This window comes from Caulobacter sp. (genome assembly GCF_017744445.1).
In the GTDB taxonomy this organism is placed as follows: Bacteria; Pseudomonadota; Alphaproteobacteria; order Caulobacterales; family Caulobacteraceae; genus Caulobacter.
Genome location: NZ_JAGIBH010000016.1, coordinates 1 through 56,048, shown reverse-complemented (window position 1 = coordinate 56,048; position 56,048 = coordinate 1). Strand labels below are relative to the sequence as shown.

General features: G+C 67.1%; 55 protein-coding genes and 1 pseudogene (1 of these 56 running past the window's edge). 14 read left to right on the top strand and 42 right to left on the bottom strand.

The features are described from left to right. Window positions 1-1,492, top strand: the 3' portion of a protein-coding gene (gene trpE / locus J7528_RS20365) for an anthranilate synthase component I (RefSeq protein ID WP_291878238.1). Its footprint begins 44 nt before the window's first position; 1,492 of the gene's 1,536 nt are visible here — the last part of the coding sequence; its start codon lies beyond the left edge, outside the window; its stop codon occupies window positions 1,490-1,492. 28 nt (window positions 1,493-1,520) lie between these two features. Here the strand turns inward: trpE and J7528_RS20360 are convergent, their stop codons facing one another. Then, the gene (locus tag J7528_RS20360) at window positions 1,521-1,727 is read right to left on the bottom strand and encodes a hypothetical protein (protein ID WP_291878387.1); all 207 of its coding nucleotides are present in this window, start codon (window positions 1,725-1,727) and stop codon (window positions 1,521-1,523) included. A 115-nt stretch (window positions 1,728-1,842) separates the two neighbouring features. On the opposite strand from J7528_RS20360, the gene J7528_RS20355 reads away from it, so the two are divergent. The 7 genes from J7528_RS20355 to lexA all read left to right on the top strand — a co-directional run bounded on the left by J7528_RS20355 (window position 1,843) and on the right by lexA (window position 7,603). After that, a complete protein-coding gene (locus tag J7528_RS20355) occupies window positions 1,843-2,439 on the top strand; it encodes an aminodeoxychorismate/anthranilate synthase component II (protein ID WP_291878235.1) in 597 nt (198 codons plus the stop codon). Between the two features lie 2 nt (window positions 2,440-2,441). Further along, window positions 2,442-3,467: an anthranilate phosphoribosyltransferase gene (gene trpD, locus J7528_RS20350; RefSeq protein WP_291878233.1), complete on the top strand. Its 1,026-nt coding sequence runs from the start codon at window positions 2,442-2,444 to the stop codon at window positions 3,465-3,467. A 124-nt stretch (window positions 3,468-3,591) separates the two neighbouring features. Then, the gene (gene trpC / locus J7528_RS20345; protein WP_291878230.1) at window positions 3,592-4,380 is read left to right on the top strand and encodes an indole-3-glycerol phosphate synthase TrpC; all 789 of its coding nucleotides are present in this window, start codon (window positions 3,592-3,594) and stop codon (window positions 4,378-4,380) included. Window positions 4,381-4,467: 87 nt separating this feature from the next. Next, entirely contained in the window at window positions 4,468-5,034 is a 567-nt protein-coding gene (locus J7528_RS20340) for a lysophospholipid acyltransferase family protein (protein ID WP_291878227.1), read from the top strand. 63 nt (window positions 5,035-5,097) lie between these two features. Next, on the top strand, window positions 5,098-5,889 hold the full coding sequence (lepB, locus tag J7528_RS20335) for a signal peptidase I (RefSeq protein WP_291878225.1): 792 nt from the start codon (window positions 5,098-5,100) through the stop codon (window positions 5,887-5,889). Window positions 5,890-5,938: 49 nt separating this feature from the next. Continuing rightward, window positions 5,939-6,724, top strand: coding sequence for a class I SAM-dependent methyltransferase (locus tag J7528_RS20330; protein WP_363270272.1), 786 nt, complete (start codon window positions 5,939-5,941; stop codon window positions 6,722-6,724). Between the two features lie 171 nt (window positions 6,725-6,895). Continuing rightward, window positions 6,896-7,603: a transcriptional repressor LexA gene (gene lexA, locus J7528_RS20325; RefSeq protein ID WP_291878222.1), complete on the top strand. Its 708-nt coding sequence runs from the start codon at window positions 6,896-6,898 to the stop codon at window positions 7,601-7,603. Window positions 7,604-7,818: 215 nt separating this feature from the next. On the opposite strand, the gene J7528_RS20320 is transcribed toward lexA, so the two are convergent. Further along, complete coding sequence (locus J7528_RS20320; protein ID WP_291878219.1) at window positions 7,819-8,574, bottom strand: isocitrate lyase/phosphoenolpyruvate mutase family protein; 756 nt, start codon at window positions 8,572-8,574, stop codon at window positions 7,819-7,821. Window positions 8,575-8,602: 28 nt separating this feature from the next. Next, window positions 8,603-10,726 carry a ComEC/Rec2 family competence protein gene (locus J7528_RS20315; RefSeq protein WP_291878217.1) on the bottom strand — a complete coding sequence of 708 codons (2,124 nt, stop codon included), beginning with the start codon at window positions 10,724-10,726 and terminating at the stop codon, window positions 8,603-8,605. Between the two features lie 207 nt (window positions 10,727-10,933). On the opposite strand from J7528_RS20315, the gene gltX reads away from it, so the two are divergent. Next, the gene (gene gltX / locus J7528_RS20310) at window positions 10,934-12,340 is read left to right on the top strand and encodes a glutamate--tRNA ligase (RefSeq protein WP_291878214.1); all 1,407 of its coding nucleotides are present in this window, start codon (window positions 10,934-10,936) and stop codon (window positions 12,338-12,340) included. A gap of 76 nt (window positions 12,341-12,416) precedes the next feature. Continuing rightward, window positions 12,417-13,697, top strand: coding sequence for a citrate synthase (gene gltA, locus J7528_RS20305; protein WP_291878211.1), 1,281 nt, complete (start codon window positions 12,417-12,419; stop codon window positions 13,695-13,697). Between the two features lie 56 nt (window positions 13,698-13,753). Here gltA and J7528_RS20300 read toward each other — a convergent pair whose 3' ends face one another. The 17 genes from J7528_RS20300 to rpsB all read right to left on the bottom strand — a co-directional run bounded on the left by J7528_RS20300 (window position 13,754) and on the right by rpsB (window position 30,685). After that, complete coding sequence (locus J7528_RS20300) at window positions 13,754-14,017, bottom strand: EscU/YscU/HrcU family type III secretion system export apparatus switch protein (protein ID WP_291878208.1); 264 nt, start codon at window positions 14,015-14,017, stop codon at window positions 13,754-13,756. Next, window positions 14,014-15,801 (bottom strand): flagellar hook-length control protein FliK, encoded by a 1,788-nt coding sequence (locus J7528_RS20295; RefSeq protein WP_291878206.1) that lies wholly within the window; start codon window positions 15,799-15,801, stop codon window positions 14,014-14,016. Before J7528_RS20295 ends, J7528_RS20300 begins: the two co-directional genes overlap by 4 nt. Before the next feature lie 58 nt (window positions 15,802-15,859). After that, entirely contained in the window at window positions 15,860-17,026 is a 1,167-nt protein-coding gene (lpxB, locus tag J7528_RS20290; RefSeq protein ID WP_291878204.1) for a lipid-A-disaccharide synthase, read from the bottom strand. Further along, entirely contained in the window at window positions 17,026-17,868 is an 843-nt protein-coding gene (locus J7528_RS20285; protein WP_291878202.1) for an LpxI family protein, read from the bottom strand. The genes lpxB and J7528_RS20285 overlap by 1 nt, the downstream gene beginning before the upstream one ends. Before the next feature lie 9 nt (window positions 17,869-17,877). Beyond that, window positions 17,878-18,669 (bottom strand): acyl-ACP--UDP-N-acetylglucosamine O-acyltransferase, encoded by a 792-nt coding sequence (lpxA, locus tag J7528_RS20280; RefSeq protein ID WP_291878200.1) that lies wholly within the window; start codon window positions 18,667-18,669, stop codon window positions 17,878-17,880. Further along, complete coding sequence (gene fabZ / locus J7528_RS20275; RefSeq protein WP_291878197.1) at window positions 18,666-19,145, bottom strand: 3-hydroxyacyl-ACP dehydratase FabZ; 480 nt, start codon at window positions 19,143-19,145, stop codon at window positions 18,666-18,668. Before fabZ ends, lpxA begins: the two co-directional genes overlap by 4 nt. A gap of 2 nt (window positions 19,146-19,147) precedes the next feature. Next, entirely contained in the window at window positions 19,148-20,167 is a 1,020-nt protein-coding gene (gene lpxD / locus J7528_RS20270; protein ID WP_291878194.1) for a UDP-3-O-(3-hydroxymyristoyl)glucosamine N-acyltransferase, read from the bottom strand. 54 nt (window positions 20,168-20,221) lie between these two features. After that, the gene (locus J7528_RS20265) at window positions 20,222-20,860 is read right to left on the bottom strand and encodes an OmpH family outer membrane protein (protein ID WP_291878191.1); all 639 of its coding nucleotides are present in this window, start codon (window positions 20,858-20,860) and stop codon (window positions 20,222-20,224) included. 2 nt (window positions 20,861-20,862) lie between these two features. Continuing rightward, window positions 20,863-23,226, bottom strand: coding sequence for an outer membrane protein assembly factor BamA (bamA, locus tag J7528_RS20260; protein ID WP_291878188.1), 2,364 nt, complete (start codon window positions 23,224-23,226; stop codon window positions 20,863-20,865). A gap of 20 nt (window positions 23,227-23,246) precedes the next feature. After that, entirely contained in the window at window positions 23,247-24,443 is a 1,197-nt protein-coding gene (locus J7528_RS20255) for a M50 family metallopeptidase (RefSeq protein WP_291878184.1), read from the bottom strand. A 21-nt stretch (window positions 24,444-24,464) separates the two neighbouring features. After that, window positions 24,465-25,667 (bottom strand): 1-deoxy-D-xylulose-5-phosphate reductoisomerase, encoded by a 1,203-nt coding sequence (gene dxr / locus J7528_RS20250; RefSeq protein ID WP_291878182.1) that lies wholly within the window; start codon window positions 25,665-25,667, stop codon window positions 24,465-24,467. Next, entirely contained in the window at window positions 25,655-26,500 is an 846-nt protein-coding gene (locus tag J7528_RS20245) for a phosphatidate cytidylyltransferase (RefSeq protein ID WP_291878180.1), read from the bottom strand. The genes dxr and J7528_RS20245 overlap by 13 nt, the downstream gene beginning before the upstream one ends. After that, on the bottom strand, window positions 26,460-27,236 hold the full coding sequence (uppS, locus tag J7528_RS20240) for a polyprenyl diphosphate synthase (RefSeq protein ID WP_291878178.1): 777 nt from the start codon (window positions 27,234-27,236) through the stop codon (window positions 26,460-26,462). Before uppS ends, J7528_RS20245 begins: the two co-directional genes overlap by 41 nt. A 50-nt stretch (window positions 27,237-27,286) precedes the next feature. Beyond that, entirely contained in the window at window positions 27,287-27,853 is a 567-nt protein-coding gene (gene frr / locus J7528_RS20235) for a ribosome recycling factor (RefSeq protein WP_291878176.1), read from the bottom strand. Between the two features lie 24 nt (window positions 27,854-27,877). After that, entirely contained in the window at window positions 27,878-28,615 is a 738-nt protein-coding gene (pyrH, locus tag J7528_RS20230; RefSeq protein WP_291878175.1) for a UMP kinase, read from the bottom strand. A 180-nt stretch (window positions 28,616-28,795) separates the two neighbouring features. Further along, the gene (tsf, locus tag J7528_RS20225) at window positions 28,796-29,734 is read right to left on the bottom strand and encodes a translation elongation factor Ts (protein ID WP_291878174.1); all 939 of its coding nucleotides are present in this window, start codon (window positions 29,732-29,734) and stop codon (window positions 28,796-28,798) included. 150 nt (window positions 29,735-29,884) lie between these two features. After that, a complete protein-coding gene (rpsB, locus tag J7528_RS20220) occupies window positions 29,885-30,685 on the bottom strand; it encodes a 30S ribosomal protein S2 (protein ID WP_291878173.1) in 801 nt (266 codons plus the stop codon). Between the two features lie 328 nt (window positions 30,686-31,013). Between rpsB and J7528_RS20215 the strand changes: the two genes are divergently transcribed. Both J7528_RS20215 and J7528_RS20210 read left to right on the top strand, forming a co-directional pair. Then, window positions 31,014-31,664, top strand: a complete 651-nt coding sequence (locus J7528_RS20215; RefSeq protein WP_363270263.1) for a haloacid dehalogenase-like hydrolase — start codon at window positions 31,014-31,016, stop codon at window positions 31,662-31,664. A 64-nt stretch (window positions 31,665-31,728) separates the two neighbouring features. After that, a complete protein-coding gene (locus J7528_RS20210) occupies window positions 31,729-32,271 on the top strand; it encodes a GNAT family N-acetyltransferase (RefSeq protein WP_291878172.1) in 543 nt (180 codons plus the stop codon). A gap of 44 nt (window positions 32,272-32,315) precedes the next feature. Here the strand turns inward: J7528_RS20210 and J7528_RS20205 are convergent, their stop codons facing one another. The 3 genes from J7528_RS20205 to sidA form a co-directional block, all read right to left on the bottom strand. Next, window positions 32,316-32,666 (bottom strand): GFA family protein, encoded by a 351-nt coding sequence (locus tag J7528_RS20205; RefSeq protein WP_291878171.1) that lies wholly within the window; start codon window positions 32,664-32,666, stop codon window positions 32,316-32,318. Window positions 32,667-32,794: 128 nt separating this feature from the next. Next, window positions 32,795-36,226 carry a DNA polymerase III subunit alpha gene (gene dnaE, locus J7528_RS20200; RefSeq protein ID WP_291878170.1) on the bottom strand — a complete coding sequence of 1,144 codons (3,432 nt, stop codon included), beginning with the start codon at window positions 36,224-36,226 and terminating at the stop codon, window positions 32,795-32,797. Between the two features lie 29 nt (window positions 36,227-36,255). Continuing rightward, window positions 36,256-36,345 (bottom strand): cell division inhibitor SidA, encoded by a 90-nt coding sequence (gene sidA, locus J7528_RS20195; protein ID WP_156136740.1) that lies wholly within the window; start codon window positions 36,343-36,345, stop codon window positions 36,256-36,258. Between the two features lie 156 nt (window positions 36,346-36,501). Here sidA and J7528_RS20190 point away from each other — a divergent pair, with 156 nt between their 5' ends. Both J7528_RS20190 and J7528_RS20185 read left to right on the top strand, forming a co-directional pair. Beyond that, window positions 36,502-37,458, top strand: a complete 957-nt coding sequence (locus tag J7528_RS20190; protein WP_291878382.1) for a nucleoside hydrolase — start codon at window positions 36,502-36,504, stop codon at window positions 37,456-37,458. A 44-nt stretch (window positions 37,459-37,502) separates the two neighbouring features. Beyond that, window positions 37,503-38,732 carry a hypothetical protein gene (locus J7528_RS20185; protein ID WP_291878165.1) on the top strand — a complete coding sequence of 410 codons (1,230 nt, stop codon included), beginning with the start codon at window positions 37,503-37,505 and terminating at the stop codon, window positions 38,730-38,732. On the opposite strand, the gene J7528_RS20180 is transcribed toward J7528_RS20185, so the two are convergent. The 19 genes and pseudogenes from J7528_RS20180 to nuoG form a co-directional block, all read right to left on the bottom strand. Beyond that, on the bottom strand, window positions 38,729-39,418 hold the full coding sequence (locus tag J7528_RS20180) for an ABC transporter ATP-binding protein (protein ID WP_291878162.1): 690 nt from the start codon (window positions 39,416-39,418) through the stop codon (window positions 38,729-38,731). The two genes, J7528_RS20185 and J7528_RS20180, sit on opposite strands and share 4 nt — an antisense overlap. Continuing rightward, window positions 39,411-40,691 (bottom strand): lipoprotein-releasing ABC transporter permease subunit, encoded by a 1,281-nt coding sequence (locus tag J7528_RS20175; RefSeq protein WP_291878159.1) that lies wholly within the window; start codon window positions 40,689-40,691, stop codon window positions 39,411-39,413. Before J7528_RS20175 ends, J7528_RS20180 begins: the two co-directional genes overlap by 8 nt. Beyond that, window positions 40,691-42,022 (bottom strand): proline--tRNA ligase, encoded by a 1,332-nt coding sequence (gene proS, locus J7528_RS20170; protein WP_291878156.1) that lies wholly within the window; start codon window positions 42,020-42,022, stop codon window positions 40,691-40,693. Before proS ends, J7528_RS20175 begins: the two co-directional genes overlap by 1 nt. Then, a pseudogene (locus J7528_RS20165) lies at window positions 41,989-42,327 on the bottom strand (hypothetical protein). Before J7528_RS20165 ends, proS begins: the two are co-directional and overlap by 34 nt. A gap of 18 nt (window positions 42,328-42,345) precedes the next feature. After that, a complete protein-coding gene (locus tag J7528_RS20160; RefSeq protein ID WP_291878154.1) occupies window positions 42,346-42,606 on the bottom strand; it encodes a DUF1467 family protein in 261 nt (86 codons plus the stop codon). Beyond that, entirely contained in the window at window positions 42,606-43,022 is a 417-nt protein-coding gene (gene mce, locus J7528_RS20155) for a methylmalonyl-CoA epimerase (RefSeq protein WP_099577617.1), read from the bottom strand. Before mce ends, J7528_RS20160 begins: the two co-directional genes overlap by 1 nt. A gap of 111 nt (window positions 43,023-43,133) precedes the next feature. Continuing rightward, window positions 43,134-44,813, bottom strand: a complete 1,680-nt coding sequence (locus J7528_RS20150) for a ribonuclease J (protein ID WP_291878144.1) — start codon at window positions 44,811-44,813, stop codon at window positions 43,134-43,136. Then, complete coding sequence (locus J7528_RS20145) at window positions 44,813-45,598, bottom strand: type III pantothenate kinase (protein ID WP_291878380.1); 786 nt, start codon at window positions 45,596-45,598, stop codon at window positions 44,813-44,815. Before J7528_RS20145 ends, J7528_RS20150 begins: the two co-directional genes overlap by 1 nt. After that, window positions 45,595-46,350 (bottom strand): biotin--[acetyl-CoA-carboxylase] ligase, encoded by a 756-nt coding sequence (locus J7528_RS20140; RefSeq protein WP_291878141.1) that lies wholly within the window; start codon window positions 46,348-46,350, stop codon window positions 45,595-45,597. Before J7528_RS20140 ends, J7528_RS20145 begins: the two co-directional genes overlap by 4 nt. After that, complete coding sequence (gene nuoN / locus J7528_RS20135) at window positions 46,337-47,797, bottom strand: NADH-quinone oxidoreductase subunit NuoN (protein ID WP_291878139.1); 1,461 nt, start codon at window positions 47,795-47,797, stop codon at window positions 46,337-46,339. Before nuoN ends, J7528_RS20140 begins: the two co-directional genes overlap by 14 nt. Then, window positions 47,790-49,292, bottom strand: coding sequence for an NADH-quinone oxidoreductase subunit M (locus J7528_RS20130; protein ID WP_291878136.1), 1,503 nt, complete (start codon window positions 49,290-49,292; stop codon window positions 47,790-47,792). The genes nuoN and J7528_RS20130 overlap by 8 nt, the downstream gene beginning before the upstream one ends. Beyond that, a complete protein-coding gene (nuoL, locus tag J7528_RS20125) occupies window positions 49,289-51,382 on the bottom strand; it encodes an NADH-quinone oxidoreductase subunit L (RefSeq protein ID WP_291878133.1) in 2,094 nt (697 codons plus the stop codon). The genes J7528_RS20130 and nuoL overlap by 4 nt, the downstream gene beginning before the upstream one ends. Before the next feature lie 8 nt (window positions 51,383-51,390). Continuing rightward, entirely contained in the window at window positions 51,391-51,696 is a 306-nt protein-coding gene (gene nuoK, locus J7528_RS20120) for an NADH-quinone oxidoreductase subunit NuoK (protein ID WP_172271469.1), read from the bottom strand. Further along, entirely contained in the window at window positions 51,693-52,310 is a 618-nt protein-coding gene (locus J7528_RS20115) for an NADH-quinone oxidoreductase subunit J (RefSeq protein ID WP_291878130.1), read from the bottom strand. The genes nuoK and J7528_RS20115 overlap by 4 nt, the downstream gene beginning before the upstream one ends. Before the next feature lie 82 nt (window positions 52,311-52,392). Further along, on the bottom strand, window positions 52,393-52,884 hold the full coding sequence (gene nuoI, locus J7528_RS20110) for an NADH-quinone oxidoreductase subunit NuoI (RefSeq protein ID WP_184719347.1): 492 nt from the start codon (window positions 52,882-52,884) through the stop codon (window positions 52,393-52,395). A gap of 10 nt (window positions 52,885-52,894) precedes the next feature. Next, the gene (locus tag J7528_RS20105) at window positions 52,895-53,089 is read right to left on the bottom strand and encodes a hypothetical protein (RefSeq protein WP_291878124.1); all 195 of its coding nucleotides are present in this window, start codon (window positions 53,087-53,089) and stop codon (window positions 52,895-52,897) included. 26 nt (window positions 53,090-53,115) lie between these two features. Beyond that, window positions 53,116-53,355, bottom strand: coding sequence for a hypothetical protein (locus tag J7528_RS20100; protein ID WP_291878123.1), 240 nt, complete (start codon window positions 53,353-53,355; stop codon window positions 53,116-53,118). Then, complete coding sequence (nuoH, locus tag J7528_RS20095; RefSeq protein WP_291878120.1) at window positions 53,355-54,419, bottom strand: NADH-quinone oxidoreductase subunit NuoH; 1,065 nt, start codon at window positions 54,417-54,419, stop codon at window positions 53,355-53,357. The genes J7528_RS20100 and nuoH overlap by 1 nt, the downstream gene beginning before the upstream one ends. A 3-nt stretch (window positions 54,420-54,422) precedes the next feature. Then, window positions 54,423-56,048 (bottom strand): NADH-quinone oxidoreductase subunit NuoG (gene nuoG, locus J7528_RS20090; protein ID WP_291878117.1); only part of this gene is annotated, 1,626 nt, incomplete at its 5' end.

The following is a 56,048-nucleotide window of genomic DNA, read 5'->3' as shown; positions in this document are numbered from 1 at the left end:
TTCCGGACGGCAGCAGGTCGTCTGGACCCGTCTGATCGATGATCTCGAGACCCCGGTCTCGGCCTATCTGAAGATCGCCCAGACGCGTCCCTACAGCTTCCTGTTCGAGAGCGTCGAAGGCGGGACCTGGCGCGGTCGCTACTCGATCGTGACCATGAACCCGGACCTGGTTTGGCGCTGCCGCGGCGACCAGGCCGAGATCGCGGAAGGCGACGACATCGCCGCCGGCCGCTACACGCCCCAGCCGGGCGGCGCGCTGGACAGCCTGCGTGACCTGGTCGCTCGTTCGCGCATGGACCTGCCCAAAGGCCTGCCACCGATGGCCGCCGGCGTGTTCGGCGCCCTGGGCTATGACCTGGTGCGCCTGGTCGAGCGCCTGCCCGACATCAACGAGGATACGCTGGGCCTGCCGGACGGGATCATGACCCGTCCGCAGATCGTCGCGATCTTCGACGCCATCGCCCAGGAGATCATCCTGACCACGGCCGTACGCCCGCAAGCCGGCGTCTCGGCCCAGGACGCCTATGCCGCCGCCCGCATGCGGATCGAGACGGTCATGGCCGACCTGCACCGTCCGCTGGGCCACGACGCCCCGCGTCCGGCCCGCGATCCGATGGAGTTCACCACCCCGGTCAGCCGCGCCGACTACGCCGACGTGGTCGCCAAAGCCAAGGACTACATCGCCGCCGGCGACATCTTCCAGGTCGTGGCCAGCCACCGCTTCCGCGCGCCCTTCGACCTGCCGCCGTTCGCGCTGTACCGCTCGCTGCGCCGGACCAACCCGTCGCCGTTCCTGTTCTTCCTGAACCTGGACGGCTTCAACCTGGTCGGTTCCAGCCCCGAGATCCTGGTCCGCCTGCGCGATAACAAGATCACCATCCGGCCGATCGCCGGCACCCGTCCGCGCGGCGCCACGCCCGAGCAGGACGCGGCGCTGGAAGCCGAACTGCTGGCCGATCCCAAGGAGCGCGCCGAACACCTGATGCTGCTGGACCTGGGCCGCAACGACGTCGGCCGCGTGGCCATGCTGAACCACCAGGGCCGCAATGCCCCGGCCGAGCGCCCCAAGGGCCCGAACGTCCGCGTGACCGAGAGCTTCAAGATCGAGCGCTACAGCCACGTGATGCACATCGTCTCGAACGTCGAGGGCACGGCCCCCGACGGCGTCGATCCGGTCGACGTGCTGATGGCCGCCCTGCCCGCCGGCACCCTCTCGGGCGCGCCCAAGGTGCGGGCCATGGAGATCATCGACGAGCTGGAAGTCGAAAAGCGCGGCATCGGCTATGCCGGCGCGGTCGGCTATTTCGGCGCCGACGGCTCGGTCGACACCTGCATCGTGCTGCGCACGGCGCTGGTCAAGGACGGCATGATGTACGTCCAGGCCGGCGGCGGCATCGTCGCCGACAGCGATCCGGACGCCGAGTACGACGAGACCCTGCACAAGTCCCGCGCCCTCAAGCGCGCGGCCGAGGAAGCCTGGCGATTCAGCTGAGCCTTAGGGCTGTTTCACCGCTTGAGGACTAGTCGCCCAGGCGATCGTCCGGGAGGTGCTGAGTGACCGCGGGCGGCGCCAGCACCATCACCGTGGCGAAGCTCAGCGCACAGATCGCGGCGAAGGCCGCGGCGGCCAGCACCGGCGCCATCTTCTGGATGCGCGTCTTCGGCCGCAGCAGAGCGCGGACATAGGCGACGGCGACAGGGTCCAGGGCGGAATCACGCGGGTCCATGCCCATATGATGCTTGAGACCGCGACCGCTGTAACCGTAACTGAAAGCCGCGCGCGAAAATGCCGCTACACAAAGGCTTCACGCAGGCTAGAACCGCACCTCGAAAGGCGGCGTCATGATCCTCGTCATCGATAACTACGACAGCTTTACCTACAACCTCGTCCACTATCTGAACGAGCTGGGGGCCGAGACGGTCGTCTACCGCAACGACGCGCTGACCGTGCAGGAGGCCCTGGGCCTGGCGCCGGCCGCCGTCCTGCTGTCGCCCGGCCCCAAGGCCCCCCACCAGGCCGGCATCTGCCTGCCGCTGCTGCAGGCCGCGCCCGAGGGCCTGCCGATCCTGGGCGTGTGCCTGGGCCACCAGGCCATCGGCCAAGCCTATGGCGGCGAAGTCATCCGCGCCAAGGCTGTGATGCACGGCAAGGTCAGCAAGGTCCGCCACGACGACAAGGGCATCTTCAAGGGCCTGCCCAACCCGTTCACCGCCACGCGTTACCACTCGCTGGCCGTCCGCCGCGAGGATCTTCCCGCCGACCTGGAAGTGACCGCCTGGACCGACGACGGCGAAATCATGGGCGTGCAGCACAAGACGCGCCCGGTGTTCGGCGTCCAGTTCCATCCGGAATCGATCGCCACCGAAGGCGGCCACCAGATGCTGGCCAACTTCATGGACCTGGCCAACGTCAAGCGCGACGCGCAGATCTGGGTCTAGCCATGTCCGACGCCTTCAAGCCGCTGCTGGCCAAGCTGGCCGACGGCCAGACCCTGGGCGACGAAGACGCCGAGGTCTTCTTCGCCGCCTGCCTGCGTGGCGAACCGACCCCGGCCCAGGTGGCCGCCGCCGTCACCGCCATGCGCCTGCGGGGCGAGACGGTCGGTGAGATCGCCGCCTGCGCCCGCGCCATGCGCCGCGCCGCCGTGCAGCTGGAGCACCCGTACGACGTCATCGACGTCTGCGGCACCGGCGGCGATGGCCTGCACACGCTGAACATCTCCACCGCCGTCGGCTTCGTCGCCGCCGGTGGGGGCCTGAAGGTCGCCAAACACGGCAACCGCGCCATCACGTCGAAGTCCGGCACCGCCGACGTCCTGATCGCCCTGGGCGTCAATATCGACGCCACGCGCGAGCAGCAGCGCAAGGCGCTGGACGAGGCCGGCATCTGCTTCCTGTTCGCCCAGGCCCACCACGGGGCGATGAAGCACGTCTCGCCGATCCGCCAGCAGCTGGGCTTCCGCACGATCTTCAACCTGCTGGGCCCGCTGACCAATCCGGCCGGCGCCAAGCGGCAGGTGGTCGGCGTCTCGGCCCCGCGCTTTGTCGAGCCGATCGCCAAGGCGCTGGGCGCGCTGGGCGCCGAGCGCGCCTGGTCGGTGCACGGCTCGGGCATGGACGAGCTGACCACCACGGGCGAGACCGAGGTCGCCGAATGGCGCGACGGCCGCATCCACCTGTTCACGATTACGCCGGAAGCCGTGGGCCTGCCCCGCGCCTCGCTGGCCGACATCACCGGCGGTGATCCCGAATTCAACGCCGCCGCCCTGACCCGCCTGTTCGACGGCGAAAAGGGCGCCTATCGCGACATCGTGCTGCTGAACGCCGCCGCCGCCTTCCTGGTGGCCGACAAGGTCGAGACCCTGGTCGAAGGCATCGAACTGGCCGCCGACGTCATCGACGAAGGCCGAGCCAAGGCGGCGCTGGCCGGCCTGGTGGCCGCCACCAATACGGAAGTCCCCGCGTGACCGACATTTACCTTCATCCGATCATCCCCGCGAAAGCGGGGACCCAAGCTGAGTCCGCCGCGAACTCGGCCAAGGCCGCTTGGATCCCCGCTTTCGCGGGGATGATCGGTGTGGGGGTTTGCTCGTGACGGATATTCTGGCGAAGATTGCGAACTACAAGCGCGAGGACGTCGCAGGCCGCAAGGCCGAGCACTCGCAGGCCGATGTCGACGCCCTCGCCCTGGTCGCCACGCCGCCGCGTGGCTTCAAGGCCGCGCTGGAGGCCCATCATGCGCCTGGCAAGCTGTCGCTGATCGCCGAGATCAAGAAGGCCTCGCCCTCCAAGGGCCTGATCCGCGAGGACTTCGATCCGCCGGTGCTGGCCCGCGCCTATGAGGCCGGCGGCGCGGCGTGCCTGTCCGTGCTGACGGACGGCCCCAGCTTCCAGGGCGCCGACGAGTATCTGGTGGCCGCCCGCGCGGCTACCGCCCTGCCCTGCATCCGCAAGGACTTCCTGGTCGATCCCTGGCAGGTGGCTGAAAGCCGCGCCCTGGGCGCTGACGCCATCCTGGTCATCCTGGCGATGATCGACGACGTGCTGGCCGCCGAGCTGATGGCCGAGGCCAAGCGCCTGGGCATGGACGCCCTGGTCGAGGTCCACGACGAGGCCGAGATGGCTCGCGCCGGCGTCCTGGGCTCGGACCTCGTGGGCATCAACAACCGCGACCTGAAGAGCTTCGTCGTCGACCTGGCCGTCACCGAACGCCTGTCGACCCAGGCGCCCAAGGGCGCCCTGCTGGTCACCGAGAGCGGCATCTTCACCCACGAGGATGTCGTGCGGATGGAAGCGACCGGCGCCAAGGCCATGCTCGTGGGCGAAAGCCTGATGCGCAACGCCGACGTCACGACGGCCACCCAGACCCTGATCGGCTGACGGGATCGGGTACGCGCCATCTGGCGTTTTTTCCCGCGCCCGCTCACAGTCTACTCAACAAGAACACGGCCGCGCGAGGAAACGCGAATGCATTGGCTCGCCCGCGTGGTGAATTGGTCCCTCGTCGCCTTCTTCAAGCGCGAGGGCTGGACGATCGAGGGCTCCGCCCCGACCACGACCCGCAAATTCGTGATCATCGCCGCGCCGCACACCAGTAACTGGGACTTCGTTTATTTCCTGGGCGCGGCCGACGCGCTGAACCTGAAGCTCAGCTTCATGGGCAAGGCCTCGCTGTTCCGCTGGCCGTTCGAGCGCCTGATGAGGGACCTCGGCGGCGTGCCGATCGACCGCTCGCAGTCGCGCGACACAGTCCAGGCCATGGCTGATGAGTTCGCCCGCCGCGACGAGTTCATGCTGACGATCGCGCCCGAGGGCACGCGCGGCAAGGCCAGCGGCTGGAAGACCGGCTTCTACAACATCGCCCTCAAGGCCGGCGTGCCGATGGTGCCCGGCTTCATGGACTACAAGCGCAAGGTGGTGGGCCTGGGCCCGGCGATGATGCCCAGCGGCGACTACGAGAAGGACCTGGCGGTGCTGGCGGCGTTCTACGCGCCCGTCACGCCCAAGCATCCGGAATTGAAGACCGTGCTCTAGCGCGCCACGATTTAGCCAAGCTCGCCGTCCTAACCTTGACTTGAGCCAAGCAAGGGGACGGCGATGCGCAAGTGGACTGAAGGCCTGATCGAAACCGCCAAGACGATGGCCATCGTGCTGGTGGTGTTCCTGATCCCGCGCACGGTCTTCTGCCAGCCGTTCACGATCCCCTCGGAGTCGATGCAGCCCACCCTCCTGGTCGGCGACTACATCCTGGTCTCCAAATATCCGTACGGGGTGAGCCGCCACTCGATCCCGCTCAGCCCGCCCGTGGGCCACGGCCGCCTGCTGGGCCAGGCGCCCGAGCGCGGCGACATCGTAGTGTTCAAGAAGCCCAGCGACGGCCGCACCGACGTGATCAAGCGGGTCATCGGCCTGCCCGGCGACCGCATCCAGATGAGCGGCGGCGTCGTGCGCATCAACGGCGCGCCGGTGACCCAGACCCTCACCGGCATCGACGCCGAAGGTTCGCCCGGCGCCTGGCCGATCCCGGTCCGCCACCTGCGCGAGACCCTGCCCAATGGCCGCACCTACGCCACCAACAGCTTTGGCGCCGACACCCAGGCCGCCAATACCGGCGTCTATACCGTACCGGCCGGCTGCTACTTCGTGATGGGCGACAATCGCGACAACTCGCTGGACAGCCGCTTTAACCCCGGCTCGACGCCGAAGGGTTATGCCTCCTGCGCCTGGGACGTGGCCCGCGACGCCGACCTTCCGCCGGAGCTGGGCATGGGCTTCATCCCGGCCGAGAACCTGGTCGGCCGCGCCGAGCGGGTGCTGTTCTCGTGGAACGGCCACGGCCTGCGCCTGGATCGCACCTTCAAGTCGCTACCTGCCCGCAAGGTTGGCTGAGCCCACAACCGCCGCTAGGGTCCGCGCCAGCTCGAGTAGAGGGAATCGGATGCGGGCCTTCCTGTCCAAGCTGCGTCGCGTGTTGTCGCCTGCACCGCCCGTGAACGACGCCGTGACCGCGCCGCAAGAGCTCTGGCACCTGGTGGGCGCCGCCGACGCCGACTACGTGCGCGTCGGCCAGCAGTTCAAGCAGCTGTTCATCGACGCGGGCCTGCAGCCCCACCACGCCATCCTGGACGTTGGCTGCGGCATCGGCCGCGCCGCCGCGCCGCTTGTGGACTATCTGGACGAGACCGGCCGCTATGCCGGCTTCGACGTCATGGCCCAGGCCATCGACTGGTGCCGCGCCAATATCGCCGTCGGCGATGCGCGCTTCGAATTCACCCACGCCGACATGCACAGCGACCGGTATAATCCGGAAGGCTCGCAGCCGGCCAGCCGCTTCGTCTTTCCCTATCCGGACGCGAGTTTCGACTTCGTCTGGCTGGGCTCGGTGTTCACCCACCTCTTGGCGGCCGATCAGGCCCAGTTCGCGCGCGAGATCGCCCGCGTGCTGAAGCCCGCCGGGACCAGCGTCATCTCCTGGTACCTGATCGACGACGAAGCCCGCGCCAACACCGGAAACGGCCAGATCGCCTTCGACTTCGTCCACGCCCTGAACGGTTGCTGGACGGCGAACCCGGACATGCCCGAAGACACGATCGCCTACGACCTGGCCGAGATCCTGGCGCAGTACGAGGCGCTGGGCCTGGACGTACTGACCGTCGCGCTCGGCGTCTGGCGTAGCCAGCCCATGCAGGACCAGGACATCATCGTGGCCCGCAAACGCACCTGAAAGCTTTCGTTAAGCTTTTGATTCTGGTCGACATTTACCCTATCGGCCAAGCTAGTCCTTGATTTTCCACACCTTTCTCGAGCGAACGACGCTCGACTTGACTTTAACGCGGAACGCCTAGAGAACATTCGAAAGGTTTGCGGTTTGTTCCGCGCTCCAGCCGAGGTTCACATGCTCACCCGCAAGCAGCACGAACTGCTGATGTTCATCCACGAGCGGATCAAGGAGACCGGCGTCTCCCCCTCGTTCGACGAGATGAAGGAGGCCCTGGACCTGGCCTCCAAGTCGGGCATCCACAGGCTGATCACGGCCCTGGAAGAGCGCGGCTTCATCCGCCGCCTGGCCCACCGAGCCCGGGCGCTGGAGGTGGTGAAGCTACCGCAGCAGGCCACGACGGCCGCGCCGCCCAAGGGCCGCGGAGCCTTCCGCCCGCAGGTGTTCGAAGGCGGCGGTTCGCCTCCGCCCGCGCCGGCCGCCTCGGCGGCGCCGGCCAATGACAGTCGCGAACTGCCAATCCTGGGCAAGATCGCCGCCGGCACCCCGATCGACGCCATCCAGCACGAACGCGAGCGCCTGCCGGTGCCGGAAGCCATGCTGGGCAACGGCGAACACTATGTCCTCGAGGTGCAGGGCGACTCGATGATCGAGGCCGGCATCCTCGACGGCGACTACGTCATCATCAAGAAGGGCGACACCGCCACCTCGGGCGAGATCGTCGTCGCCCTGGTCGGCGAGGAAGCCACCCTGAAACGCCTGCGCAAGAAGGGCGGCTCAATCGCCCTGGAAGCCGCCAACCCCAAGTATGAGACCCGCATCTTCGGCCCCGACCAGGTCGAGGTGCAGGGCAAGCTGGTGGGCCTGATCCGCCGGTATCACTAGGCGCTGCCCTAGCGAGTTGAAAATTGGCCCCGACCTCGCCTGAGGTTCGGGGCCTTTTCATTTACCCGTCATTCCCGCCCTTGTGGCGGGAACCCCTGGTTCAGCTGACACGTGAGAGGCAAGCCATCGCTTGGCGTGAAGCCCCGACTGCACCTGCGGCGGTTAGAGGGGTTCCCGCCACAAGGGCGGGAATGACGACCTGGAAGGTGGGCTGGTTACAGCCGCCCCTCCTCCGCCAACCGCTTGGCAGCCTTGTCGAACCCGGCCCACGCCGCCGCCGCCAGCGATGCGCCCGTGCTGACCCGGCGCACGCCCAGCGCGCCCAGGCTCTCGACCGTCATGTCCGAGCCCCAGAACAGGATATTGACCGGCTTGGGGGCCACGGCCTGGACGATGGCGCGGATCTCGTCCGGATCGGTCACCGCCGGGGCGTAGAGGCAGTCGGCGCCCGCCTCGGCGTAGGCCTTCAGACGCTCCAGGGTCGGCGCCAGGTCGCGATTGCCCCGAAGATAGCCTTCCGTGCGGCCAATCAGGATCACATCCTGACCCGAGGCGTCGATGGCGGCGCGGGCGGCCTTCAAGCGCTCGACAGCGACCGGCAGGTCGTAGAGGGCCGAACCCGACCAGTCCTCGATCGACAGGCCCGCGACACCGGCCTCGATGGCCAGGGTGACGCTTTCGCCAACGCCTTCAGGCGTGTCAGCGAAACCGGCCTCGAAGTCGGCGTTCACCGGCAGGTCGGTGGCGGCGCACAGCATCCGCAGATGATCGATCACCTCATCGCGCGTGATCTGGCCGTCGTCCTTTCCCAGCGCCCAGGCCGCGCCGGCGCTGGTCGAGGCCAGGGCCTTGAAGCCCAGCTTCTGCAGCCGCTTGGCGCTGCCGGCGTCCCACGGATTGGGCAGGGCAAAGCAGCCCTCGGCGTGCAGGGCGCGGAAAGCGGCGCGGCGGGCAGCGAACGGGTTCGACATCACGGATCCTCCAGAAGGCGCCGGAGGCTTAGCCGCCACCTGTGTCATCGGGTGTCAGCAGGCGGCTCCAGGGCCGGTCGCCACGCAGCGGCTGCGCCCAGACGATGCGCCAGCCGTCCGGATGGCGATAGAGCTCGGCGGCCCCGCCCCGCGCGAAATCCTCGGCGGCCAGCAGGACGGTGTCAGCGCACAGCGGCGGGATCCGCGCCGGCGCCGCGCCCCGGATGACCACCACCTCGCTGGCCACGCACATGCCCGATAACGTCTCGGCGTCAGGCGTCTTGCGGCTCCAGGCCAGGGATAGCCGCACCGGCGCGCCCAGGGCCGGCGCGCAGACCCGCTTGTCGCAGGCATAGAGGCTCCAGGTTGCTGGCTCGAGACCGCGTCGGCGCGCCCACAACTCTGCGCCAAAGCGCTTGGCGTCAGTACGCAGCAGCACGGCGGCATCGCCGGAGCGAACGGCCGCTGTGGCGCCATCAGCTGCGATCCAGGCGTCCGGCGGCGTTGGCCTGGGCCACAAGGCGACCGCCAGGGCCATGGGCGCACCGATCCAGCGCAGACGGCCCTTCCACAGGCACAGGATCATCAAGCCCAGAAACGCGACCACCAGCACCTGGGGCGGCGCGCTGGCCACGATCCTCTGCGCGCCGTGGGCGTCGGCGAAGCCATTGGCGATCCCGACCATGCCGTCGATGCCCCAGCCGGCCACGGCCAGGAACGGCGCCCCCAGGCCGAAGGGCTCCAGCAAGGTCCCGATCGCCAGGAACGGCATGATCACGAATGACGACAGCGGCGCGACCGCCAGGTTGGCGGGCAAGCCCCAGACGGCGACGCGGTTGAAGTGCTGCATGGCGAACGGCGCGGTGGCCAGGCCCGCCACCAGGCTCGCCGCGACCGAGGCCGCCAGCCAGACGATTCCCGCCTGCGGCCAGCGAATCCACCAGGGCGTCGAAATCTCCTTCACCGGACGCGGCCAGGCTTCGGCCAAGGCCACCAAGGCTGCGGTGGCGGCGAACGACATCTGGAAACCCGGCTCGCCGGCGGTCTCGGGCTTCAGCGCCAGGATCAACAGCGCCGCCAGAGCCAAGCCGTGCAGGGTGATGGCCCGGCGGTCGAACAGGATGGCCAGGAACGCCACGCTGGCCGTGATCGCCGCCCGCTCGGCCGGTGGCGGCGCGCCGGAGATGACGAGGTAGCCCAGCACGGCGACGAGCCCCGCCATGGCGGCGATCTTCTTGCCCGGCGCCCGCAGGGCCAGCCACGGCCAGGCGGCGACGCCCAGCCGGACCACACCGAACACGAAGCCGCCGACAATGGCCATGTGCAGGCCCGAAATCGACAGGATGTGCGCCAGTCCCGACGCCCGCATGGCCTCGGTCTGCTCCTCGGTGATCCAGGCTTCGTGGCCGGTGACCATGGCCGCGCCGATACCGCCGCTCTCGGGACCCATCCGCGCCAGGATCCGCTGGGCCAAGCTCCAGCGGAAGGCATTGATCGCCATGGACAGCCGCAGGCGCCACGGCGGCGGGTCCAGCCGCGCGACGTCCCAGTCGCCAATCATGAAGCCCACGCCGCCGATCGAGTCGAACCAGGCGTCGCGGGCGAAGTCATAGGATCCTGGCGCGGCCGGTGGCGGCGGCGGTCCCAGCATGGCCCGCAGGCGGATGGGCTGGCCTGGCGCCGGCGTCTCGGTCTCGCCGATCGTCACCCGTATGCGGCGCGGCGTGTGCTCCGGCGGCAGACCCGACACCCAGGCGGGGGCGATCAGCAGCCGCGGCCCGCCCGCGCCGGGACTGACCACGTCGACGACGAAACCCTCCACCCGCCGCACGACCCGCTCTCCGGCCATGATCGGCGCGGCCACGCGGTCGCTACGAACCTTGGCGGCCAGGCCTCCAGCTGCGCCGCCGGCCGCCAGACTGGCCACAGCCACCAGCAGCGCGGCCGCGTTCCGCTGCCGAAGCGTCCACCAGACGACCGCCAGGACCAGCGTCATGCCGCCCAGCAACCAGAACGACGGCTCGCGGCTCGCGTCCAGATAGCTGGCCGCGCCAAGGCCGAACGTCACGGGCGTCCACAGGAAGGCCCGCGCCGTATTGACTCGCAGTTCGGCGACCGTCAGCGCCGCGGCGTCCCGCCAGGAGACCCGCATAGCCGCTGTCGCCGGCGCGGCATCAGTAAGTTCCGCGCCTAACACCCGGAAACCACTGTATTTTTGACGGTTAAGCCAAGTTCGCCGCGATGCGGAAAATGGCTGGTCCCGGAAGGAAGCGGCATGCTAAGACGCCCCGCCCGAACCGCCTTGCGGTTCGCGTTCCTCGACGCCATCTCGGCGTCCAGCCCCACAGACTTGAAGCTCATGTCGAACCCCACCTCCACGACTGGCGTCGTCACGCGCTTCGCCCCCTCGCCCACCGGTTTCCTGCATATCGGCGGCGCCCGCACGGCGCTGTTCAACTGGTTATATGCGCGCCATACGGGAGGGAAGTTCCTTATTCGCGTCGAGGACACCGATCGCGAGCGTTCGACCGAAGCGGCCGTCGCCGCCATCTTCGAAGGCCTGAACTGGCTGGGCCTGGAATCGGACGCCGAGGTCGTGTTCCAGCACACCCGCGCCCCGCGCCACGTCGAGGCCGTGCAGGAGATGTTGGCCGCCGGCCGCGCCTATCGCTGCTGGATGACCGTCGAGGAGCTGGAAGTCGCCCGCGAGAAGGCCCGCGCTGAAGGCCGCGCCATCCGCTCGCCCTGGCGCGACGCGCCCGAAGGCGACCTGTCGATCCCGCACGTCATTCGCTTCAAGGGTCCGCTGGACGGCGAGACCGTTGTGGACGACATGGTCAAGGGCCCGGTGACCTTCCGCAATATCGAGCTGGACGACCTCGTTTTGCTGCGCGCCGACGGCGCCCCGACCTACAACCTGGCCGTGGTCGTCGATGACCACGACATGGGCGTCACCCACGTGATCCGTGGCGACGACCACCTGAACAACGCCGCCCGCCAGAGCCTGATCTACAAGGCCCTGGGCTGGGACGTGCCGGCCTTCGCCCACATCCCGCTGATCCACGGTCCGGACGGCGCCAAGCTCAGCAAGCGCCACGGCGCGCAAGCCGTCGGCGAGTTCGCCGACCTGGGCTACATCCCCGAAGGCATGCGCAACTACCTGGCCCGCCTGGGCTGGGGCCATGGCGACGACGAGGTCTTCAACGACGAGCAGGCGATCAGCTGGTTCGACGTGGCAGACGTGGTCAAGGCGCCCGCGCGCCTGGACTGGGCAAAGCTGAATCACATCAACGCCCAGCACCTGCGCAAGGCCGACGACGCCCGCCTGACGGATCTGGCCCTCGACGCCGCTCAAAAACGCGGCGAGACCCTCCCCGCCGACGCCCGCGAGCGCATCGCCCGCACCGTTCCGGAAGTGAAGGAAGGCGCCAAGACCATCCTGGAGTTGGTCGACCACTGCGCCTTCGCGCTGAAGACGCGGCCGCTGGCGCTGGAAGAGAAAACCCAAAAGCAGCTGACCGAGGAAACCGTCGAGCGCCTGAAGCGCCTGCGGGACCAACTGGCCTCGGTCGCCAGCTTCGACGCCCCCACCCTGGAAACCGCGTTGAAAACGTTCGCGGAATCCGAGGGTGTCGGCTTCGGCAAGTTCGGCCCTGCCCTGCGCGGGATCCTGACCGGCGGCGCGCCGGCTCCGGACCTGAACAAGACCATGGCCGCGCTCTCCCGCGAAGAGAGTTTGGGGCGCCTTGACGACGCCCTGGCCTAGCGCGCATGAGGCGCTATAACGCACCTGCGAAAACGAAAGTTGGACTGCTCGTTCCAATTTATGAAGGGGTCTAATGATGACCGATAAAGCCACGCTGACGATCGGCGACAAGAGCTACGACCTGCCGATCCTCAAGGGCAGCACGGGTCCGGACGTTCTGGACATCCGAAAGGTCTACGCTGAAAGCGACCACTTCACGTTCGATCCGGGCTTCACGTCCACGGCTTCGTGCGAAAGCAAGATCACCTATATCGACGGCGACGCCGGGATTCTGCTGCACCGCGGCTATCCCATCGACCAGCTGGCCGAGAAGTCCTCGTTCCTCGAGGTCTGCCACCTGCTGCTGAACGGCGAACTCCCGACGGCCGACGAGTTCGCCAAGTTCGAGCGCAACATCACCTATCATACGATGCTGCACGCTCAGTTCGACCGCTTCTTCGAGGGCTTCCGCCGCGACGCTCACCCGATGGCCGTCATGACCGGCGCCGTCGGCGCCCTGTCGGCCTTCTACGCCGACAGCATCAATGTCGACGACGCCCGCGAGCGTGAGATCAGCGCCCATCGCCTGATCGCCAAGATGCCGACGATCGCCGCCCGCGCCTACAAGTACACGGTCGGCCAGCCGTTCGTGTCGCCGCGCAACGACCTGTCGTACTCGGAAAACTTCCTGCGCATGTGCTTCGCCGTGCCGGCCGAGGACTGGAAGCCGAATCCGGTGCTGACCCGCGCCATGGACCGGATCTTCATCCTGCACGCCGACCACGAGCAGAACGCCTCGACCTCGACCGTCCGCCTGGCCGGTTCGTCGGGCGCGCACCCGTTCGCCTGCATCGCCGCCGGCATCGCCTGCCTGTGGGGCCCGTCGCACGGCGGCGCCAACCAGGAAGCCCTGGAGATGCTGGAAACCATCGGCTCGGTCGAGAACATCCCGGACTACGTCCAGGGCGTGAAGGACCGCAAGTACAAGCTGATGGGCTTCGGCCACCGCGTGTACAAGAACTTCGACCCGCGCGCGAAGGTCATGCAGAAGACCGCCCACGAAGTGCTGGCGGAACTGGGCCACAACAACGACCCGCTGCTGCAGGTCGCCCAGGAATTGGAAAAGGTCGCCCTGAGCGATCCGTATTTCATCGACCGCAAGCTGTACCCGAACATCGATTTCTATTCGGGCATCACCCTGCGCGCGATGGGCTTCCCGACCAACATGTTCACCGTGCTGTTCGCCCTGGCCCGCACCGTCGGCTGGATCAGCCAGTGGAAGGAAATGTTCGAGGACCCCACCCGCAAGATCGGTCGTCCGCGTCAGCTCTACACGGGCGCCACGCAACGCGACTACGTGCCGGTCGAGAAGCGCTAAGCGTTTTCTCCTCGGAGATACGGATCAGGCCCCGCTTCGGCGGGGCCTTTTTCGTTCTAGCGCTTGAGCAGGAAGCTGAGGACCTCGGCGACGGCGCGGTAGAGGGCCTCGGGGATCTCCTCGTCGATCTCGATGGTCGACAGGGCCTGGGCCAGCACGGGGTCTTCCTCGATCGGCACGCCATGCTCGCGGGCCGTCTCGATGATCTTCTCGCCCACCCAACCCTGGCCCGAGGCCACGACCTTGGGGGCGTTGGGTTCTTCGTAGAGCAAGGCCACGGCGATGCGCGGCCGCGCCGAGGGTCCGCTGATCCCGCTCATGAGGCCTGGTCCACGAAATGGCCCAGCGGGCTGACGCCGCCGGGCGATGGCGGCGCGCCGGAATGGACGGCGACCTCGGGGGTTAGCTCGGCTTCGCGCAGGGCCGCGCCCAGGCTCTCCTCGCCGGCCCGCAGGCGCGCGATCGTCTCAGCCCGCTCGGCCCACAGCGAGACGCGGGTGCGAGACCCCGTCAGGGTGACCATGGCATGGACCGGTCCCAGCGGCTCGATATCGATCGAGAACCGGGCCTTGTAGGTGCGCTCGGCCGGACCGGCCGCGCCGCCGCTGGAACCGCCGCCGTCGTGGCTGATCTCGAACTGGGCGACGGCCACGCCCTGAGGTGTGACGAACGGCAGGTCTAGGTTCAGACGCGCGCCTTGCGGGCGGGTCTCAAGGGTTTCGGGATCGTGCTGCTGGGCTTCTGGCAGCGAGGCGATCTGCATCAGGTCCTGGCGCGCCAGAGCGCCGCTCGCGCCTTTCAGCAGGCCGCGCACGACGTCGATGGTCGGTTGGCCCGGGGACAGCGCGGGAGCCGTCGGTTTCTGGCCCGCCATCGGTCCGCCAGCGTAGGGCGGCGGCGGGACCTTGGAGCGGGCGATCTCGGCGGCCGGAGCGCCGTAACCGCGCGCGACGACGGTCTTGGCCTCGGCTAGCGGAAGCGGCTCCTCGGCGACGGTCTCCTCAGCCAGCAGGCCGGCCTGGATCAGCGGCGACAGCGCCTGCCGCATGGTCGCGACGGGATTCGGCGAAGCCTTGGGCGGGGCCACGAAGGACCCAAACCGCGCGGCGAGTTGCTCGTCCTCGGGCGGCTGTGGCGCTGGCATGTTCGGCCTGGGCGCCGGAATGGCTTCTTCAGCCTGTGCGATCGTCGGCGACGGCGTGGACGTTGCCTGCGTCGTCACGGCCGGAGCGTCGTTCGGGACCTCGGCCGAAGTCGTTTGAGCTAGCGCTGGGCTCGACGGACGTGTGGCCGCCTGTGTCGGGGTCGTCTGAGCCAAAGCTGGTTGGGCGCCGGCGCTCTGCGGCGTGGCGCGGACCGTAGGTTCGCCAGGCTCCGTCGGGGTCGAACGCGACTCGGCGGCAGGCTCTGTCGGCGGTTCAGTAGCCGACTGCGGAACGGCGCGGGCCAGCCAGGCCGACAGCGCGCCCCGGAACACCAGCAGCGCCGCCTTCATGTCGTTGGCCTGCGGGAGCGCGGGCGCGGTCTCGCCGGCCGCCGTCGGTGGCGTCGCGGCGGCGCGGGCCATGCGAGCTTCCAGGAACACGCCGGAGCGTTCGACCGCTTGGCGCAGACCTTGGGGCGTAGCCAGATCGGCCGCCTCGGGCGTCTGGGCCAGCAACGCCCTGCCCGCCTCGCGCACCTCGGGCGGCATGTCGGGGCGGTCGACGACAGCGCGAACATTGGCCATCAGCGGCGCGATCCCGACCTGGCGCGGCACGGCCTCGGCGGCGGCGGTGCGCACGGCGCGCGCCATGCGGGTCTCTGGTGTCGGCTTGGCTGCCAGGGCCTGCTGCTGAGCCTGAGGCGCGCCCTTGGCCGTGCTGGCGGCGTCGGCGGTGTGTCCCGCGTCCTGGGTGGAGGTCTGGCCGACCTGCTCGACGGGTGTGCCGCCCTTGGGGGTCTGAGGCGTGGCAGGACGGTCGACGATCTGGCCCAGCTCGGCGCTCATGTTCGTCAGGGCCTGGCGGGCCATGGCCTGCAGGACGGCGACCGAATCCGGAGGGGTTCCGGCCGGATGGGCTGGAAGGATCGGGGTCAGGGGCGTGGTCGGGTCGATGGCCACGACGACGACTCCACAGCGGCAGTTCCACCGAAACTAGGAGTCGAGCGTAAAGCTCCGGTTAACCACCTTGGCCGTGAGCCTTCAGGAAGCTCAGCAGAGCGTCGGCGGCGGCCTCCGACGGGTCGGGCATTCCTCGGCCCATCTTGTCCAATGCAGCGCTCTGCTCAGCCGCCTGGCGGGCCCTCAGTGAAGGATCGTCCAGCAGCTTGCCGACCTCACGCGCCAGCCCTTCGCCGTCGCAGGCGTCCTGCAGCAGTTCCGGCGCCACGGCCTTGCCGGCGGCGATGTTGAACAGCGTCACCCATTTTGGCTTCATCAGGCGCTTGAGGATGGCGTAGGTGATCGCGCCAGTCTTGTAGCCGACGACCATGGGCGCGCCGGCCAGGGCCAGTTCGGTGGTGACCGTGCCACTGCAGGCCAGGGCCACGTCGCCGGCGACGAAGGCGTCGTCCTTCAGCGCTTCGTCCTCAATGACATGGGCGCGGAACGGCCATCCGGCCACGCGAGCCTTCACGGCCTCGACCACGGTGTAGGCGGCCGGGATCACCACGACCACGTCGGGCCGGTCGGCCTTGATCCGACGCACGGCGTCCTCGAAGGCCGGCATGACGCGCTCGATCTCGGACGGGCGGCTGCCGGGCAGCACCAGCAAGACCTGGTCGGTCGCCGAGGCGCCCACGGCGGCCCGCAGGCGCGCGCCGTCAGCGTGGTCGAAGCGCTTGGCCAGGGCCGAGTTGCCGACGAAGACGTTTTTCAGCCCAGCGGCGTCGAAATACGGCTTGTCCATCGGCTGGATCGACAACAGCAGGTCGACAGCCTTGGCCAGGCCCTGGGCGCGCCCTTCGCGATACGCCCAGACCTGCGGCGCGACGTACTTCACCAGCGGCATCTTGGGATCGAGCTTCCGCAGCGCCTTGGCCAGGCGGATGTTGAAGCCCCAGCTGTCGATCAGGATCGCTACATCGGGCTTTTCGCGGGACGCCAGGGCCACGGTGTCGTCCAGCCGGGCCTTGACCGTCGGATAGGCCTTCAGGCCCTCCCAGATGCCTAGGATCGATAATTGGGCGATATCGAAGGGGCTATCGACCCCCTGCTCGGCCATCTTGGCCCCGCCAATGCCGACGAAGGTCACGCCTTTGCCCAGCCGCGCCCGCAGCGCCTTGGCCAGGCTGGCGCCCAACGCGTCGCCCGAAGCCTCGGCGGCGACCAACATGACTTTGAGCATCAGGGCCGCCCCTGCGGATCGACCCCCAGCACGAAGAGGCCAAGGTCGTCGGCGCAGGCGATCACCGCCTCACGGTCGACCACCAGCAGGCGACCGGTCTCGCCGACCACGCCGGCCAGGCCCGCGCGGGCGGCGCGCTGGATGGTGGCGACGCCGATGGTGGGCAGGTCGACCTTGGTCTCCTGGATCGGCTTGGGCGCCTTGGCCAGCACGCCGCGCGGACGCTCGGCCGAGCCTCGGATGGCCCCTGGCAGCTGCTCCACTCGGCGCAGCATGGCGTCGGTGCCTTCCTGGGCCTCGACGGCCAGGACCAGGCCGTCGCAGACCACGGCGCCCTGCCCCACGTCCAGGCGGCCGATCTCGCGCGCCACATGCAGGGCCTTGTCGATGTCGGCCATTTGCTCGGGCTTGGGCATGTGCTTGCCCAGGCGGCCGCGCGGCAGGGTCATCTCGCCCATCACCTCGTGGGCGCCCTCGATCTCGAAGCCTTCCTTCTCGAACTCGTCCAGCACCCGGCGCAACAGGGCGTCGTCCCCCTTGCGGGCGGCGACGATCAGGCTGGGCAGCACCTTCACGCCCCGGGCGTCAGGCAACAGCTTGGCGAAATCAGGACGGCTGACATTGCCGGCGAAGCAGACGACCTCGCAGCCCTCGGCTTTCAACGCCTTGAACGCCTTGCCGAACTCGCCGATGCCAACCTCGACGCCGGCATAGCGGGCCAAGGTCGGTTCGGCGAACCCGCGCAGGCGCATGACGGAAAACGCCCGTCCGGCGGCCTCGCAATGGGCCGCCAGTTCGACGGGAAGCGACCCGCCGCCGGCGATCAGACCCAGCTTGCGCATCACCCTACCCTAGACTTCCCGCTCAGGCAGGCAGAGCGGGCGGTTGGCGTCGGCGCGGATGAAGTCGACGATCTCCATGACTTCCGGATTGCCAGCATGGATCTCGGCCACGTCGTCCAGGCGCTCCTGGAAGGTGCCTTCGTCGGCGAACATCAGGCGATAGGCCGCGCGCAGCGCGTTGATGGTCTCGCGCGAGAAGCCCCGGCGCTTGAGGCCGACCAGGTTCAGTCCCTCGAGGTGAGCGTGGTTGCCCCAGACCGAGCCGTACGGGATGACATCCTTGGTCACCGCGGCCAGGCCGCCGATGAAGCTATAGCGGCCGATGCGCGAAAACTGGTGCGCGGCGGCCAGGCCGCCCATGAACACATAGTCGCCGATCGACACGTGGCCGCCCAGGGTCGCGCCCTTGGCCAGCACCACGAAGTCGCCGACGATGCAGTCGTGGGCCACGTGCGAGCCGACCATGTACAGGCCGTCCGAACCGATCGTGGTCACGCCACGACCCGAGGCCGTGCCGGTGTGCATGGTCACGTGCTCGCGGATGATGTTGCGCGGGCCGATCAGCAGTTCTGTCTTCTCACCCTTGTGCCCCAGGTGCTGGGGCGGACCGCCCAGATTGGCGAAGGGGTGGACGACGCAGTTCTCGCCCAGGGTCGTCGCGCCTTCCACCACCACGTGCGACAGCAGGCGTACGCCCGCCTCCAGGGTCACGTCCGGGCCGACGATGCTGTAGGGCCCGATCTGGACGTCCGAGGCGATCTTGGCCTCGGGAGCGACGATGGCGGTGGGATGGATCGTCATGCCTTGGGCCCCGTCTCGACGACCATGGCGGCGAACTCGACCTCGGCCGCGACCTTGTCGCCGACCTTGGCCACGCCCTTGAACTTGAAGATCGACGAGCGGGCGCGCAGCACCTCGACTTCCATGCGGATCACGTCGCCGGGGCGCACGGGCGTGCGGAAGCGGGCGTTGTCCACCGACATGAAGAAGATGGTCTTGCCCTCGGTATCGACCTCCAGGCTCTTGCTCATCAGCACCGCGCCCGTCTGGGCCAAGGCCTCGATGATCAGCACGCCGGGCATCACCGGATTGCCTGGGAAGTGGCCCTGGAAGAAGGGCTCGTTGACCGTCACGCACTTGATGCCGACGATCGACTTGTGGGCCTGGTAGTCCTCGGCGCGATCGACCAGCAGGAACGGATAGCGGTGCGGGATACGCGCCAGGATCTCGGCGATGTCGATGTCGGTCCGCACCGTTTGCTCGGTGTTCTCGGTCATTGTCAGCCCTTCGTCCCTCGGCCGCCCGCCATGCGCGACAGCCATGCGGTCTCCCGAAGCCACCGCTTGAGCGGTCGCGCCGGGAAGCCCGTCCAAGTTTCACCTTCCGGCACGTCCTTGAACACCGAGGCGGCCGCCCCGATGCTCGCGCCCGAGCCGATGTTCAAGTGGTCGGCGACGCCGGCCTTGCCGCCGAATGCGACGCCGTCGCCGACGACCGTACTGCCCGACAGCCCCGTATAGGCCGCCAGCACGCAATTGCGTCCTACACGGACGTTGTGCGCGACATGCACCAGGTTGTCGATCTTGGTGTTCTCGCCAACCGTCGTATCGGCGAACGCGCCGCGGTCGACGCAGCTGTTGGCGCCGATCGTGACATTGTCCTGAATGACCACCCGGCCCAGCTGAGGCATGTCGACCATGCCCCGCGGCCCGGCGGCGGCGCCGAAGCCCGCCTCACCCAGCACGGCGCCCGCGGAAATGGAAACCCGGTCGCCCAGCAGAGCGAAGCCGATCACGGCGTTGGCGCCGACCACGCAGTCGCGGCCGATCAGAACGCCCGGACCGATCACGGCCCCGGGGCCGATCCGTGTGCCGCGCCCGATGCGAGCGCCCTGCCCGATCGTCACGTTCGGTGACAACAGGACGCCGTCCTCGATCTCGGCTTCAGGATGAATAGCGGCCGCGCCAGCCTGATGGCGGCGCGGCGCGTGCAAGCGATTGGCGGCGGCGGCCCAGGCGGCCTGCGGATGCCGGGTGACCAAGGCGTCGCAGGACGCGGGCAGAAAATCCTTGTGTTCCGGACGCACGAAACAGGCGCCGGCCTGGGTGGCCCCGGCGGCGTCCTTGCGCTTAGCATCGGAAAAGAAGGTGATCGCGTGCGCGTCGGCCGTGTCGAGCGGCGCGGCATGGGCGATCAGGCGGTCGCCCCAAGCCGCGTCCGCCAGTTCGGCGGCGCCGGCCCGGGCCAACTCGGAAAGCGACGCCGGACCCGGGCTATCGAAGAAACGCGGGTCCGGCATGGCTCCTCACGGCAAAAACGCTCCCCCTAGGTAAACCCAAGGGAGACGATTCGCTTACTTATTGGACGGCTGCAGCGCGGCGGCGCCCGGGAGCTGCTGGTCCAGACGCTCGCGATCGAAGGTCAGCGTCTTGATGCGGGCGTCCAGAGCGGTCACCACGGCGGGCGTGATGTCCATGGCCGGGTTGGCCAGCAGGACGCCCTCGCGGTCGACCAGGATGCTGCACTTGGCGGCCTGGTAGGCCTGCTTAATCGGCGTATCCATCTCTTGATAGATGCGCGACATGGCCTTCTGCTCGGTGGCTTCAACTTCGCGCTGGCGCAGCTGAGCCTTGCGCTGCCAGGCGTTGGCCTTGACCTGCAGGGCGGCGGCCTGCTGCTCCAGGGCGTCCTGGGCCGTGGTCGCCTTCTTGGCGTCCAGGGCCTTGCCTTCGTTCTCCAGAGCGGTGCGCTCACCCCTCAGTTCGGCCTCGACCTGCTGAGCGATGGTCTGCAGGCGCGCGTTGACCGCCTTGCCGACCTGCGAGCCGCCAACGGCGCCCGGAGTCGACAGGATGCAGACGCCCGGCAGAGCCGGACCGTGCGTGATGGCCGGAGCGGCAGGCGCGGCGGCGGGAGCCGTCTGGGCCGAAGCGCTGGTCGCGATAGCGAGGGCGACGACGCTGGACGCGGCCGCGGACAGGAACTTGGACATGTTTATTGGAACCTTGTGGAGGTGGAGAACCGGAACGTTTCGGTTCGGTCGTAGCTTTCCTTGGCCAAAATACGGCTGATATCGAATCGAATGGGACCCATGGGGGACTTCCAGTCGATCGAGATACCGGCCGTGGCACGCAGGCCGAGGTTATCCTTGATGTTGGGATCGAAGACGCCGGGCGACCTCTGGCGATCCACGTCATCCAGCAGACCGGCCGTACCCACGTCGCTGAACAGGGCGGCCTTGATGCCGTACTGCTCGGGCAGGAAGGTCGGGACGGTCAGCTCGAAGGTGCTGATGGCGTAAAGCTTGGCGCCCATCGAGTTGTTGGTGCTCGAGATGTCGCGCGGACCGATACCGGCGATCTCGAAGCCGCGGAACGAGGTGCCGCCGCGATAGAAGCGGTCGTTGATGCGGACGTTGTCGCCGCCCCAGCCCTCGATATAGCCGAACGAACCGGTGGCGCTGAACACCAGGTCCTTGGTGAAGCCCCAGTACCAGCCGGCGTCGGCTTCGGTCTTGAGGTACTTCACGTCGCCGCCGATGCCGGCCAGATCCTGGTTCAGGTCGGCGAACCAGCCGCGAGTCGGGTTGATCGGGTCGTTGCGCTTGTCGATGCGCAGGCCATAGCCGATCAGCGAGGTGATGTAGGCGCCGCGCTGCAGGCAGAGGATCTGCGACACCGAGCCGGTGGTGCAGAGGCTGTCGGCCACGTCCACGTTATCCTGGCGGATCGTGTAGCGCAGGTTCATCGACGCGTCGTTGGTCAGCGGGAAGCCGAAGCGGACGTCGCCGCCGACCGACTTGGTGTCGTAGGCCGCGTAGTCCGACAGGTCGTAGCGGAAGGTGTACAGGTTCACGCCGGCGACCAGGTTGCGACCCAGGAAGCGCGGCTCGGAGAAGCCGAAATCGATCTGCTGGCGCAGCGAACCGACCGAGGCGCGGGCGCGCAGGTTCTGGCCGCGACCGCGGAAGTTCCGCTCGGTGATGCCGACGTCCAGCACCAGCTTGTCGATCGAGCTGTAGCCGGCGCTGAACGACAGTTCGCCGGTCGGCTGCTCTTCGACCTTGACCCGCAGGGCCGTGCGGTCCGGAGCCGAGCCCGGCGCGTCCTCGATCTCGACTTCCTTGAAGAAGCCCAGACGGCGGATGTTGTTCTTCGAACGGTCGACCAGCACGCGGTTGTAGGCGTCGCCTTCAGCCACTTCCAGCTCGCGGCGCAGGACATAGTCCAGCGTGCGGGTGTTGCCGACGATGTCGATACGATCGACGTAGACGCGCGGACCTTCACGGACCTGGAAGACGACGTCGACGGTCTTGGTTTCGCGGTTGGGCACGTACTTGGGGCGCACATCCACGAAGGCGAAGCCGGCGGCGCCCGCCGCGAAGGTCAGGGCGTCGGTGGCCTGCTCGATCTTCTCGTCTTCGTACAGCTGGCCGGCGCGGATCGGCAGGATCTGGGCCAGCAGGTTGCCGTCCAGCTTCTTCAGTTCCGTTTCGACCGTGACCTTGCCGAACTTGTACTTCGGACCCTCGTCCAGGGTGTAGGTGACGGCGAAGCCGTTCTTGTCCGGCGCCAGTTCGGCCACGGACGAAACGACTCGGAAGTCGAAGAAGCCGCGGTTGCGGTAGTGCTTGCGCAGCTGCTCGCGGTCGTACTCGATCCGGTCGGGGTCATAATTGTCGTTGCTGGTCAGGATCTTGTACCAGCGGCTTTCCTTGGTCACGACCACGTCGCGCAGGTCGTTGTCCGAGTACTCGCTGTTGCCCAGGAAGTTGATGCCCAGGACGCCGCTCTTGGGGCCCTCGGCAATTTCGAACACCAGGTCGACGCGCTTTTGCGGCAGTTCGACTACCTTGGGCGTCACGGTCGCCGAGATGCGGCCCGAGCGGCGGTACAGTTCGATGATGCGCTGGACGTCGGCCTGCACCTTGGCGCGGGTGAAGATGCCGCGCGGGCGGATCTGCACTTCGTCCTTCAGCTTGTCTTCCTTCAGGGACGAGTTCCCCTCGAAGACCACCTGGTTGATGATCGGGTTTTCCACGACCTTCACGACCAGGTCGCCGCCCTGCATCTCGATCTTCACGTCGGCGAACAGGTCGGTGCGCGCCAGGGTCTTCAGCGCCAGGTCGAGGCGCTGGCTATCGACCGTGTCGCCCGGCTGGATCGGCAGATAGGACAGAACCGTGCCCTGCTCGATGCGCTCGTTGCCTTGCACGACGATGCGCGACACCACCCCGGTCTGGGCGGACTGCGCGAAGGCCTGCTGCGGAGCCACCAGGGCCGTCGAGCCGAGGAGCAGCGCCATACCCGTGGCGAACGCGGCGCTGTGGGCGCGAAGTTTGTTCATGTGACCAATCATGGACGGAGGGCGAGCGCTGTTCACGTGAACAGGCCGCCGATGAATTTGAACACGTCGTAGCGGTTGAGGTCGTTCCACGCCGCGAACAGCATGAAACCCAGGATCAAGGCAAGCCCCGCGCGGAAACCGGCGGCTTGGAAATCCGCCCGCAAGGGACGTTTGGCGATGGCTTCGTAGGCGTACATCAAGAGATGGCCGCCATCGAGGACGGGGATCGGCAGCAGGTTCATGAACCCGATGCTGACCGACAGGCTGGCGATCAGCAGCATCGACGAGATGAAGACGCGCAGCACCATGGTGGCGACATCCGGCGCGCCTTGGGCCGAGGCCTTGGTGACGGCGCCGGCCGTATGGCCAATGCCGATCAGGCCGCTGATCTGGTCGGCGGGCAGCTGACCGGTGACCAGACGCCCCAAATAGAAGCCGATCGTCTTGATCATGCCCCAGACTTCGACGGTCGCGTCGGGAATGGCGCCGAGCACGGTCGAGCGCTTGAACTGGCTGCGGCTGACATTCTCGATGCCCAGCTGCCCCGTCTTCATGCGACCGGTGATCTTGTCCTGGATCTCGACCAGGCGCGGGGTGGCGGTCAGGTGGATCTGCTGCTCGCCGCGCGTGACCGTAAAGTTGATCGGCAGGTTCGCGCGTAGCGACACATAGCCCTGCAGGTCCTGGAAGGTGGCGATCTTGCGACCGTCGGCGGCGGTGATCACGTCACCGGCCTTGAACCCAGCCACCGCGGCGGGACCGCCGGGCGCGACGCCGTTGACGACCGCGGCGCGCTGCGGCGAGCCGACCATCACCAGGAAGACGGCCATGATCAGGATGGCCAGCACGAAATTCGAGATCGGCCCCGCCGCGGCGATGATCGCCCGCTGCCAGACCGGCTTGAAATGGAAATACTTGGCGACGCCCTCTTCGCCTTCCCGGCGCACGATCGACTCGCGCATCGCGTCCAGATTGTCCTGGTCGGGCACGCTGGCGGCGTTCTCGTCGCCCGAGAAGCGCACATAGCCGCCCAGCGGAATCGAGGCGATCCGCCACTCGACGCCCTGCTTGTCACGCCACGAGACCAGCGGTGGGCCGAAACCCAGCGAGAAACAGTCGATCGCCACCCCGCACGCACGCGCGGCCCAATAGTGCCCCAGCTCGTGGATGGTCACCACGACGGACAGCACGAAGACCGTGGACAGGATGAAGATCAAAGCGTCGGTCATGAGATGGCCGGGTCCCCCGGGTCAGCGCCCGCGATGCTTTTGCGCGACAACCTCGGCCGCAATGCGGCGAGCGCTGGCGTCAATCATCATCGCGTTTTCGACCGCGTCGTCATTATCCGTGGCGGACAGAGTGCCAAGACTGTTCATGCGCTCGAGGGTCCCCGCCACCGAGGCGGCAATATCGAGAAACCCGATACGCCGGTCAAGGAAGGCCGCCACGGCGACCTCGTTGGCGGCATTCATAACGGCCGGAGCCGCGCCGGCCAGCCGAAGCGCCTCTCGGGCGATCTCGATCGACGGGAAGCGGTCCAGGTCGGGCGATTCGAAGGTCAGCTGACCATAGGCGGCCAGGTCCAGGCGCTTGGCGGGCCAAGGCAGGCGGTCGGGCCAGGCGAAGGCGCAGGCGATCGGCGGGCGCATGTCGGGCGCGCCCAGCTGGGCGAGCGTCGAGCCGTCGGCGTACTCCACCAGGCTATGGATCACGGACTGGGGATGGATCACGACGTTGACGCGGTCTTCCGGGGTTCCGAACAGGTACGAGGCTTCGATCATCTCGAGCCCCTTGTTCATCATCGTCGCGGAATCGACCGAAATCTTGGCGCCCATCGACCAGTTCGGGTGGGCGATGGCCTGTTCCGGGGTCGCCGCGGCCATGGCGGCCTTGTCCCAGGTGCGGAACGGACCGCCCGAGGCGGTCAGGATCAGCCGCGACACCCGGTGGGCGCAGTCGGGCTGCAGCACCTGGAATATTGCGGAATGTTCGGAGTCGACCGGAATCACCGAGCCGCCGGCCGCCTTGGCGATGGCCAGCAGGGCCGGACCGGCGCAGACGAGGCTTTCCTTATTGGCCAGGGCGATCACGGCCCCGGTGCGGGCGGCGGCCAGGGTCGGCGCCAGACCCGCCGCGCCGACGATGGCCGACATCACCCAGTCCGCGCCCATCGCGGCGGCCTCGTTGATCGCCGACGCACCGGCGGCGGCGCGTACGCCCGTTCCGGCCAAGCCGTCCTTCAGCTGCTGGAGCTTGGTTTCGTCCTCGATCACCGCGACCTGAGGCCGCCAGCGCAGCGCCTGCTCGATCAGGCGCTCGACATTGCGTCCCGCCGTCAGGGCCAGGATCTCGACCGGCGCGCCGGATTCTTCGAAAAGGCTCAGGGTGGAAAGGCCGATCGATCCGGTCGAACCCAGCACCACCACCTTACGGGGGTTGGTCAATGGGCCCATCCCACATGGTCGATCAGGCGGACGGCGGCGACGACGATCGCCGCGAACATCAGCCCGTCGACGCGATCCAGCAGGCCGCCGTGGCCCGGAATGATGTCGCCGCTGTCCTTCACGCCGAAGCGGCGCTTGAGCATCGATTCCCAAAGGTCACCGGCCATGGTGGCCAGGCCGCCCAGCAGGCCGACCAGGGCCGCGGCGGGCCAAACCAGCTTCAGATGAGCGAAGTGAGCCACCAGCACGGCGCCGATCGTCGCCGCCACCAGTCCGCCGATGAAGCCCGACCAGGTTTTGTTGGGCGAGATCTGGGGCCACAGTTTGGGGCCCTTCAGAATGCTGCCGGTCACATAAGCAAAGATGTCGGCGAACCAGGTCACCACGAACAGCAGCAGCGTCCACCACAGGCCGTCGGACAGCGAGCGGACCCAGACCAGGGCGATGACGGCCGGGGCGATATAGACAACGCCATAGGCCGCATCGGCCCGGCGCTCGACCGCGCCCCGCGCGATCAGGCCGGCCAGAAACGCGCCAACCAGCACGACCGACCAGGCGATGAAGAACAGATGCAGATAGGCGGCGGCGACCGCGATGGCGCAGAACAGGCCGACCACGCCGCCGACGGCATTGGGCGCCTTGGGCGCGCTGATCTTGCCCCACTCGCGCGCCAGCAGCGCGGTGCAGACCAGGGCCAGGGCCAGGAACCAGAAGTTACCCAGCCAGACGGCGGCCACGACCGTAGGCACGAGCACGGTGGCCGAAACCACGCGCGTCTTCAGATTGCCCCAGTTGAAGCGCTTAGCCGGCGACGGCGACGTCATCGGCCGCGATCCCTCCATAACGTCGATCGCGACGGCGATAGTCGGCGATGGCGGCGGCCAGGGCCTCGGGGCCGTAGTCGGGCCACAGCACGTCCTGGAACACCAGCTCGGCGTAAGCGCACTCCCACAGCAGGAAGTTGGAAATGCGGCGCTCGCCGCTGGTGCGCACGATCAGGTCCGGAGCCGGCGAAGACGACGTCGACAGGAACCGCTCGAACGTCTCCTCGGTCAGGTCAGAGGCCTTGGCCTCGCCCCGCTCGACCTTCTCGGCGAAGGCTCGCGCGGCGTCGGTGATGTCGGCCTGACCGCCGTAGTTGAAGGCCACCTGCAGGGTGAACTCGGTATTGCCGGCGGTGCGTTTCTCGGCCCGGTCGATGACCTCGGCGATATCGGCCGACAAGCCGGTGCGACGGCCGATGATACGAACACGAACGCCCGCCTTGGCCAGGCGCTCGAGATCCGATTCGACATAGGCCTTGAGCAGGCTCATCAGCTCGGAGACCTCGTGCGCCGGCCGGCGCCAGTTCTCGGTCGAGAAGCCGAAGACCGTCAGCACGCCGACGTTCTGGCTCTGGGCGCCCTCGACGGTGCGTTTCAGGGCGTTGACGCCGGCCCGGTGACCCAGGACGCGCGGCATCCCCCGCTGCTTCGCCCAGCGGCCGTTGCCATCCATGATAATGGCCACGTGCAGACGTTGGCCGGACGCGCCATCGGCGCGTTCCGAAACGTTCTGCAGACCGGTGGTCGCCGGCATTGTCTTCAACCTTCCCTCGTCGTCTCCCCACTAACTCTCAAGGGAGGCGATTAGACCTGCATGATCTCTTGTTCTTTGATTTTCAAGGCCTCGTCGACCCGCTTGATGGCTTCGTCGGTCATCTTCTGGACCTCGGTTTCCATCTTCTTGCGTTCGTCCTCGGCGATAGCGCCGTCCTTCTCGGCCTTCTTCAGGTCGTCATTGGCGTCGCGACGGACGTTACGGACGGCGATCTTCTGCTGCTCGGCGTACTTGCCGGCGATCTTCGAGAGATCCTTGCGGCGCTCTTCGGTCAGCGGCGGGATCGGAATGCGCAGGTTCTGACCTTCGACGACCGGGTTCAGGCCCAGGCCCGACGCGCGGATCGCCTTCTCGACCGAGACGACGACGCCGCGATCCCAGACGCTGACATTGATCTGGCGCGGCTCGGGCACGCTGACCGAGGCCACCGCGTTCAGCGGCGTGGTCGAGCCGTAGGCCTCGACCATCACCTGGTCCAGCAGGCTGGCCGACGCGCGGCCGGTGCGCAGGCTGCCGAACTCTTCCTTCAGAGCGGCGACGGCCTTGTCCATGCGATCGCGGTAGCGCGACAGGACGGGTTTTTCGGCGGCGGCCATGAGGCTCTCCTCGCTTCTATATGATTAGGCGGCGCGGTCGGAGACCACGGTGTGCGTCCCCTCGCCTCGCAGGACGTTCAGCAGGTTGCCGCGCCCCTTGATCGAGAAGACCACGATCGGAATGTTGCTGTCGCGCATCAGCGCCACGGCCGAGGCGTCCATGACCCGCAGATCCTTGGCCAGGACGTCCATGTAGGTCAGGTGGTCGTAGCGCTCGGCCGCCGGATCCTTCTTGGGGTCGGCGGTGTAGACGCCATCGACGCTGGTGCCCTTGAACAGGGCGTCGCACTCCATCTCGGCCGCGCGCAGGGCCGCGGCGGTGTCGGTGGTGAAGTACGGGTTGCCGGTGCCGGCGGCGAAGATCACCACCCGGCCCTTTTCCAGGTGACGCTGAGCGCGGCGGCGGATGTAGGGCTCGCAGACCGTAGCCATCGGGATGGCCGACTGCACGCGGGTCTGGACGCCGATGCGCTCCAGGGCGTCCTGCATGGCCAGGGCGTTCATCACGGTGGCCAGCATGCCCATATAGTCGGCGCTGGACCGCTCCATGCCCTTGGCCGCGCCGGCCATGCCGCGGAAGATGTTGCCGCCGCCGATCACCAGGCACAGCTCGACGCCGGACTTCATGATCTCGGCCACGTCCTGGGCCACGGCGGAAACGGTGTTGGTGTCGATACCGTAGGGCGTGTCGCCCATCAGGACCTCGCCGGACACCTTCAGCAGGATGCGGCGGTATTTCTGAGGTGCGTTGGTATCGGACATGGGACCGCTATTCCTGAGTCGTCGGCACGCACATTACGGTGCGTTCTACAGAAGTGGGATGTGTTTTGCCAACCAGGCTTCGCAGCCATACGGCAGGCGCAAAAAGGGCGCGGCGCGCGTCTAGACGCGCCGCGCCCTAATTGTTTGTCAGAAGCCCCTGAAGGCCCCCGACGGCAAGCCTTAGGCTTGGCCGGTCATCGAAGCGACTTCGGCGGCGAAGTCGTCTTGCTTCTTTTCCACGCCTTCGCCCAGGGCCAGACGGGTGAAGCCCTTCACGGTGATCGGGGCGCCCAGGGTCTTGGCGGTCTCGGCGACCAGCTGCTCGACGGTCTGGTCCGGGTTCATGACGAAGGCTTGCTTCAGCAGCACGACTTCTTCCAGGAACTTGCGGATACGGCCTTCGATCATCTTTTCGACGACGGCGGCCGGCTTGCCCGATTCCAGAGCCTGCTCGGTGAACACGGCCTTTTCACGCTCGATGGCGGCCGGGTCCAGATCGTCCGGCGACAGCGACAGCGGGGCGGTCGCGGCCACGTGCATGGCGATCTTGCGGCCCAAGTCGCGCAGAGCGGCTTTGTCGCCGGTCGACTCGACGGCCACCAGCACGCCGATGCGGCCCAGGTCCGGCGCGGTGGCGTTGTGGATGTACGAGGCGACGACGCCGTTCTCGACCGTCCACTTGGCGGCGCGACGCACCATCATGTTCTCGCCGATCGTGGCGATCAGGTTGGTCAGGTGGTCCTGCACGCTCTCGCCGCCGGCCAGCTTGGCCGCGGTGATGGCGTCGACCGAACCGTCGGTGCTCAGAGCCGCGCCGGCGATCTGACGAGCAGCGCCCTGGAACAGGTCGTTGCGCGACACGAAGTCGGTTTCGGCGTTCACTTCGACGGCCGTGGCGGTTTCGCCGGCGCCTTGCTCGGCGGTGGCGACGGCCACCAGGCCTTCGGCGGCGGCGCGGTCAGCCTTCTTGGCGGCCTTGGACAGGCCCTTGGCGCGCAGCCAGTCGATGGACGCTTCGATGTCGCCGTTGTTTTCCGACAGCGCCTTCTTGCAGTCCATCATGCCGACGCCGGACTTTTCGCGCAGTTCCTTGACGAGGGCGGCGGTGATCTCAGCCATCGAAAATCTCCAGATTCAAACGGTTAGCGACCGGGCTTCTAGCCCGCCATAGTCTCTAATGCATAGCGACCGGGCTATTAGCCCGGTCGCATGTCAGGGGCGCGACGGTCCCGCATCCCGGCCCAGCCGGGATGGAGACACGTAGGGAAATCAGCCTTCGGCCGATTCCGCGGCGGCTTCCGGAGCTTCCGGAGCCAGTTCGCGGGCCAGGGCCGGCTCGACCGGAGCCACCGAGGCGCCCAGGTCGACGCCCGAGGCGGCTTGACCAGCGGCCAAGCCGTCCAGGACGGCGTCGGCGATCAGGTCGCAATACAGTTGCAGCGCGCGGGCGGCGTCGTCGTTACCCGGGATCGGATAAGTGATGCCGTCCGGATCGCAGTTGGTGTCGAGGATAGCGACGACCGGGATGTTCAGCTTGCGGGCTTCCAGGATCGCGATCGCTTCCTTGTTGGTGTCGATCACGAACATGATGTCGGGGATGCCGCCCATGTCCTTGATGCCGCCCAGCGACAGTTCCAGCTTGTCGCGCTCGCGCGTCAGCTGCAGCAGTTCCTTCTTGGAACGGCCCAGGGCTTCACCGGCCAGCACGCCTTCCAGTTCGCGCAGACGAGCGATCGAGCCCGAAACGGTGCGCCAGTTGGTCAGGGTGCCGCCGAGCCAGCGGTGGTTCACGTAGTACTGGGCGCAGCGCTTGGCGGCCGTGGCGACCGGGTCGCTGGCCTGGCGCTTGGTGCCGACGAACAGCACGCGGCCGCCGGCGGCGGCGACTTCACGGACCTTCACCAGGGCTTGGTGCAGCAGCGGGATCGACTGCGACAGGTCGATGATGTGGATGTTCGAGCGCGAACCGAAGATGTAGCGGTCCATCTTCGGGTTCCAGCGGTGCGTCTGGTGGCCGAAGTGGGCGCCGGCTTCCAGGAGCTGACGCATGGAGAATTCGGGAAGAGCCATCGGGCCTTTATCCTTTTTCCGGTTGAACCTCCGCGGACACCCCCGTTCCAGACCATTCTGGAGCGGGACCGGAACGGCGACGCCGGGATGTCTCCCCGGTGCAACCGAACGTCCACGTGTGGAATGGCGGCGCAAATAGTCTCTCGGGGACCAAAAGGCAAGCCCCGACCGCATTTTCCGGCCGCCTCCAGCCCCTTCGCCGCCCCAAGGATGCCTTGTCCGGCCGCCGAACCGCACGATCATCCCCGGAAGGCGCGGTCCTTCACCGACGCTCCACAGTCCCTCCGCGAAGGCGTCGTCGTTCCGACACAGAGCCGCGGCGCAATCGATGCGTCTTCACCCGGAAAACGCCGGAGGATGTCAGATGCTGGCGGTCTTCGACCTGGACGGAACCTTGCTGGACGGCGATTCCACGGCCTTGAGGCCTTGGCATCGGGTAAGGGGGTCGCCGCTTCGTGCGCTCGCGGTCATGGCGGCGCTGCCACTGGCTGGCCCCATGGTCGCCCTGCCCCGTACCCGTCGCGCCGGAGCCTCGTTTCTACTGTGGATCGCCACGGCCGGGCTCTGCGAAACCGGCTTACGCCGCCCCTGCGACCAGTTCGGCGAGTCGTTTCGGACGGGACGAAACGCCCTGTCCTGGCGCGCCGGGGACCGCGTCGTGGTGGTCACGGCCGCTCCGGCTATCCTGGCCAGGACACTGATCGGGCCGCTGGGCCATCCGATCGAGGTGCTGGGCGCCTCATTGAAGCGCCGCGCCGGCGGTTGGGTCGCCGACATCCACTGCCGCCACCAGCGCGAATGTCAGGCCCTGGCCGAAGCCGGCCACGGCGAGTACTGGGGCTACGCCTATACCGACAGCCTCGACGACCTGCCGCTGCTACGCGGCGCGGACCGACCGGTGATCGTCAAGGGCGGCAGGGCGGCCGAGCGACGACTATTCCGGGCGGGGCTGGCGAATGGATGCGCGGCGGCCTGGTAGTGAGGGTCCCGCCGCGGACGCCAGCCCCATTGCGGACATCCGCTCGCGAACGCATTCTTGACCGATGCGGCCGCCAGAAGAGTTCCTGACCGACCGGCTGCGGCTCCGCCCGGTCGAATGCTCGGACGCCCCGGCGATCTTCCAAACCTATGCGGGCGAGGCTGCGCCAACGCGGTTCATGCCCGTCGTCCGCCATCGCGATGAGGCCGATAGCCAGGCCTTCGCCGTGCGCTGCGAAGACTGCTGGACATCCGGCTCGGCCTTCCCCTGGGCCATCATCGAAAAGGTCTCCGGGCGCTTCGCAGGCGTCATCGAACTGCGACTGTCGCCGCCGAAGGCCGATTTCGGCTACATCCTAGGCGAGTCCTTCTGGGGTCGGGGCTTGGCCACCGAAGCAGCGTCGACCGTCGTGGCTTGGGCGATAGCCCAGCCGGACATCTTCCGCGTCTGGGCCACCTGCCATCCCGACAACGCCGCGTCAGCCGCCGTTCTTCGCAAGGCGGGCCTGAACTATGAAGCCACACTCGCCAACTGGGAAGCGCGCCCCCAGCTGGGAGAGGCGGCGGGACCAAGCGACTGCTACGCCCTGACAAGGTCGCCGCGATAGTGGCTTTCAGCCGACCTGACGCTGGCGCCTTGCCGCTCAGGCCTTCAGAACGACTTGCCGTCCACCTGCTGCGGCTTCAGCGCGAACACATCGACGTCGTCAAGGGCGCGGACATTGATCGCCACCATCTGCTGGCCGTTCGGCGCGGTTCCACGCCCAAACGACTGAATGCCGCAGGTCTCGCAGAACAGGTGCGTGATCTTGTGGGTGTTGAACTGGTACTCGGTCAGGGCGTCCTCGCCGCTTCGCAGCTCGAAGTCATCGGCGCCCGCGAAAGCCATGACTGCGCCCAGCTTGCCGCAGCGCGAGCAATTGCAGCTGATCAGGTCGTCCAGTCCGACCTCGACCGTGAAACGCACACGCCCGCACTGACATCCGCCCTCATGCGTGGCCATCGGCCTTCTCCCTGTTCGTGGCCCGCTTCGGGCTCATTCACACGTCCATCAGCGCCAAGTTCTATCGAGAGTTCGAATCCCTCTCACACCGACAAGTCCAGCGCTCGCACCAAAATAGGAAAATATTCCTACACATCTTCCAGCAGCGCCACGCCCGGCGCGGTCTTCAGCGCGCCCCGCAGAGCCGCATCCAGCGAATACCGCCCCGGCAGGCGCAGCTCGATCTCGCGACCGCCGCCAATCGCGGCGACGAAGGTGACCTCGCCGCCCTTCTGGCCCTGGGCCGGCTCCAGGCGGCGCTTGAGCGCCTCGATCTCGGTGGCCGACGGCGACAGGTGGACCCGCAGACCGGCCACGACGTTCTCGATAGCCTTCTCGAGCGGTTCGGCGTCGTCGCCGAAGAAACGGACCTCGCCGTCCCGAGCCTTGGCGCGGACCTTGATGACCACGGCCTTGCCCGGTTCCAGCACGTCACGACACTTGCGCAGGCTCTCGGGCGGGAACAGCACCTCGTACTCACCGGACGGATCCGACAATGAGACGAAGGCGAATTTTTCACCGCTCTGCGAGGCGCGCTCCTGGCGGCGACGGACCACGCCGCACATGCGCAGGGCTTCCATGCCGGCCTCGGCCTGCCCCATGGCCTCGGTCACAAGGGCCACGCGCCGGCGGCGCAGCATGCCGACCACGTCTTCCAGCGGGTGACCGGTCAGGTAGAAGCCGACGGCCGACAGCTCTTCGTCCAGCAGGTCGACCTGGTTCCAGTTCTCGGTCTTGGACAGGCGCGGACGCCCCGCCCCTGGATCAGAGCCGAACAAACCGCCCTGCCCGCCCTGGCGATCGGCGTGGCAGCTCTGGGCGTGGGCGATCAGCACGTCGGCCGAGGCCACGATCTGGGCGCGGTTCTTGTGGATCTGGTCGAAAGCCCCGGCCCGCGCCAGGTTTTCGATGGCGCGCTTGTTGACCTGCTTGGGATCGATGCGCTCGACGAAGTCGAAGATGTCGCGGAACGGTCCGCCCTCGTCGCGGATCGCCACCAGGTGCTTCATCGCTTCCAGACCGACGTTGCGGATGGCGCCCAGGGCGTAAAGCACCTCGCCGTTCTCGACCTCGAAGTCGGCGCCCGAGACATTGACGTCCGGGGCCCGGACATTGATCTCGAACTTGCGAGCGTCCTGGTGGAAGACGGCCAGCTTGTCGGTGTTCGACAGATCGAGGCTCATCGACGCGGCGAAGAACTCGACCGGCGTGTTCGCCTTCAGCCAGGCCGTCTGGTACGAGATGAAGGCATAGGCGGCGGCGTGCGACTTGTTGAAGCCGTAGCCGGCGAACTTGGCCACCAGTTCGAAGATCGAGCCCGACTGTTCCTCAGGGACGTTCTTTTCCTTGGCGCCGGAGACGAAACGGATCTTCTGGAGATCCATCTCCTCCTTCTTTTTCTTACCCATCGCGCGACGCAGAAGGTCGGCTTCGCCCAGGCTGTAGCCCGCCAGGATCTGGGCGATCTGCATCACCTGTTCCTGGTAGACGATGACGCCGTAGGTCTCCTTCAGCACCGTCTCCAGCGATGGGTGCAGGGTGTCGACGGGCTTTCGGCCGAACTTACAGTCGACGAAGGTATCGATGTTATCCATCGGGCCCGGGCGATAGAGCGAGATCAGCGCGGTGATCTCCTCGATCGAGCCGCAGCGCATCTTGCGCAGCGTGTCCCGCATGCCCTGGCTTTCCAGCTGGAACACGCCGACCGTCTGGCCGGAAGCGAGCAATTCGTAGGTCGTGGTGTCGTCAAAGGGCAGCTTGCCCAGGTCGATCTCGAAGCCGCGCTTCTTCAGGTGCTTCACCGCGCGGTCCAGCACGGTCAGGGTCTTCAGGCCCAGGAAGTCGAACTTCACCAGGCCGGCGCTTTCGACCCACTTCATGTTGAACTGGGTGGCCGGCAGGTCCGAGCGCGGATCCTTGTACAGCGGAGTCAGCTGGGTCAGCGGCCGGTCGCCGATCACGACGCCGGCGGCGTGGGTCGAGGCGTTGCGGAACAGGCCTTCCAGCTGCAGGGCAACGTCCAGACAGGCCGAGACGTTGGCGTCTTCCTTCTTGGCCTGCTTCAGGCGCGGCTCCAGGTCGATGGCCTGGGCCAGGGTCACCGGCGCGGCCGGGTTGTTGGGCACCATCTTGCAGAGACGGTCGACCAAACCCAGCGGCAGCTGCATCACGCGGCCGACATCGCGCAGCACGGCGCGGGCCTGCAGCGAACCGAAGGTGATGATCTGGGCCACGCGGTCGCGGCCGTACTTCTCCTGCACGTAGGAGATCACCTCTTCGCGTCGCTCCTGACAGAAGTCGACGTCGAAGTCGGGCATCGAAACCCGCTCGGGATTGAGGAAGCGCTCGAACAGCAGGCCGAACCGCAGCGGGTCCAGGTCGGTGATGGTCAGCACCCAGGCGACCAGCGAACCGGCGCCCGAACCCCGCCCCGGACCAACCGGAATGCCGTGGTTCTTACCCCATTTGATGAAGTCCGAGACGATCAGGAAGTAGCCGGGGAACCCCATCTTCTCGATGATGTTCAGCTCGAACTCGAGCCGCTTCTCATACTCCTCCAAAGTGGCCGACATCGTCAGCCCTTCGAGGCGCATCTTCAGGCCCTCGCGCGCCTGGTAGCGCAGCTCCTCGGCTTCGTTACGGCCATCGCCGGTCGGGAAGCTAGGCAGGATGGGATCGCGCTTGTGCACCATGAAGGCGCAGCGGCGGGCGATATCCAGGGTGTTGTCGCAGGCTTCCGGCAGGTCGGAGAACAGCTTGCGCATGTCCGCCGCCGGCTTGAACCAGTGTTCGGGCGTGACGCGGCGACGCTCGTCCTGTCCGACGAACGAGCCGTCGGCGATGCACAGCAGCGCGTCGTGCGCGTCGTAGAAGTTTTCCTTGGCGAAATAGACGTCGTTGGTGGCGACCAGCGGCACGTCATGGTCATAGGCCCAGTTGACCAGGCCCGCCTCGGCGGCCGCCTGCTTGGGCAGGCCGTGGCGTTGCAGCTCGACATAGAACCGGTCACCGAACACCCGGTGCATCTCGGCCAGGGCGGCCGACGCCTCGGCGTTCTTGCCTGCGGCATAAAGGGCGTCGACCGGACCGTCCGTGCCGCCCGACAGCATGATCAGGCCTTCGCTGTACTCGGCGACCTTGGCCCACGGCACGACCGGTTCAGGCAGTTCGGCGCTGTCGAGATAGGCGATCGACGACAGCTCGGAGAGGTTCAGATAGCCCAGCTCGTTCTGGGCCAGCAGCATGATCGTCGGCGCGCGGGCCCAGCGCTCGGTCGGGCCGCCGCCGATGCCGGTGACGGGAATGGCGCAGCCGATGATCGGCTGGACCCCCGCGTCCTTGGCGTAGGACGAATATTCCAGCGCCCCGAACAGGTTGGCCCGGTCGGCGATCGCCGCCGCCGGCATGCCCGCCGCGGCGGCCAGCTTGCCGATCTGGTCGGCCTTGATGGCGCCCTCGAGCAGCGAATAGGCCGAGCGGACCCGCAGGTGGACGAAACCCTGTCCTTCCCCGTCCGCCATGACCGACCTCCGCTACACGACCAAAAGACTCAGGCCACCAGTTGGGCGACCGTACACATCATCCATACGAAGCTGGCGACCGACACAAGGGCCAGAGACTCACGCGCGATACGGATCATCGGAACCTCCACAGATTTCTTGTTTTGTTCCATATTCCGGTTTTGTTCTGTTCACAAGATGTTCCGCGACGTTCCACCACATTTTCTTCGCCCGAGTCACTCGATAGGCGCCCCGTCCCTATGGCCAAGCCCGCCGGATCGGTTCAGATCGGCGCCATGCGCCTGATCATCGACACCGACACCGCCGGCGACGACGTCTTCTCCCTGATGCTCGCCCTCACCCGCCCCGGCGTGACCGTCGAGGCCATCACCATCGCCCACGGCAATGTCGGCTTCGTCCAGCATGCCGAGAACGCCCTGGTCACGCTGGAGCAATGCGGCAAGGCCGGCGTGCCGGTCTATCTGGGCGCCCAGGCGCCGTTCACGCGCGCGCCATTGGACGCCGCCTATGTGTTCGGCCACGACGGCATGAGCGACAGCGGCTTTCCAGAAGCCGCCCAGCGCCCCGCCGACGGCCACGCGGTCGACGAGCTGGTGCGGCGGATCATGGACGCGCCCGGAGAGATCACCCTGATCGCCCAGGCGCCGCTGACCAACATCGCCCTGGCCTATCTGCGCGAACCGCGCATCGCCAAGGCGCTGAAGCATCTGTGGGTCATGGGCGGCACGGACAATGGCGTCGGGAACGTCACCCCGGCCGCCGAGTACAATTTCTATGTCGATCCCGAGGCGGCCAAGATCGTCGTCAATGCCGGCTTCAACCTGTCGATCGCCACCTGGACCCTGACGCTGAACGACGGCCTGTGGAGCACCGCGCAACTGGCGGAGCTGGAAGCCCTGGGCACCGACAAGGCCAAGTTCTTCACCGACGTGAACCGCGCCTCGCTGGCCTTCGCCCGCGAGACCGAGGGACTGGACGGCAGCCTGCACCCGGACGCCCTCACCTGCGCCATCGCCCTGGATGAGCGCCTGATCCTGAAAGCCGAGGACTGCGTGGTCGACGTCGAGACCATGGGCGAGCTGACACGTGGCTACCTCAGCGTCTCACACTCTATCCTGCCGGACATCGAGATCGCCGACCCGGCCCTGAAGCGTCGGCCGCCCAATGCACGGGTGATCAAGAAGATCGATCAGGCCGGCTTTTTCGCCGCCATGAAACAGGCCCTGCTTTAACGCAATCGCAGCGGTCGTCCCGCAGTCTCCCTGTCATGGGGAGAGTGACTTCGACCGTTGTGGGGACGGCCCTGGTCTTGGCGAGCGCCGGTTCGGCTTGCGCGCAAGCGGACCTGTTCTCCCGCGACACCCTTTCGGGCCTGGTCGATCTGCGCCTGGCGGCTGCCGATGGCGAGACGTCCTGGATCGACGGCGGCCTGGGCAAGGCCCGGTTCGGCGACGATCACCAGGGCCTGCGCCTGGGCGAAGCCGCCCTAGTCTGGAACCCGCGCTTTTCCGACACCCTGTCGGCCGTGATCGTGGCCGAGAGTCAGGACGGCCAGCGGCATCTGGTCGACATGGGCGAAGGCTATCTAGCCTATCGTTCTCGGCCGGGCTCGGCTCTACGCCTTTCGGCCCGGGCCGGCGTGTTCTATCCGACGATCTCGCTGGAGCACGACGGCCTGGACTGGTCCGTGCCCGACACCATCACCCCTTCGGCGATCAACAGCTGGGTGGCCGAGGAGACCAAGGTCGTCGGGGTCGAGGCCACGATCCGGCGCAGCCTGGCCGGCCAGACTTTCGGGTTTACGGCCGGAGTGTTCAAGAACGGCGACACCTCGGGCACCGAATTGACCTTCCGCGGCTGGGCGCTGCACGACATCAAGTCGCCGGTGTTCGGTCGCTTCCCGCTGCCGCCCTTGGCCGGCCGCATGGCTTCTCGCCAGGCCCCGTCGACCACGCCCCTGGCCGAGATCGACGGCCGGTTCGGCTATTACGGCCGGATCGAGTGGCGGCCATCGTCGCGCCTGGCCTTCGACCTTTTCCGCTATGACAACGAAGGCGACCGCACCAGCGTCGACGCCAATCGCGAATGGTCGTGGGAGACCCGGTTCTGGAACCTCGGCATGCGCCTGGACCTGGACACCGTCGCGGTGAAGGCCCAGGTCATGACCGGCGAGACCCTGATGGGCTATTCGAACGCCTTCGGCATCTGGGCGGACGTCGGGTTCGAGGCGGCCTATGTCTCGGCCAGCAAGGCGCTGGGACCGGGCTCGGCGACCGCGCGCCTGGATCACTTCTCGACGACGGACCGCACCAACAAGGCCTTCGACAACAATGCCGAGCACGGCTGGTCGGGGCTGGCGGCCTATCGCTGGGACGTCAAGCCGAACGCCCAGATCGTGTTCGAGGCGCTGTATATCGACAGCTTCCGCCGTGATCGCACGCGGTTCGCCCTGGACCCTCGCCAGCGTCAGACGGTCGTGCAGACCGCCTTCCGCCATCAGTTCTAGCTGAAGCTTTGGGTTTCCAGGTGGCCGTCCTTCAGGGCGACCACGCGGTCCATGTAGCGGGCCAGTTCCATGTTGTGCGTGGCGATCACGGCCGCGACGCCCTGCTGGCGGCAGGTCTGGTACAGGGCCTGGAACACCGCCGCCGAGGTGGCCGGGTCCAGATTGCCGGTCGGCTCGTCGGCCAGCAGAAGCTTGGGATGATTGGCCAGGGCGCGGGCGATGGCGACGCGTTGCTGCTCGCCGCCGGACATCTGGGCCGGCTGGTGGGTCAGGCGGTGACCCAGGCCCAGACCTTCCAGCAGTTCCCGAGCGCGGCTCTCGGCTTCCTTGCGGCTCTTGCCGGCGATGGTCAGCGGCATGGCCACGTTCTCGATGGCCGAGAACTCGGGCAGCAGGTGGTGGAACTGGTAGACGAAGCCCACCGTGCCCAGACGGATACGGGTGCGGACGCGCTCGGACAGCTTGGAGCAGTCGCGGCCTTCCAGGGCCACCAGACCAGCGTCAGGCCGCTCGAGCAGACCCGCAGAGTGCAACAGCGACGACTTGCCCGAGCCCGAAGGCCCGATCAGGCCGACGACCTCGCCCGGATAAACGTCGATATCGACGCCGCGCAGCACCGGCAGCGGGCCAGCCTCGGTCTTGTAGACGCGCTCGACCCCACGTAGGGCCAGGATCGGATCACTCATAACGAAGCGCCTCCACCGGATCGAGACGCGAGGCGCGCCAGGCCGGCGGCAGGGTCGCCAGCACGCTGAACAGGGCCGACAGGGTCACGATGCCCGCGACCTCGGTCCAGTCGATCTTCGCCGGGATGTGCGAGAGCATGTAGACGTCGGCGCTGAAGACGGCCGTGCCGGTGGCCCATTCCACGAAGTTCTGGATGGGCGTGATGTAGGTGCAGAACAGCGCGCCCAGGGCCAGGCCGCACAGCGTGCCGGCCACGCCGATCGAGGCGCCGGCCATGACGAAGATCCGCAGGATCGCGCCCTGCCCCGCGCCCATGGTGCGAAGGATGGCGATGTCCTTGCCCTTGTTCTTCACCAGCATGACCAGGCTGGAGATGATGTTCAGGGTGGCGATGGCGACGATGCAGCCCAGGATCAGGCGCATGACCTTCCGCTCGACCTGCAGGGCGGTGAAGTAGCTGTGGTTCTTGTCCTGCCAGTCGCTGACCAGGGCGCCGGGGCCGCTGGCGACCTCGACGTCGTGCTTCAGCGCCTTGGCCTTGTCGGGGTCGTCGAGCTTGATCTCGACATAGTCGACCGAGGTGTCGCGGCCAAAGAACAGCTGGGCCTGGGCCAGCGGCATGTAGACGAAGGCCTCGTCGAACTGGCTCATGCCGACGCTGAAGACGCCGCCGACGATGTAGTTCTTTTCCTGGGTCGAGCTGCCGAAGGCGGTCGACGGGCCCGAGGGCGAGATCAGGGTGATGGGGTCACCAGGCTGCACGCCCAGGCTCTGGGCCATACGGTCGCCGATCAGCACGATCTCGCCGCCGTACTCGCCGACGCCGAAGCCGTCCATCGAGCCTTTCTTGATATTGCCGGCGATCAGCGACATGTGCCGCAGGTCGCTGGTGGTGACCCCACGCACGATGGCGCCGGTCACCTGGGTCGGGCCCAGCACCATGGCCTGGGCCTCGACCATCGGCGCGGCCTGGATGACGCCCGGCGCGGCCTTGATCCGGCGGATCACGGTGTCGCGGTCAGGGCCGTTGATCATCGGCGACTGGGCGTAGAGGTGGCCGTTGAAGCCGAGGATCCGGCCCAGCAGCTCGGCTCGGAAGCCGTTCATGACGCTCATCACGGTGATGAGGGCGAAGACCGCCAACATCACCGCGCTGAACGAGATGACCGAGATCAGCGCCACGCCGCCGTTCTTGCGCTTGGCGAACAGATACCGGCGAGCGACAGAGCGCTCCCAGCGACTGAAGGGACCGGCGGCGCGGGCGTCTGGCATCAGGCGGTCTTGCTCTTGGTCAGGCCGTCGAGGACGGATTCGAGCGAGGCGGTGTGACGCTCGCCGGTCTTGCGGTTCTTGATCTCGACCACGCCCTCGGCGATGCCCTTGGGGCCGACGATCAGCTGCCAGGGCAGACCGATCAGGTCCATGGTGGCGAACTTGGCGCCGCCGCGGGCGTCGGTATCGTCGTACAGCACGTCCTTACCGGCGGCCTTCAGCGCGTTGTAGGCGGTCTCGCAAGCCGCGTCGCAGGCAGCGTCGCCCTGCCGCATGTTGACGATGCCGACATCAAACGGCGCGACGCTTTCCGGCCAGATGATGCCGCCTTCGTCATGGCTGGCCTCGATGATCGCGCCTAGCAGACGCGAGACGCCGACGCCGTAGCTGCCCATCTGGGCCGGGACTTGCTGGCCATCCGGACCTTGGATCGTGGCCTTCATCGGCTCGGAATACTTGGTGCCGAACGAGAAGATGTGGCCGACCTCGATGCCGCGCGCCGACAGGCGGTCGCCTTCCGGCAGGGCGTTGAAGGCGGCTTCGTCGTGCATTTCCTCGGTCGCGGCGTACAGCGCCGTGCGCTGGTTCACCAGCGGCTGCAGATCGCCGTTGGCCCAATCCAGATCCGGACCGGGAGCCGGCATCTCGACCAGGTCCTTGTGGCAGAAGACGGCGCTTTCACCGGTCTCGGCCAGGACGATGAACTCATGGCTGAGGTCGCCGCCGATCGGGCCGGTGTCGGCGCGCATCGGCACCGCCTTCAGGCCCATCCGCGCGAACAGGTTCAGATAGGCCACGAACATGCGGTTGTAGGACTTGCGCGCGCCCTCGGCGTCGAGGTCGAAGCTGTAGGCGTCCTTCATCAGGAACTCACGGCCGCGCATCACGCCAAAGCGCGGACGGCGCTCGTCGCGGAACTTCCACTGGATGTTGTAGAGGTTCTTGGGCAGGTCCTTGTAGCTCTTGACCGAGGCGCGGAAGATGTCGGTGACGACTTCCTCGGCGGTCGGGCCGAACAGCAGCTCGCGCTTGTGACGGTCGGTGATGCGCAGCATCTCGTCGCCGTAGTCGTCGTAGCGACCGCTTTCGCGCCACAGCTCGGCCAGCTGGATGGTCGGCATCAAGAGCTCGATGGCGCCGGCGCGATCCATTTCCTCGCGGACGATCTGCTCGATCTTGTTCAGCACGCGCAGACCCAGTGGCAGCCAGGCATAGATGCCCGCCGCTTCCTGGCGGATCATGCCGGCGCGAAGCATCAGCTGGTGCGAAACGATCTGGGCGTCGGACGGTGCTTCCTTCAGCACCGGCAGGAAATAGCGCGACAAGCGCATGCGCGTGGAAACTCCGGGAATTCGAGAAGGGCCTGAGATAGCCCCTCCCCCGACAGCTTGGCAACGCGCGAGGCCAAACTAAGGCTCCGCCGTAGAAAAAAGAGAGGCCGCGCGGATCGCCGCGCGGCCTTTCAAGTCATCGTCGGGGAAGACGCCACAGAGCGAGACCGGCTAGGCCGATCTCCTGAAGTCACCTTACCGCCCGAACACGTGTTGGGGCACGGCCATCCATGGGAAGCGCTAACAATGAGGCGGTTCGCCCAAGCCTTGGGCGAATGCGGGCAAATCGACCGCTCCGCGCCCAAGGCTTGTGCATCCGCACGTCACGTGGCGGCTGGAAGATCCGGCAGAGTCACCAGGTGAAAGTGCACGGTCAGGAAGAACAGCACGAACACGACGGCCGAGACCCAGGTCGTGGTGATGAACTTACGCTTCAGGTTCGGGTTCAGCGGCGCGCCAGGATCCACGCCTGGCGGCGGCGTGACGCCGGCCTCGTGAAAGCTTTGCGAGCCCAGCGGCAGCACGGCGAACAGCACCGTCCACCAGATGGTCAGGTAGATGGCGAACCAGGTAATCGGGCTCATCAGTGAGCGTCCTTGGGCGTTTCCATGAGCTCGACCAGCAGGCCGCCCATGTCCTTGGGGTGAACGAAGATGATCATCGTGCCGTGGGCGCCGATGCGGGGCTCGCCCAGCACGGTCGCGCCTTTGGCCACCAGGTCATCGCGGGCTTCGTAGATGTTCTCGACCTCGAAGCAGATGTGGTGCTGGCCACCCTTGGGGTTCTTGGCCAGGAAGCCGTGGATCGGCGAGCTCTCGCCATAGGGCTCGATCAGCTCGATCTGGCTGTTGGGCAGGTTGACGAAGCAAACCCAGACCCCCTGCTCGGGCATCGCCCACTTCTCGGTGACCGAGGTGGCGCCCAAGAGGTCGCGGTACATCTTGACCGAGTCGTCGATCGACGGCGTGGCGACGCCGACGTGGTTGAGCTTGCCGATCATTCCAGGGAACTCCCGCTGCGCTTTTCTGGTCTTTGCCGATTGGCCTAGCACCAGGTCCGCGGCGCGGAAAGATAGGGCGACCACGGCGTTTCCGTGGCCGCCCTGCCTTCACTAGATGCGCAGGACCGTCGTCTCGACGACCGGCTTGCGCTCCCAGATACGGAACGCGGCCTTCTTCACGGCGCGGGAGATGGCGCTCTCGATGGTCTCGTCGATCTCGCGAGCGTCGCCATCCAGCTTCTTGTAGGCGCCCTCGGCTTCCTCGGCGAGGTCGTCCAGGGCGTCGTCCAGGCTGTATTCCTCGTCGCCGGTCAGGCCGATGCCGCGCACCTGCGGACCCGAAACGATCTTGTTGCGGCCGTCCAGCACGATCGACACGGCCAGGATGCCGTTGAACGCCGCGTGCCGGCGCTCGCGCAGGGCGTCGCCGTTCTCGGGCGTGACCACGCCGCCATCCACGTACAGACGACCGGCCGGCACCTCGTCGATGATGCCGGGCTGACCGGGGGCCAGCAGCACCATGTCGCCGTTGCGCGGGCTGACCGCGTGCGGGACCTGCAGGTCCTTGGCGAAGGCGGCGTGCTCGATCAGGTGGCGGCGCTCGCCGTGGGTCGGCACGGCAATGTGCGGGCGAACCCACGCGTACATCTGGCGCAGCTCTTCACGGCACGGGTGGCCCGAGACGTGGATGCCGGGCGTGTCGCGCTCGGTGTGCAGGCGCACGCCACGATCGGCCAGCTTGTTCTGCAGGTTGCGGATCGGGATCTCGTTGCCCGGGATCACCCGCGAGCTGAAGATCACGTGGTCGCCCTGCCCCAGCTTCACATGCGGATGGCTGCCGTCGGCGATGCGCGACAGGGCCGCGCGGGCCTCGCCTTGGCTGCCGGTGCACAGGAAGAGGATCTCGTCCTCGCCCATGTGCTTGGCCTGGTCGTCAGTGATGAAGGGCTCCAGGCCCTGCAGCAGTCCGACCGAACGCGCAGCTGCGGCCATGCGGTGCATCGAGCGGCCGGCCAGGCAAACCTTTCGGCCGCTGGCCTGGGCCGCGCGGATCACGGTGTCCATGCGCGCCACGTTCGAGGCGAAGCAGGCCACGGCGATCTTGCCCGACAGGCTCTGGATCAGGTTGCCCAGCGCCACGCGGACGTCGGCTTCCGAGCCGGCTTCGCCTTCGACGAAGACGTTGGTGCTGTCGCAGACCATGGCCAGCACGCCCTCGTCGCCCAGGCGGCGGATGGCGGCTTCGTCGGTCGGGGCGCCCAGCTGGGGCTCGGGGTCGATCTTCCAGTCGCCGGTGTGCAGGATCGTACCCAGCGGCGTCTTGATCGCCAGGCCGTTCGGCTCGGGGATCGAGTGCGTCAGGGTGATCAGCTCCAGGTCGAACGGACCCAGCGAGAACTTACCGCCCAGCGGTACTTCGGTGATCGACACCTCGTCCAGCAGGTCGGCGTCGCGCAGCTTCTCGCGCAGCAGGAAAGCGGTGAATGGCGTGGCGTAGACCGGCGCTTTCAAGCGCGGCCACAGCCAGTGCACCGCGCCCAGGTGGTCTTCGTGCGCGTGGGTCAGGACGATGCCGACGATGTCGTCAGCATAGGGCTCGATATAGGTCGGGTCCGGCAGAATGATCTCGACGCCAGGCGTCGTCTGGTCGCCGAAGGTCACGCCCAGGTCAACGACGATCCACTTGCGATCGTGCGCCGGGCCAAAGCCATACAGATTGAAGTTCATGCCGATCTCGTTCGACCCGCCCAGCGGCAGGAAGACGAGCTCGTCGCTCTTGGATTTTTTCATCAGGTCTCGGAAACGGTGTTTCGACGATAGATTTCGAGAAGACCCCGTATCGTCAGGTCGGAGTCGAAGTGGTCGATGCTATCGGTGGCGCCCTCGAACAACGAGGCCACGCCGCCGGTGGCGATGACGGTCATGGGCTCGCCGCGCTCGGCCTTGATGCGCGAGACGAGACCCTCGATCAGAGAGATATACCCCCAGAACACGCCGGACTGCATCGCTGAGACGGTGTCCGTCCCCACGATCCTGTTACCGGCCGGCTTCTGGATGGCGATGCGGGGCAGCTTGGCCGCCGCTTCGTGCAGGGCCTGCATCGAAAGATTGATGCCGGGCGAGATGATGCCGCCCTCGAAGGCGCCGTCGGCCGCTACGATGTCGAAGGTGGTGGCCGTGCCGCTGTCGATGACGATCAGCGGCCCCTTATAGACCATCCCCGCCCCGATCGCGTTGACCAGGCGGTCGGCGCCGGCTTCGGACGGTTTCTGGATACGCACGTCGATGCCCAGCTTGGCGTTCTCGCCGATGACCAGCGGCTCGACGTTGAAGTAACGGCGGCTGAGATTGCGCAGGTTGAAGATCGACTGCGGCACGACGCTGGAGATGATCACCGCGTCGATGGCCCGGAAACCCAGGCCCTGCATCGAGAGCAGCTGCGATAGCCACACCACATACTCGTCGGCGGTGCGGGTGCTCTCGGTCGCCGAACGCCACTGGGCCACCCACGACGAGCCGTCGTGAATGGCGAACATGGTGTTGGTGTTGCCCTGTTCAATGGCCAGCAGCATCAGGCGGCTCCAAAGAAGACGTCACCGGCGGTGATCCGGCGGATCCGGCCGTCGTCCAGACGCAAGCGCAGAGCGCCGTCCCCGTCCAGGCCCTCGGCGATGCCCTCAACCGTTTCGGTGCCCAGACGGGCGACACAGGGCTCACCCAGGCCGTGGGCGCGGGCCGTCCAGGCGTCGGCGATGGCGGGGAAGCCCAGGGCGCCCCAGGTGCGGAACCAACGCTCGAACGCGCCGGCCAGGGCCTCGATGGCCTCGGTCGGATGCGGCGGCGGGATCTCGCGATAGGTGGCGATCGAGGTGGCGGGACGCTCGGCGTCGATCGGCTTGCGGGCCAGGTTCACGCCGATGCCGGCGGCGATCCACAGACCGCCCTGCGGCGAGGTTCCGGACTCGATCAGGATGCCGCTGACCTTCAGGCCGCCCAGCAGCGGGTCGTTCGGCCACTTCAGGCTGACCAGCGAGGCCGGCACGTACTGGCCCAGCATGTCGGCGACGGCCAGGGCGGCGACGAACGAGACCTGGGCGGCTTCGGCCGGCGGCTTGTCAGTGCGGAAGAGCAGCGTGGCGGCGAGGTTGCCTTCGCCCGTTTCCCAGGCCCGGCCGCGACGGCCGCGGCCCGAGGTCTGGCGGAGGCCGACCAGCCACACAGGGCCGGCCTCGCCCGCCTCGGCCCGGCGACGGGCTTCGGCGTTGGTAGAGTCGATCTCGTCCAGAACGACGACGGGCGGGACGCCCGTCACGTCAGGCGTGACCAAAGGCGGCCGCGGCGGCCTTGGCGGCGGGATCCAGCCAAACCAGAGCCACAAGCACGATCGGGAACGAGAAGAACGCGGCCGCGTAGCCGACGGCGCGAGCCGAAGGCGACGGGGCGTCGACCGAACCGGCCGGCGCGTCGAACCACATCGATTTGATCAGGCGCAGATAATAGAACGCCGCGACGACCGAACCGACCAGGCCCAGAACGGCGGCCCATTGCAGCATCACGTCGCCCGTGCCCAGAGCGGCCTTGAAGACATAGTACTTCGACCAGAAGCCCGAGAACGGCGGCAGGCCCAGGGCCGACAGCGAAAACGCGGTCATGGCCAGGGCGATGCCCGGACGTTCCTTGATCAGGCCGGCCATGTCTTCGATCGTCTCCATCGGACGGCCATCGCGGTTCAGCGCCTGCAGGCAGGCGAAGAAGCCGGTGACGTCGACCATGTAGAGCACCATGAAGACCAGCATCGAGTGCAGGCCCACTTCACCGCCGGCGGCGACACCCAGCAGGGCGTAGCCGACATTGGCGATCGACGAATAGGCCCACAGGCGCTTGAGGTTGGTCTGGGCCAGGCCCGCGAAGGCGCCGACGAAGACCGACAGCAGCGCGGCGATCACCAGGATCTGGCGCCATTGGTCGACCGAGCCCGGGAAGGCGTCGCCCAGCACGCGGGCGAACATCATCATGGCGGCCAGCTTCGGCGCGGCGGCGAAGAAGCCGACGACCGGGGTCGGAGCGCCTTCATAGACGTCCGGGGTCCACATGTGGAACGGCGCGGCCGAGACCTTGAACGCCAGGCCGCAGATCAGGAACACCAGGCCAAACAGCAGGCCCACGCCGTGCGAACCGCCGTGAGCGGCGGCCAGAGCGATCTGGCTGAAGTGGGTCGAACCGGTGAAGCCGTAGATCAGCGAGCTGCCGTACAGCAGCAGGCCCGACGACAGCGCGCCCAGCACGAAATACTTCAGGCCCGCTTCCGACGACTTGGCGTCGTCGCGGCGCATGGCGGCCAGGACGTACAGGGCCAGCGATTGCAGCTCGACGCCGACATACAGGCTGATCAGGTCGCCGGCCGAAGCGGTGACGCCCATGCCCAGAGCGGCCAGGACGACCAGGACGGCGTATTCGAACTTCTGGTCGCCGCGCTGGGCCAGCCAGCGGTCGCCCAGCACCACGGCGATGGCGCTCGAGAGGTAGATGGCCACCTTGGCGTAGGTCGCCGCGGCGTCGGCCGCGTAGACGCCGCCGAAGGCGTGACCGTGCGGACCCAGCACCGCCGTGGCGGCGGCCGCGACCAGCGAGGCGACGGCGGCCAGGGTGAAGATGGCCCCGACCTTGCCCCGGAAGGCGCCGGCGACCAGCAGAACCAGCGCCGCGATCGCCAGGACGATCTCAGGCAGGACGAGTGAGAAGTTGGCGGAAAACGTCATTGGCTCCTCACCCACCCACGGCGGCGCGCCAGGCGCCGACGAGCGCGTCGACAGACGTCGCGGTCAGGTTGAACACGAGATTGGGATAGACGCCCAGGATCAGGGTCATCGCGATCAGCGGCACGAACAGCAGGATCTCGCGAGCGTCCAGATCGGTGATGGTCTTGAGCTCGGGATTGGTGATCTCGCCGAACATGACCCGGCGGTACAGGGTCAGGGCGTACATGGCCGACAGGATCACGCCGGTGGCCGACACGATCGCCGTCCAGGTCGAGGCCTTATAGACGCCGGTCATGGTCAGGATTTCACCGACGAAGCCCGAGGTGCCCGGCAGGCCGACATTGCCCATCGTGAACAGCAGGAACACGAAGGCGTAGTGCGGCATGCGGTTGGTCAGGCCGCCGTAGAAGGCGATCTCGCGGGTGTGCATGCGGTCGTAGACGACGCCGACGCAGAGGAAGAGCGCGCCGGAGATCACCCCGTGGCTCAGCATCTGGAACAGAGCGCCCTGCTCGCCCGCCGCGTTGCCCGAGAAGATGCCCATGGTCACGAAGCCCATGTGGGCGACCGACGAATAGGCGATCAGCTTCTTGATGTCGGTCTGACGGAAGGCGACCAGCGAGGTGTAGACGATGGCGATGGCCGACATCGCGAACACCAGCGGCTGGAACAGCTCCGAAGCGTTCGGGAACATCGGCAGGCTGAAACGCATGAAGCCGTAGCCGCCCATCTTCAGCAGAATGCCCGCCAGGATGACCGAACCGGCCGTCGGGGCTTCGACGTGGGCGTCGGGCAGCCAGGTGTGCACCGGCCACATCGGCATCTTCACCGCGAACGAGGCGAAGAAGGCCAGCCACAGCCAGGTCTGGAGCCACGGCGCGAACTTGAACGTCATCAGCACCGGGATCGACGAGGTGCCCGAGATGCTGATCATCGCCAGGATAGCGGCCAGCATCAGCACCGAGCCGAGCAGCGTGTAGAGGAAGAACTTGTAGGCCGCGTACACTCGGCGCTTGCCGCCCCAGATGCCGATGATCAGGAACATCGGGACCAGGCCGAACTCGAAGAACAGGTAGAAGAGGATCAGGTCCAGCGCGCAGAACACGCCGATCACCAGGGTCTCCAGGACCAGGAAGGCGATCAGGTATTCGACGACGCGCTTCTCGACCGACTTCCAGCTGGCCACGATACAGATCGGCAGCAGGAACGCGGTGAGCAGGACGAACAGCACCGAGATGCCATCGACGCCCATGCGGTAATGGATGCCCGCGAACCAGGCGAAGTCTTCCACGAACTGGAAGCCCGGGTTCTTCGGGTCGAACTGGACGGTCAGGAGGATCGACAGGCCGAACGTGACCAGCGTGGTCACGAGCGCGATCCACTTGGCCAGGGTGTCGGTCTTTTCGCTCGCACCATTGAAGGCGCGCGCGGCGAGGATCACCGCGACGCCGACGATCGGCGCGAAGGTCGTAAGGCTGAGAAGGCCGCTCATTAGCTCCGTCCCCCTCAACGGAAGGCGTACAGGGCGAAGGTCAGCAGGCCGGCGACGCCGAGCAGCATGACAAACGCGTAGTGGTACAGATAGCCGGTCTGCAGCTTGCCGGTGCGCTTGCCGACCTCATACGAGAGGTTGGAGACGCCATCCGGGCCCAGGCCGTCGATGATCTTCTGGTCGCCGCCCTTCCAGAACAGGTCGCCGAGGAACTTGGCGAAGCGCACGAACGTGGCCGCGTAGAGCTCGTCGAAGAACCACTTGTTGTAGAAGAAGACGTACAGCGGACCCTTGCGCTCGGCCATTTTCAGGCCCAGGCGCTCGTCGCCCTTCAGCAGGTAGACATAGGCCGCGACGATCAGGCCGATCAGCGAAGCGATCAGCGGGCTCCACTTCACCCACTCTGCCACTTCGTGCGCTTGGTGCAGCACGTGGTTGCTGTGGGCGGTGTAGATGGCGCCGCGCCAGAACTCTTCCTGGTGGTGACCGACGAAGTAGTCAACGAACACGAAGCCAGCGGCGACCGCGCCGATCGACAGCACGACCAGCGGGAACAGCATCACCCACGGGCTCTCGTGCGGCTTGTGGTCGTGGCCATGGCCATGGCCGTGACCGTGGTCGTCGTGCGCGTGGTCATCGGCCAGCGGCTCGTCGTGCGTCTCGTGCGCGGCGCCGTGATGGGCGTCATGCGCGTGATCGTCGTGAGCGTGGTGGTCGTCATGACCCCAGCGCGCCTTGCCGTTGAAGGTGAAGAAGGCCAGGCGCCACGAGTAGAACGAGGTCAGGCCAGCCACCAGCACGCCGATCACCCACGCGAACATGGCGATCGAATTGTGGCCACCGGCGGCGAAGGCCGCTTCGATGATGGTGTCCTTCGAGTAGAAGCCGGCGAAGCCCAGGTGCAGCGGCGGGAAGCCCAGGCCCGTGATGGCGATCGTGCCGATCGTCATGGCCAGGAAGGTCACCGGCAGCAGCTTGGCCAGGTTGCCGTACTTCCGCATGTCCTGCTCGTGGTGCATGCCGTGGATCACCGAACCGGCGCCCAGGAACAGCAGAGCCTTGAAGAAGGCGTGCGTGAACAGGTGGAACATGGCCGCCTGATAGGCGCCGACGCCCGCCGCGAAGAACATGTAGCCCAGCTGCGAACAGGTCGAGTAGGCGATCACACGCTTGATGTCGTTCTGGGTCAGGCCGACCGTGGCGGCGAACAGGGCCGTCACCGCGCCGATCACCGTGACGATGTTCTTGGCGACGGGCGCGTATTCGAACATCGGCGACAGCAGGCACAGCATATAGACGCCGGCGGTGACCATGGTGGCCGCGTGGATCAGGGCCGACACCGGGGTCGGGCCTTCCATGGCGTCCGGCAGCCAGGTGTGCAGGAAGAACTGCGCCGACTTGCCCATCGCGCCGATGAACAGCAGGAAGCAGGCGATATCCATCAGCGGCCAGGCGTGACCGGCGAATTCCCAGGTCTTGCCGGCGTGGCTGGCGATCATCGGGAACAGCTCGGCGAACTGGATCGTGCCGAACGCCCAGTAGGTCGTCATGATGCCCAGGGCGAAGCCGAAGTCGCCGACGCGGTTGACCACGAACGCCTTGATGGCGGCGGCGCTGGCCGAGGGCTTCTTGAACCAGAAGCCGATCAGCAGGTACGAGGCCAGGCCCACGCCTTCCCAGCCGAAGAACAGCTGCATGAAGTCGGCGGCGGTGACCAGCGACAGCATGGCGAAGGTGAACAGCGACAGGTACGCGAAGAAGCGCGGCTTGCTGTCGTCCTCGGCCATGTAGCCCCAGGAATAGATGTGCACGAGGGCCGAGACCGTCGTGACCACGATCAGCATGGTCGCCGACAGGGCGTCGATACGGATCGACCAGTTGGCCTGGAAGTCGCCGATGTGGATGAACGGCAGCAGGTTGACCGTGAAGGCCTCCATGTGCCCCCAGGTCCACTGGCTGAACGTGTACCAGCTAAGGCCGCAAGCCAGGATCAGCGCGCCGGTGGTGACCGACTGCGAAGCCACGTTGCCGATGCGGCGGCCGAACAGGCCGGCGATGGCCGCGGCGATGATCGGCGCGAAAACGAGAATGGTGACAAGCGTCTGCATGACGTCGCTTAGCCCTTCATCATGCTGGCGTCGTCAACCGCGATGTCGCCGCGGTTTCGGAAGAAGGTCACAAGGATGGCCAGACCCACGGCCGCCTCGGCGGCGGCGACGGTCAGCACGAACATGGCGAAGATCTGCCCAGCCACGTCGTGCAGGAAGGCCGAGAACGCCACGAGGTTGATGTTCACCGCCAGCAGGATCAGCTCGATCGACATCAGGATGACGATGATGTTCTTGCGGTTCACGAAGATGCCGAAGACGCCGATCGTGAACAGGATCGCGGCGACGACGAGATAGTGCGGCAGGCCGATCATTCGGAGATCCCCTCACCCGGCTTGATCTGAACCAGCTCCATGCCGGTCTTGGGCGTGCGGGCCACCTGCTTGCCGATGTCCTGGCGCTTGACGCCCGGCTTGTGGCGCAGGGTCAGGACGATGGCGCCGATCATGGCGACCAGCAGCACCAGGCCCGCCAGTTGGAAGAAGAAGACGTAATCGGTGTAGAGCACGCGACCGATCGCTTCGGTGTTGGGGACGCCGCCCGGCGAGGCGTTCGGCAGCGGGTTCTTCGAGGCCGCGCCGTTGGTGGCCACCGTGGCGGCGACGAACACCATCTCCAGCGTCAGGATGCCCCCGACCAGACCGCCGATTGGCAGGTACTGGGCGAAGCCCTGACGGAGCTCGGCGAAGTCGACGTCCAGCATCATGACGACGAACAGGAACAGCACCGCGACCGCGCCCACATAGACGACGATCAGCAGCATCGCCAGGAACTCGGCGCCCAACAGGACGAAGAGGCCGGCGGCCGAGAAGAAGGCGGTGATCAGGAAGAGCACCGAGTGCACGGGATTGCGCGCCGACACGACGAGAAGACCCGCCGCGATGGTCACGAATGCCAGCAAATAGAAAGCGATCGCCTGCAAGGGCATCGGCCCAGGGCTCCCCTGATAACTTAAGTCCAATGACGCTGCGCCGGACGACGCACCGCCTGTTTCGGATTCGCCCGACCGTTTAGCGGTACGGCGCGTCCAACTCCAGATTCTTCGCGATCAGGCGTTCCCAACGGTCGCCGTTATCGAGAAGGCGTTCCTTGTCGTAGTAGAGTTCTTCGCGGGTCTCGGTCGCGAACTCGATGTTCGGACCTTCCACGATGGCGTCCACCGGGCAGGCCTCCTGGCACAGACCGCAGTAGATGCACTTGACCATGTCGATGTCGTAGCGGGTCGTGCGGCGGCTGCCGTCCTCGCGCGGTTCGGCTTCGATGGTGATCGCCTGCGCGGGGCAGATGGCCTCGCACAGCTTGCACGCGATGCAGCGCTCCTCGCCCGACGGATAGCGACGCAGGGCGTGCTCACCGCGGAAGCGAGGCGACTGCGGGCCGCGCTCGTTCGGATAGATCACGGTCTTCTTCGGCGCGACCAGGTACTTCATGGCCAGGCCAAAGGCGCCGGCGAAGTCCAGAAGGGCCGCGCCCTTGGCCGCTTGAGTGATGCGCTGGAACACCAGAGCTCTCCTAACACTTTTCCTTGGGGAAAGGACGGACGTCCCTGCCCTGCTCTTTCTGCTGCCGCCGCATCGTCTGCTCGATGACGCATTTGTTGGTCTTGGCCTCGCGATCACGTCGCGCCTCGACCTGCTCATCGTGCGTCCGCTGCGGCGGTCGCTGAATACCGCGTCCCCAGGTCGAACAGCCGGCCAGCAGGCCCACCGCTACGATCCCGAGAACAACCCGCCTCATTTCCCAGCCTTGGGAATGACGCAGGTGTAGTTCGACAGCTGGGCGGGGTCTCCCCCGTCCTGCTTGGCCCGGATGGTCCCGCCGGACGCCTTGCACTTGTCGCCTTCGCGGCGGAGGTCGTCATAGCTGACCACCCCGTCGCCCAGCGAATAGGACCGGTCCACCGCCGCGACGCCAGCACAGGCGCTCAGGGCAAGGCCGACCAGGCCCAGAGCAAGGATCGCGGCGCGGCGCATCAGGCCGCCGGACCGAACACGCGCCACGCGGCGACCGCGGCCACCAGCACCAGCGAGGTCGGCAGGAACACCTTCCAACCCAGGCGCATCAGCTGGTCGTAGCGGTAGCGAGGCACGATGGCCTTGGCCATGGCGAACATGAAGAACCAGAAGACGATCTTGGCGTAAAACACCAAGGCCAACAGGAAGTTGACCAGGAACGGCGGCCAGCCGGCCGTGAAGGTGATCGGGAAGCCCGGGTTCCAGCCGCCGAAGAACAGCACGCTGATCATGGCGCACATCAGGACGATGTTCGAATACTCGGCCACCATGAACAGCAGGTACGGGGTCGAGCTGTACTCGACCTGGTAACCGGCCACGAGCTCGGATTCGGCTTCCGGAAGGTCGAAGGGCGGACGGTTCGTCTCGGCCAGGGCCGAGATGTAGAACATGCCCATGGCCACGACCATGACCGGCAGGATGACGAGGTTCTTGAGACCGCCGCCGCCGAAGACGTTCCAGTTCCAGATCCAGCCCGACTGCTTCTCGACGATGGTCGACAGGTTCATCGAGCCGGCCAGCAGGATCACCGTGATGATGATCAGGCCGATCGAGACTTCGTACGACACCATCTGAGCGGCCGAACGCAGCGCGCCCAGGAACGGATACTTCGAGTTCGAAGCCCAGCCGCCCATGATGATGCCGTAGACGCCCAGCGAGCTCATCGCCAGCAGGTACAGGATGCCGACATTGAGGTTCGACACGACCCAGCCCGGGGCGAACGGCACGACGGCCCAGCCCACGAAGCCCAGGATCAGGCTGATCAGCGGGGCCAGCAGGAAGATCGCCTTATCGGCGCCGGCCGGAATGACGATTTCCTTCAGCACGAACTTGAAGAAGTCGGCGAAGGACTGCAGCAGGCCGAAGGGACCAACGACGTTGGGACCTTTGCGCATCTGGACGCCGGCCCAGATCTTGCGGTCGGCGAGCAGCAGGAAGGCCAGGCTCAGCAGAACCCAGATCACGACCAGCAGGATGCCGCCCGTCGTGAGACCAAACCAGAGAAGCGGATTCGTCGGGCCCACGGTCTACTCCGCCGCGATCTTGGCGGCGCCGGAAGCCACGGCCGCACATTCGGCCATGGTCACGCTGGCGCGCGCGATGGGGTTGGTCAGGTGGAAAGCCTTGATCGGGCTTTCGAACGGCGCGTCCGAAGCCTCGCCGTCAGCGCCCAGGGCGCCGACATCGAACGACGTGGCGACGGAACCCGGTGCGTAGTCGATCTGGCCGAAGGTCGGATGGTCGGCGAACAGCTTGGCGCGCAGCTGGTCCAGGCTGTCGTAAGGCAGCTTGTGACCCAGCACTTCGGACAGAGCCCGCAGGATCGACCAGTCTTCCTTGGCCTCGCCCTTCGGGAACACCGCGCGGCGGCCCATCTGGACGCGGCCTTCGGTGTTCACATAGAGGCCGTTCTTCTCGGTATAGGCCGCGCCCGGCAGGATCACGTCGGCCTTGTGCGCGCCGGCGTCGCCGTGCGTGCCGAGATAGATCTTGAAAGCGCTCGAAGCCGAGGCCTCGCACTCGTCGGCGCCCAGCAGGAACAGGACGTCAACGGCGCCCGGCTTCAGCATGTCGGCGGCCGACAGGCCACCCTCGGTCGGGACGAAGCCCATGTCGAGGCCGGCTACGCGCGCGGCGGCGGTGTGCAGGACGTTCCAGCCGTTCCAGCCCTCGCGCACGACCTTGACGGTCTTGGCGAGGCCGGCGGCGGCCTTGAGGATCGCCGCGCCATCGGCGCGCGACAGAGCGCCCTGGCCGATGATGATCGCGGGACGCTCGGCGGCCTTCAGGGCGGCGACGAAGTCGTTCTTGGCCTTGGCCAGGCCCGACAGCGTCTTGGCGCCGGCGCCGAGGTAGTCGTAGTCGAACGTCAGATCGGCCTGCTCGCCAATGACGCCGAAGCGGGTCTTGCCGGCGATCCACTGCTTGCGGAAGCGAGCGTTCAGGACCGGGGCCTCGAGGCGCGGATTGGCGCCGACGAACAGGACCACGTCGGCATTCTCGATGCCGGCCAGGGTCGAGTTGAACAGCCAGCTCTCGCGCGGGCCAGCGCCCAGGGCCGAACCGTCCTGGCGGCTGTCCAGGTTCTTCACGCCCAGGGCGGTGAAGAGGTCCTTGGTCGCCTTCAGGCTTTCAGCGTCCTGCAGGTCGCCGGCGATGACGCCGATGCGGTCCGGCGAAGTCGCCTTGATCTTGGGCGAGACGGCGGCGAAGGCTTCGGCCCAGGTGGCCGGCTTCAGGCTGCCGTTCACGCGGACATACGGACGGTCCAGACGCTGACGGCCCAGGCCGTCGACGGCGTAGCGCGTCTTGTCCGAGATCCACTCTTCGTTGACGTCCTCGTTGATGCGCGGCAGCACGCGCAGCACGGCCGAGCCGCGGGCGTCGACGCGGATCGACGATCCCAGGGCGTCCATGACGTCGACGCTCTCGGTCTTCTTCAGTTCCCACGGACGGGCTTCGAAGGCGTAGGGCTTGGAGGTCAGGGCGCCGACCGGGCACAGGTCGATGACGTTGGCGCTGAGCTCCGACGTCACCGCCGCGCCCAGATAGGTCGTGATTTCAACGTCTTCGCCGCGCGAGATCAGGCCGATTTCCGGCGAGCCGGCGACTTCGGTGATGAAGCGGACGCAACGGGTGCACTGGATGCAGCG

What these genes read in the sequence shown, in the direction of transcription:
- J7528_RS20255 (WP_291878184.1), bottom strand. Translation starts at nt 24,443, where the DNA reads ATGACCGACGCTTTGATCTTCATCCTGTCCACGGTCTTCGTGCTGTCC.
- J7528_RS20175 (WP_291878159.1), bottom strand. Translation starts at nt 40,691, where the DNA reads ATGCCAGACGCCCGCGCCGCCGGTCCCTTCAGTCGCTGGGAGCGCTCT.
- dxr (WP_291878182.1), bottom strand. Translation starts at nt 25,667, where the DNA reads ATGGGCCCATTGACCAACCCCCGTAAGGTGGTGGTGCTGGGTTCGACC.
- lpxB (WP_291878204.1), bottom strand. Translation starts at nt 17,026, where the DNA reads ATGCTCAAAGTCATGTTGGTCGCCGCCGAGGCTTCGGGCGACGCGTTG.
- J7528_RS20205 (WP_291878171.1), bottom strand. Translation starts at nt 32,666, where the DNA reads ATGGCCACGCATGAGGGCGGATGTCAGTGCGGGCGTGTGCGTTTCACG.
- sidA (WP_156136740.1), bottom strand. Translation starts at nt 36,345, where the DNA reads ATGATCCGTATCGCGCGTGAGTCTCTGGCCCTTGTGTCGGTCGCCAGC.
- J7528_RS20300 (WP_291878208.1), bottom strand. Translation starts at nt 14,017, where the DNA reads ATGAGCGGGATCAGCGGACCCTCGGCGCGGCCGCGCATCGCCGTGGCC.
- nuoK (WP_172271469.1), bottom strand. Translation starts at nt 51,696, where the DNA reads ATGATCGGCCTGCCGCACTATCTCGTCGTCGCCGCGATCCTGTTCACG.
- J7528_RS20245 (WP_291878180.1), bottom strand. Translation starts at nt 26,500, where the DNA reads ATGGAGGGATCGCGGCCGATGACGTCGCCGTCGCCGGCTAAGCGCTTC.
- J7528_RS20320 (WP_291878219.1), bottom strand. Translation starts at nt 8,574, where the DNA reads ATGTCGAACCCGTTCGCTGCCCGCCGCGCCGCTTTCCGCGCCCTGCAC.
- mce (WP_099577617.1), bottom strand. Translation starts at nt 43,022, where the DNA reads ATGATCGGCAAGCTCAACCACGTCGGCGTCGCCACGCCGTCGATCGAC.
- J7528_RS20215 (WP_363270263.1), top strand. Translation starts at nt 31,014, where the DNA reads ATGCGTCTTCACCCGGAAAACGCCGGAGGATGTCAGATGCTGGCGGTC.
- proS (WP_291878156.1), bottom strand. Translation starts at nt 42,022, where the DNA reads ATGCGCTTGTCGCGCTATTTCCTGCCGGTGCTGAAGGAAGCACCGTCC.
- uppS (WP_291878178.1), bottom strand. Translation starts at nt 27,236, where the DNA reads ATGCCGGCGACCACCGGTCTGCAGAACGTTTCGGAACGCGCCGATGGC.
- trpD (WP_291878233.1), top strand. Translation starts at nt 2,442, where the DNA reads ATGTCCGACGCCTTCAAGCCGCTGCTGGCCAAGCTGGCCGACGGCCAG.
- J7528_RS20330 (WP_363270272.1), top strand. Translation starts at nt 5,939, where the DNA reads ATGCGGGCCTTCCTGTCCAAGCTGCGTCGCGTGTTGTCGCCTGCACCG.
- lpxA (WP_291878200.1), bottom strand. Translation starts at nt 18,669, where the DNA reads ATGACGATCCATCCCACCGCCATCGTCGCTCCCGAGGCCAAGATCGCC.
- rpsB (WP_291878173.1), bottom strand. Translation starts at nt 30,685, where the DNA reads ATGGCTCTTCCCGAATTCTCCATGCGTCAGCTCCTGGAAGCCGGCGCC.
- J7528_RS20100 (WP_291878123.1), bottom strand. Translation starts at nt 53,355, where the DNA reads ATGCGCCGCGCCGCGATCCTTGCTCTGGGCCTGGTCGGCCTTGCCCTG.
- tsf (WP_291878174.1), bottom strand. Translation starts at nt 29,734, where the DNA reads ATGGCTGAGATCACCGCCGCCCTCGTCAAGGAACTGCGCGAAAAGTCC.
- lpxD (WP_291878194.1), bottom strand. Translation starts at nt 20,167, where the DNA reads ATGCCGGACCCGCGTTTCTTCGATAGCCCGGGTCCGGCGTCGCTTTCC.
- J7528_RS20150 (WP_291878144.1), bottom strand. Translation starts at nt 44,813, where the DNA reads ATGAAAAAATCCAAGAGCGACGAGCTCGTCTTCCTGCCGCTGGGCGGG.
- dnaE (WP_291878170.1), bottom strand. Translation starts at nt 36,226, where the DNA reads ATGGCGGACGGGGAAGGACAGGGTTTCGTCCACCTGCGGGTCCGCTCG.
- J7528_RS20340 (WP_291878227.1), top strand. Translation starts at nt 4,468, where the DNA reads ATGCATTGGCTCGCCCGCGTGGTGAATTGGTCCCTCGTCGCCTTCTTC.
- J7528_RS20285 (WP_291878202.1), bottom strand. Translation starts at nt 17,868, where the DNA reads ATGCGCAAGCTGGGTCTGATCGCCGGCGGCGGGTCGCTTCCCGTCGAA.
- fabZ (WP_291878197.1), bottom strand. Translation starts at nt 19,145, where the DNA reads ATGACCGAGAACACCGAGCAAACGGTGCGGACCGACATCGACATCGCC.
- J7528_RS20180 (WP_291878162.1), bottom strand. Translation starts at nt 39,418, where the DNA reads ATGAGTGATCCGATCCTGGCCCTACGTGGGGTCGAGCGCGTCTACAAG.
- pyrH (WP_291878175.1), bottom strand. Translation starts at nt 28,615, where the DNA reads ATGTCCGATACCAACGCACCTCAGAAATACCGCCGCATCCTGCTGAAG.
- J7528_RS20360 (WP_291878387.1), bottom strand. Translation starts at nt 1,727, where the DNA reads ATGGACCCGCGTGATTCCGCCCTGGACCCTGTCGCCGTCGCCTATGTC.
- J7528_RS20265 (WP_291878191.1), bottom strand. Translation starts at nt 20,860, where the DNA reads ATGTCCAAGTTCCTGTCCGCGGCCGCGTCCAGCGTCGTCGCCCTCGCT.
- bamA (WP_291878188.1), bottom strand. Translation starts at nt 23,226, where the DNA reads ATGATTGGTCACATGAACAAACTTCGCGCCCACAGCGCCGCGTTCGCC.
- J7528_RS20315 (WP_291878217.1), bottom strand. Translation starts at nt 10,726, where the DNA reads ATGCGGGTCTCCTGGCGGGACGCCGCGGCGCTGACGGTCGCCGAACTG.
- gltX (WP_291878214.1), top strand. Translation starts at nt 10,934, where the DNA reads ATGTCGAACCCCACCTCCACGACTGGCGTCGTCACGCGCTTCGCCCCC.
- nuoL (WP_291878133.1), bottom strand. Translation starts at nt 51,382, where the DNA reads ATGCAGACGCTTGTCACCATTCTCGTTTTCGCGCCGATCATCGCCGCG.
- J7528_RS20190 (WP_291878382.1), top strand. Translation starts at nt 36,502, where the DNA reads ATGCGCCTGATCATCGACACCGACACCGCCGGCGACGACGTCTTCTCC.
- J7528_RS20160 (WP_291878154.1), bottom strand. Translation starts at nt 42,606, where the DNA reads ATGAGCCCGATTACCTGGTTCGCCATCTACCTGACCATCTGGTGGACG.
- J7528_RS20355 (WP_291878235.1), top strand. Translation starts at nt 1,843, where the DNA reads ATGATCCTCGTCATCGATAACTACGACAGCTTTACCTACAACCTCGTC.
- J7528_RS20210 (WP_291878172.1), top strand. Translation starts at nt 31,729, where the DNA reads ATGCGGCCGCCAGAAGAGTTCCTGACCGACCGGCTGCGGCTCCGCCCG.
- lepB (WP_291878225.1), top strand. Translation starts at nt 5,098, where the DNA reads ATGCGCAAGTGGACTGAAGGCCTGATCGAAACCGCCAAGACGATGGCC.
- lexA (WP_291878222.1), top strand. Translation starts at nt 6,896, where the DNA reads ATGCTCACCCGCAAGCAGCACGAACTGCTGATGTTCATCCACGAGCGG.
- frr (WP_291878176.1), bottom strand. Translation starts at nt 27,853, where the DNA reads ATGGCCGCCGCCGAAAAACCCGTCCTGTCGCGCTACCGCGATCGCATG.
- J7528_RS20115 (WP_291878130.1), bottom strand. Translation starts at nt 52,310, where the DNA reads ATGCCCTTGCAGGCGATCGCTTTCTATTTGCTGGCATTCGTGACCATC.
- gltA (WP_291878211.1), top strand. Translation starts at nt 12,417, where the DNA reads ATGACCGATAAAGCCACGCTGACGATCGGCGACAAGAGCTACGACCTG.